Raw genomic sequence first — 57,671 nt, forward strand, 5'->3', positions numbered from 1 at the left:
TTCCGCTGGAATGCAGGTGAAGATAACAAATATGTTCTCAGAGGAGGGGTTGGTATTTTTACGGGACGTATTCCTTTTGTATGGTTAAGTAATAACTTCTCTAATACAGGTATCCAGTTATCTACATACAATACTACTTCCGCAGGTAATTTGTCTTTGATTCTCGATCCAAACAGGCAACGGGAAAATACAGATAAATTGACTGCCGCAGGTAGCCAAACTATCAATGTATTCAGTGATGATTTCAAATTTGCTCAGAATCTTCGTCTAAACTTAGGCCTGGATTTTGAATTGGGTGGTATCGACTGGACTGCTGAAGCCATCTATTCTAAAACGCTGAATGATATTCTTTACCAGAATCTGGCTTACGATGTGAATGGAAAAACTCTGGGTGAAACCGTTTCAGGTCTGGAATTCGATCAGCGTCCAATGTTTGGGAGAGTAACTACGGGAACCGACTATGCATATATTTATGCTCTGTCGAATACAAGTAAGGGCTATTCTTACAATTTATCTCTGAAAGGTGAAAAGAAGTTTGACTTCGGGTTGGATCTGATGGCTTCTTATACGTTCACCCGTTCCAAGTCCTTGAATAGTGGTACTTCTTCCGTGGCACAATCGAATTGGGCTTATAACTATACACGAGGTAATTCCAATGATCCTGAGTTGGGATTCTCAGCCTTTAATATCCCTCATCGTATCAATGCCTCGATATTTTACCATAAAGAATACGGTAATACCGGCTGTAACTCATGGACAACTACTGTAGGCTTAATTTATACAGGTTCATCGGGGGCTCCTTACTCAATATATTATAATGGAGACTTAAACGGGGATAGTTCGAATGGCAACGACCTGATTTTCATCCCTACCAATGCTCAGATAGACCAAATGCCATTCCTGGCTACAACTGCTTATTCTGCCGATCAGCAAAAGGCCAATATGAAAGCCTGGATTGCAAATGACCCTTATCTGAGTAAACATCAGGGCTCATATTACGAACGTTATGCCGACAATGAGGATTTCGAACATCATTTCGACTTCCATATTGCACAGAAACTCAATTTCAATGTATGCAACAAAGTTCATTCTCTTGAACTTTCATTCGATATATTAAATATAGGGAACATGCTGAATAAAAAATGGGGACGCTATGCGTCTGCCGGAGGGTCGTCAACTTATTACAGCCCTGTTAATTTCAGTAATGGTCAGTTTCAGTTCTTACACGATGCTGATTTCAACATGCGTTCATATAGTGATTACTATTCTCGTTGGAGAGGTCAGGTTGGACTAAAATATATCTTCTAAACTTACTTTCTCTTCACACATCAATTTATTCGGGCATTGTTTGCTAAATTGCAATGCCTGAATTTTTATTATAAAAGAATATCTATATGAAATATTATTATCACAAGGTTTTTATACTTCTGGTATTATCGTTTATGCCCGAACTTATATCCGCAGATAACGGGAAAAAAGATGATGGAAATTATACGATCATAGTTTCGCTAGACGGGTTCAGATGGGATTATCCTCAACTACATAATACTCCGAATCTGGAAGAAATGTCTCATAGAGGAGTCAGTGCCATCATGCGGCCGTCCTATCCTTCTTCTACATTTCCTAATCATTATACATTAGTAACCGGTCTGGTTCCCGATCATCACGGAATAATCAATAACTCCTTCTGGGACAGAAAAAACGAAAGACAATATAGTATGGGAGATTCCCTTACCCGCAATAACCCGGATTACTACAAAGGAGAACCTATCTGGATTACGGCTGAGAAACAGGGTGTTACGACAGGTAGCCTGTACTGGATTAGTTCTGATATAGATATAAAAGGCATGTATTCTACATACTACAAAGTATGGGCAGATGAACCCCGCTTAAGTTTTGCCGGGAGGATTGATACAGCATTGGCTTGGTTTAATAAGCCGGAAGCAGAGCGCCCCCACCTGATTACCTTATATATGGAGGAGCCAGATGGAGCCGGACACCGTTCAGGACCCCGCGGAGATGAGACACACAAGACAGTGCAGACAATGGATAGCCTTATCGGTGTATTGATGAAGGGGATTGAGAAACTGCCTTTTTCGAATCAGGTGAATCTGATTGTAACTTCAGATCACGGAATGACTGATATCTCGCCAGATCGCTTTGTAAATATTAACGATTATCTTAAACCCGGGTGGTATGATTATATCGTAGGGTCCAATCCATCATCTATATTCTGCAATGAAAGCTACCGGGATTCTATCCATATTGCGTTATCAGAAGTAGAGCATATCCGTATTTTCAGAAAGGAAGAAATACCATCCCAGCTTAATTACGGAACCAACGAGAATGTTGGTGATCTAATTGTGATTGCCGATTGCGGATGGCAATTCGGGTTCAAACCTTTACCAACAAAAGGTGCGCATGGTTATGACACGACCTGCAGTGATATGCATGTTATCTTCTTTGCCTATGGGCCTGACTTTAAGAAGGCTTATAAAGGTACTACATTCGATAATACGGCTATCTATTCGTTAATAGCAGCTCTATTAGATATAAAACCTGCTGAGACAGACGGGGATATAAATCAGGTGACTCAGTTTTTCAGGAAATAATTCTCTTAAAATAGAAAATTCAATATGCAAATTTATACAGGCTTTCTTGGCTTCTGGGAAAAAAGGATAGAGATTCCATTATATAAGAGCAAAAGAGTAAATAATACTTTTACCCTTCTAAGGGTGAGTGGAATGAATCCTTAGATTATATATCCACCACCAGTAAAATAAGATGCCTGACAAAGCCTGTTTGCCATTTAGATAATGCCAAAATGGCGAAGGCTTTCGCTCAAGCTCTGAAAGACATCAAAGAGAAAAATGAAGATAAATATGCTTTCTTGTGTAAATGTAATATGCTTGTCTATATTTGGATTTATGGCTTCTCCCGTCTCTTACTTAAAATATTCAGCATCGGGACTATGAAAATGAATAACAAAGGCAGCAAAAGGAATGTATTCTTGTCTTCACCGCCAAAGGTAAATACATTTTCATTTGACATGGCCTCAACCATGCATACAAATAACAGATAGATCTCTAAAATCAACATAATTACTAATGAAAAGAAATATGTTATGTTATTATTCAGAAAATAAGAGAAATATGGATTGAATCGATAAAAGATGAATACAGTAATAACAAGTAAGAGGATACCGATGAGTGCAAAAAAATAATTTTCCCAATTATTATACGGATAATCGGCATTTATAAGTGTACGGAGATTCTCCGGCGATAACTCCTCACTTTTGTCTATTTGGGGGAATGGTTTGAGGGTAAACCGTGCTAAATAAAACTGGTTTTCAACTTTGGACCACCAAGATGCTTTTTCTGCATCGACCTTACTTACTGCTAATACCGAATCTCCCGGCCAGTAAACAGACTTGGTGTTTACAAGCAACACACTATCTACCATTTGAGTAAGTCCCAGTATATAAGCATAATTATCTTTACCATTGTCTCTATCGAATGTCACATATAATTTTAAGTCGCGGATAGATTTTACATTGCAACTATCGATAATAAGGCTCGCCGATTTTACAAATTGGGCCATTGCCCTTTTCTCTTTAAATGAGAAATCGGGAAAATAAAGATTTACTCCTTTTATATTGGTCAATCTTGTTTTATCTATGGATAAAAATAATTGCTCAAGACAAGAAGAACGATAATATGGCGACCGGAGAAAATTATCGGTATTCACGTCTCCCCTGCACATCAGCATAACATCCATTTCCAAAGAGTCCTGCAAAGAAGATAAAGGTTTCGATAAATTATTTATATCCATTTTCAAATAATTATCTATCACCTCAACAGAATAATTGCGGGCTATATATCTATGCTTTATATAGCTCGGGTAGTACATAGGGAGAAGATAATTGAGATATATTCTTTCTTGAGATAACCTACCGGCTGAATCCTTCTGCCCGACCGACCCGAGTATACGTTTTGAATATTCATCGAAGGACATGCCGAAAATGCGTGTAATATCGTTTAAGTGCGAAATGAATAAGGTATCCTGAACAATAACTGTATCGTGCTGGATAATAACTTCCAACTTATAAAGATTGTCTTCATAAGCTACATATGAGGAATCCTGCCCCGATAAATGTATTTGTACTACAAAGAAGAACGTTATTGAAAAAAGTATAATATTCCTGCACATTTGATCCCGGTTAAAAGTTTCACTTATTATTAATCATCTTACCGTCTTTCGACTCTTCCTTAGCAATGGCCGATTTCAGAATTTTATCCGTCAAAAGTGGCGGCGACATCCTATATAATCGTATGGCACAATTTTGTATCACATTCACCATACTCCCTCCCGACAATTTATATTCGGCAGCTATATGCAACAATTCTTCATCGACAAGCCATTCTTCCGGCATCATTTGTTTCCAAAGCCGATACCGCAGGTTCTCGTCAGGCATAGGAAAATACAATATGGACTGGAATCGCCGGAAAAAGGCTTCATCTATATTCTCTTTCAGGTTAGTGGCAAGTATTACCATTCCCGGAAAATCCTCGACCCGCTGCAACAGGTAAGCAACCTCCTGATTGGCATGACGGTCGTTCGACGTATTAGTGTCGGTACGTTTACCGAAAAGCGCGTCGGCTTCATCAAAAAAGAGTATCCAGTTCTGATGTTCCGCCCTGTCGAATATATTAGCGAGGTTCTTTTCCGTTTCGCCTATATATTTAGATACGACCATCGATAAATCGATACGGTAGACATCCATGCCATGCTGCTTGCCTAATAATGAGGCTGTCAGCGTTTTCCCTGTACCGGGTGGACCATAAAACAGGCATCGGTAACCCTGCTTGATTATTTTATCGAGCTGCCAGCGTGAACGGATGGCCTGTTCATTTTGCAGCCAAAGCGATATATCATCCAAATCTTGTTGCAGATTGTATGGCAGCACCAAATCGTCCCATTCCAAAGCTGTGGTTACCCGTTTGGCCGGAAAGCCGGAACTGTAATCGGGGCGATATTTATTGTCATGCAGGATTTTTGCCAGAAATTCGTCTGACACTAACAGACGTCCGCTCAGGAATGGCTCACCTCTGCCTTGTCCTTCGAGATGAAGGATATTTCTGGTATGAAACCAATGATCCCTTTCAAATAATCTGATAATATCCTGCCGCTTATCCGGATTATCCACTGACAGTATAAAAGCGGCCGTTTCGCCTGTGGGCAGAAATCCCTGATGTGATGTACCTCTCCATCCGCCCAACTCGGTATATGGCCTGTCTAATTTCTTATTCTGTAAGAAAAGCGGGTCGAGCGTTTGCGGACTGATATGCGGCATCAATGCGAGTAGTAAGATCGTCTGTTCATCGAATGTCATCTCCTGCCCGTCCATAAGGGAAGATAACCAATCGCTTTCGGGGAATGGTATATCCTGGATATGGGTATAGTCGCCCTCCTGTCCTAAGAAGTGGGAGAGGGTGGTGTGGAGGAGGGAGGAGAAAATATTTACAGAATACTTATGCATTTTCATTGATAAGAAACCTGAAGAGGATATGGATATTCTTCTAGTCGTACTCTATATTCCTTTGGTATTATTTCTTTTAGATTAGGAATACCACAAATAGCTCTCGAAAAAAGAGTATAAGCCCAATTTATCACTTTATGATATTTGCTCTCATTTAATTGAGGATATGCGTCAATTAATGTAAGAATATGTTGATGCCATATCTTTAAATAATATTCAACATGTTCAAATTTATCACTATCAGATATTCCATCCGGAATTTTACAATTACGAGCATCTATTAAACCAAAAATTGCATTTGCTAGATCATTAGCGTTATAATGAAATCTAAGCATTTGATCTATTAATATTTTTAATGATTCTCTTTCACCATTTTCGGTAACATGGCCAGAACCTTTTTCATGATATGTATATTCAATATGATTTCTTATTTTAATTGCTTTTTCTGCAATAATATCAATATTATTTCCCCAATTTAAGTAATTCTTATCTAATATAAACTTGCCTACCAATGCGTTGTATTCTTGAATACTATCGAATACTATCTTATTCATCCCAGGTAAAGAATCAAGGTTATTTATCCAATATTGTAAATTATGCAAAGCGTCTATATAATTAAAACCAAGAACATTAAACCCTGCAATAAGTTGAAATACACTCATAGCAGTTATATGATAATTAGAGAGATTTGATGGAGCTTTTACATCTGGCCTATCAAACGAAGCTTCCTCTATTATAGCATCATTAGGATTTTCGGATTCACCAAAACGAACTTTTCTTTGAAGTATATTAGTTTTATTTTCTGCAATATTTGAATAATAAAGATTTTGAATTCCATCAGCCTCCTTCTCCAATCCCTCATTATCATTTACATTCACTCCCTGCAACTGTGTTGTGGGCTGAACCCGTCCCTGCTTTTGCTGCACCACATGCCATGCCTCATGGGGTAAATGCTGTTCCTGTCCTGGTGCAATATGTATATCCGTACCCTGTGCATAAGCTAGTGCTTGTAGTTGCGCTGGCTTAGAGGAGTTGTAATGCACCCGCACATCGTCCATACTATAACCCGAAAGGGATTCGATACCGCTTTTCAGATTATCGGGCATACCTGTCAGGTTTTCAGTTGAGGGCTGAGCAGTCTCAAACTTTCCTTGTAGCAACTCATCCTCGTTTATCTCTTTACGTTGAGCAATCTCAAACTTTCCTTGCAGAAGTTCGTCTTCATCTATCTCCTGCCGTTGCGCTATCTTGTCCTTATAAGCCTGCAAAACATCATGCGCCGAAGCCTGCAGTGAGGCTTTCGGCTGCGCGTTATCTGATTTTGTTTCGGGTTGTCTGGAATATGTTTTCATATCAATCGGATTTTAATATTATCGTTCTCTCAATTCATTACCTATCTCCATTTTACGATAACAGGCTTCTTCATCCAGGGCATTCTTATCATTCTGAAATTCCATGGTATGCCGTCTATAAGCATATCGTATGCTTTTTCCTCCACGGTAAGATAATATGAATCTTCTTTTTCTTCAAGCCTGCCATTTCTTCTTAAAAAGGCTTCACGCAGAGTCATTGGAGATGAATTTTTCAATTTTCCCCAATTTTGTAATACTCCGTTCAGCATGGATGCCACAGCCTCTTTTTCCGGAGAGCTTAGTTCCATCTTTTGGGGTATAGAATCACCGGTTTCCATGCCTGCAAATAGTTTATTCACCGGAAGTTCTAATTCACCGGCTTCTTCTTTTTCCCAAACAGCATAGTGCAGAAGGAATACAGCCTTTAACCGGGCATCTTCGTCTCTAAAATCACCTTTCTCTGTTAATGACAGCATCGAGAAAAGACGAGGTAAGTAAGGAGCCAGTATGACTACACCGGCATTATTAACGTCAATTAAATTATTCTTTTCCATTATATCGTTTTTATAATTAATAAGTTCTGATTGTTCCGTCAGTAGATTATCTGTAGATGCCAGACTTCCTATTTTTCGTATAAACCGGACTTGTTCACTTTTAGCTAATTTTCTAATCAGAAGATTGATAATATGAGTGACAATCTCTTCTAAGTTCAAGGATACTTTTCTTTCAGATATATCTATCAGATATCTGATTACACCTTTCCTATCTACAGAAATATTCAGTTCCGATTCCAGATAATGCAGCAAAGTCTGTATGGTGTGCAAAGCCCTGCGGATGAATATAACAAAATCATATTGCCCGGCTAATTCGTTCAGCAATTCTTTATATGTAATGTCACTACCAAAGTATAGTTCCAAGACCTTCCTGCTTTCAAGAAATTCGGCATCCTTCCTGTTTTTTATTCTTTTCTTATGATTGTCCGGGATATTCAGCTTATAATCAATCTTCAATTCGTTAAAGACCCTAACCAGATCATACGGGAGTGAAATATTTTCCAACATTTTTTCCTGATAAAAATAGTTAAGCAGATCTTGCACAGTAACATTATAATGCGCGGCAATCTTATTTAATGTCCTGTCTACAAAATATTTCTTATTGAAAACCTGATTGCGGGAAGCAAGTAACACATCGTAGATAAATTCCCATTTTATCTTACTGAACCCACTGCCCGCTCTACCTTCCAAAATATTATTATTCCGCTGCTTGTCTAACATAACTGTATATGGTATAACAAAATGGCTTTCGGCAGGGATAATAAGAGAGACAAGATAATGATGCTGTTCTTCGGAAAGCATTTCTGCTGCTTTCCGGCGGTTACCGATATCCGATAATTGAGATATAAGATCTGTCACATCCATAACATTGGCCAGTTCCCTGCTTTTTATAATATCGCTTACCGACCAGATAGCTGATCCTTTGGAAGAGAATATTTCATTCCCATTTTCCCCTGTCAGATATTCTGTCAATAAATCCTGAAAGATCGTATTAAGAGTACTATCGAAAGCTAGCTCACCGATATATGAACATATATATTTCAATATATCTGATATTTCAACATTATAATGAGCTGCGACACGGCTTAATACATCCCTGACAAAATATTTCCGGTTAAATAACACTCCTCTGTTTTCAAGTAATATAGGGAAAATTATCTGCCATTTCAACAAGCGGAATTCACTCCCGGCTCTACCTTGCAATGCTCCATGCTCATGTTGTCGATCCAAAGATTGCGCATATGATATAACAAATCTACTGTTACCGGGTACGACTACCGGAACCAGACCAAGAATCTGATCTTCTTTCATCTGTTGTAAAAACCGCCGGCAACTCTCCGGATTGGTTAATGTTACCAACAATATATTCAGGGTATCTTCACTTAAAACATTCTCCCCGTTATTGTATAACTCCGATGATACCAACCGGTATAGCCTGCCTGTATCCGTCAGCAATTTTTCTATATTCTTTTCCGAAAGTTCTTTCCTCAACTGATCCAGAATCAGGAATAATCCGGATGGCATCGATTGTTTTGTCTCCGATGTATCCAGCCCGGATACGATAACCGTAAGAAGATAATCATATGAAAGAATGAAGCGGGCGGCTAACTGCACGATAGTAGATATTATAAAACTTTTCTTATTGAAATAAGAACTGCGGTTTGTCAGCAGATAAGCATAAACGACCAGCCATACAGCATTTCTATGACCCGATTCATGCAGAACGGGATTTTCCAATACACGGTATTTAACTTTAAGCAGGTTTATATAAGAACATATAAATACACTCTCACCGGGAGCTAATAACCTTACGCCTTGTTCCAGTCCCGGATCATTCAACTGATAGACCAAACGCTCCTGCAGACTTGTATAATGTCCATAGGTCTGCAAAAAGGCTTTCAATCGCTTACCCTCATTTCGCAAAACAGTAAGGAACAAATGATTTATATCTCTGTATTTATTTTCTATATTCCATGCCAATGAACCATGAAGAAGAAACTTGCATAATATATCGAAAAGATAGTCTTTTTCCGCCTGAGATGACACTTCCGTCTGGCGGGGATTATGCAGCATCTGAATCAAAGCTTCTTCCATCCTTTCTTCCAGAATACGTGGAAAATATTCTTCGAACTTATCCTCCTCTATACTCCCCAAATCTATGTTGAGTTTATTTATATGAACTACAGTATCTTTTACATCATATTTTACTAACAGCCTATCGGCAATCTTCTCAAAATTAACAGCAAAAAATGTGTCCCATCCGGCATATAGAGAACGGGCGAATGCTTCATTCTCCATTCGGAAATCAAATGCTATTGTGCCAATGGTGTTCATGTTTTTACTTTTTACTAAGAATACTCTTTATAGCCCTCGAAAACTGCAATATCCCCGGTTGGTTTCTATCGGCCATTGCTTTTCTCCATCGATAATATGATTTCTCAAACTTATATATCTTACGGGCTGCAAACCATACGAACTCAGCTTGTATATGCGCCGGAAGACGAGTCTTTAACAGCTCCTCATATTTCTTTTTTTTATAAATGCTCTTTGTCCAGCGAGGAATAACGATAGTCAACTTATTATAATCGGAAGCGTCCGCCATACCATCATTTAACAGGATATGTTCTATCAGATAGAAAGTCTGACTTTTTATATTCAAATGCTTTATAAACTGACAAAAAAGATTCGCGGCTTTCTCCAGTGCTTCTTTTTCATAAAAGCGGCTGATAATAAACCAATCATTCTTTTTGGGTACCTTAAAAACTAATAAATAGCCTTTTTCATGCTGATATATCAGCTTATAGTTATCTATATTAGCACCATATATAAGAAATGCTTCATAAAGAAGATTATGCCATAAGATACTTATCCGCATAGATAATTCTTTATAGTCTTCTTCTTTGTACTGTATATCCTGCTTCTGAACCTTTTCCGGCCCATTATCCGAAGCTTCCTCAACAATATTCACACTCAACTTGTATTTATGTTTCGTAAAGAATATCCGGTCTTCGAGTAACTGTAGGCCATATTGTGCAAAATAATTGGACAAAGGAATTTCCTTCTCCGCCTTATATCCCAGCATTGCCGCAATAGTCTGCCTGAGACCGGAAATACTGCCGGATTCATCAAATATATTGAATGACCGGAAACGGTTTCTGTTCAGCCCGGGAAAGGCGGATATAATATCAGCGCGTTTCTCATTTTGAGATGGCAAGTCCGAGTCATTAAAGATCTTTCGGGTATCTTCTCCATAGACCGAATCCAAAGTGTCAAAAAAACGGGATTTCTGAGTATGCCAAAACAGATTAGAATGTATATTGCTTGTTTCTCTACGTTTCTCATCCACAATCTTTTCTATATCCCTGATATTGACCGGCAAAGTTTTTTTACCGGGTATCCTCTTCGATAGATCGAGTAATATCCTGATATCTTTAGCCTGATTCTCCGCATCGGCCAGCAGATAATCGAATATAAGAAGGTAAGCCTTAAGTTGGTAAACCTTTGCCTGATACTCCTCTGTTACCCCTCCTGATAAGCCCCTCTCACTGATGCCGTAACATTCGGGAAAATGATTCTGTATGGAATAATAGCTTTGGGATATTTTCGGACAATGGGTACCTGCCTGATCTATTATCAAAGTTTTGGGATGGTTATCCAATTCATCAGACTCTAAGTTTCCGATATGATCTACAATTGCTATTTCACCGAGATTCTCACATAAATTTCTGTTATTATGGTAAAGTATTTCCACATCTCTTCTGGCTTGCTCGTCATCGGCACCTGTAACCAATTGGACCTCTATATGATAAAGCATATTTTCATTCAGGGAGACTTTACATACTTCAACTTCTGAAATATTCCCGGTTATCAATCGCTCATAATCTGAAATTGTTACAATACTATCTCTGAAAATATATCCGGAAGATAAAAATCCTTTTCTGTGATATGCCGCTTCTTTCCTCTCTTCTATATTCAAATAGCTCTCGAAAGGAAATTGAAATTTATAATGTAATTCGTACAATGCGTAATTGAATATGTCGGCAATAGTTACACCGGGATCATGGACGTTGAAATCAGTCCAGACATTACCGCTCAGGCGCTGGACCGAATCTAATGTCCGGCTTTGCAACACCTTATAGTAATTAGCATTCTTATCCCGTCTTTCTATGAACATAATTTATATGTTTTCCATTAAAGGATTATCCCAGAGGCTACTTATCTGATAATAAATCTGAATATCGTCTCCATAGTAAAATATACATTTCACCTGTAACTTACTTTTTAACTCATTCCTTACCCATCTGATATTTAACTTGTTACCAAATACACCATAATGAGATCTGATTTTCCTGATCTTCGGTTTATCCCCGAAACAATGAGTGGCCATTGCCACCAGTATGGCATGTTTGCCTGTATGCTTTCTTCCGCTGGCCGCAACAACTTCCAACGCGCATACACCTTCCAGTTCTTCCGTAATGTCATGCCACTTGCCATCGGCAGGGACATGTCCCTGAGCAAAAGTACCCTTCCTCCCTGGAATATTGACCATCCCATTCAGGCATATATCTTTTTCCTTGCAACCGATCTCTACTCCTCCATTTGTATTGAGAATGATAAGAGGCGCAGAAGAATCTTCTCCATAACGGCATATTTTTAACTCGCCCGATTTTCCGACAGACAATTCCCACTCGGGCTTAGGATCGCCGGATTCTCTGAATACAGACATGACGACCCTCTTTTCTCCAACTAAAGGGGACAGTTCGATTCCTGTTTCCGGACTTTTGGAGAATCCATCGTCAAGAATGTTCAGGGTAGAGTCTATAAGATTTTCAAAATCCCTTTCAGTAGGTTTTTGCCCGTTACTGAAACTCTTTTTGAGCGTCTGTCTGTTTCTTCTGGCCATATATTATCCTATACTCCGATTATAAATGTTTTATTTATCGACATATCATTTATTCCAAAGTCCGGCAATATCCCCGACCCTATTATATGACTCTCTGCCGGAACGAATATCACATGGGGGTATTGGGGAACAATCATGTCATTACCCCTCCCATATTCGTATAAACTATAAGATTCATCTTTATTTGCTATCCTTATTATTGATAACCTGTTTATACTTTTTATAAAATCCAGGGCTTCAATATTGTCATGCATTTTTTTCATATTGATTGAATAACCGAATACCGGCAGTTTCTTTTTTGTCTGCCACGGAGCTATCATATCGTTTAAAACCCCACTCAACATTGTCTGGGAAATAGCTTGTGAATAATCTTCGTAAAATGAAATATCACACCTCACCATCAGCTCTTCATAGACAGGATTTATTACATCAATACCTTTTACATATGCAGAAGTATGACGCAACATATACTCCTCAATCTTAAGCATAAAATATGACGGGGTCAACGGCATATATATTCTGTTATCATATTTTTCGATTTTTGGGATCACAACCAGTGTGACCATGCCTTTCCGGTTTTGTTTACAGTCAAAATCGGGGAGACACTTAACTTTAGCAATATCAGGAAAGGACTGTAACACAATCCGCTCGTAGTCTCTTGCCGTAACGGCCTTTCCACGATGGGTAATATATTCCGATATGCGGATTTGCATATCTGTCTCATTCTCTCCATCTCTGCCACTATAAAAAGAAGATATTTGCTGAAAGGATTTTATCCCCGGCAGTTTTATATCGGGAACCAACTCATACTCCTTATTTTCATAACCATCTATGTCCGACTTGTCAGCCAGATCTGCATCTAACTCCAGTTTGACTACATTAATATGGATTGCCTTAATCTCTGATATATTTTCTTCATACCTCTTTATGCCGGCTCTCAACCATAGCAGGTGATCTGCATCGAGTAAAGAATCATCTACCTTATCCGGCAATCGTATCTTTATATGCCCGGAAGCAAGCATATTTTGTGTGTGGTCTGACAATACCGTATTCGGAGAGACTTTGTGCCAGTTATATCCATTACCCCAATACCACACAATCCGGGGGATATTCTCCGTCGTACATTCTTTGCTGTCAGGCAAAAATTCAAAAAAGATTGTGAGTATCTCTCCTCCCTTTACATTCCTGAAGGATAACAATATATTCGCATCGGTGTCCAGTTTATAAACAAAGGGTACAGAACGGCTCTCTCCATCCGGCAACGCAGATATATACCCTAAAGGATAAAGCTGAAAAACATCCGTCTCATTGGTAGCCTTATGCTTTCTGAGATCGATCACATCCCGGGAATGATAATCCATCGTTATTTTCTCGATCAGTGGATTTACAGGTGGATTTACCGCTTCTTGCTTCTTCTTGCGAAAAGTATTTTTTATCATCTGTTCAGTGAACAAGTGCCTGTATTGCTTTTCACCAAAGCCAAACGATGGTTCATCCATTACAAAACGGATAAAACCCGACCTTGATTTTATATCATAGTCATATTCCTCTTCTGCAGAGAGAGATACAGGCATTCGTTGAATGTCAATATCTGACAATATATTTTCCTGCGATAACTCAACATCAGGTAAAGGATTCCCAACTAAATCTTTCTTTACGCTCGAAAAAAGATAAAATGGCTTTGTCTCCGGAGTTCCAGACCATTTATAGTCGGCAAGATAATCGGCCTTCAACCTGAAAGAGCAGTTGCCGATTTTATCATTATAAGCTCTGTAATAGCCATATAACCCTTTCTCATCGTCCGGTAGCTGTTGCCAGTTTATATGTAAATTCACCGTCTGTACATCTTTCCGGCTCATCTCATAATTCCCCAATACAAACCATGCTCCCCGCTCCGTATTCACCCCAAACGGCATAAAAGGCTTCGAGTTATCTACACGCCCCAGTTCGTTATAAATCAAAACGTTGCTTATGCCCTCTACCGAAGTCTCTATTATAATCTTATCCAATAAAAAATTCTCCAGCCACGAGTAAGGATAAAGCCATGCATCGAAATTGGGATATATCCTCAACGCAGGAAATATTGATTGAAAATGATGAATTTCCTCCTCACATTCTTTTGTCGCAGGGAAATCTTCTGACAAGATAAATTTCAAGATCAGGTTCCTGTCATCTTTCTTCACCGTATAGTCTGCTATCTCCAGCCACCCGGCAGCGGTACTGACAGTCACGTAAAACAAATTATTGAATAACTCAAATATTATTTTCTCTTTTGTCCAACCTTCGATATTTAGTCTCAGACTCTTAACGATATCCTCCAGTTGTTTTGTCCATTTTTCATCTTCAGGGCTGAATGTTACAGTCACACATCTTTTACCCTCCCTGAGCAATAAGGGAGGGCCTGAAATTATTAAACCTAACGCTTTGGAATATATGGGATTCCTGTCATCCCCGAACATCATTTTCCGTGGCGACTTATCATTCAACAAGTCTTTAATCTTTACTGAAGTTATGAAATTCAGATGTGCTGCGGGTAAGATGTTCTTATTTCTTTCAAAGTACAATGAATAGGCATTGGCAAGTTCGATATTCTGTACTTCCAGATCTTCTGTCAGCCGATAGGTGAACAATGCCTTATCATTACTCTTAAAACTAAAGGCCGTTCCCTTTTTCAAAATCACGGGAATGGGACTATCCTTTAAAAAGGACAACCAGACTTTATCCGGTATGGTAGGTAAGGGCACAACGCCCAAAAATTCATTCAGATACCATTGGGCAAGATTATTCCATCTGTCATTAAAAAGCCCGGTGGTTCCGTGTAGCTGTTCCAAAAAGGCATAAAGCAGGGCTTGTGAAGGTTCCATATTACCATCGGCAAAACTGCTATCTGAGCTGGCTAATAGCTTTATTTCATTCAATAATTCATCAAAATAACCGGCATGTATGTTCTGAGAATCATAGAATTTGATAAAACGGGCTGTTTCCAGGACTTGGTTCAATAAAGAATCTTTACTGTTATCGATAACAGCAAAAGATTTTACCGAAGTAATTCTGCTCACCCTGTCTTCCCTGCTCAAACCGTCTTTTCTTTCCATATTGTACTACAAGTTAGTTCCTTCTCTTATGTAGAAAGGATAGACCATATTGCTCCGGCTGTTTGTCTGGCTGACCAGATAATCGATACTTATCCACAATATGCCTTCACGTTCGTCTTTTATATTCACTTCCACAGATTCCAGTATTATTCTCGGTTCACCCTCCAGTATAGCCATCTCAATGGTATTGGCGATGCGGGTCTTTTCCGAAAGGTTCATCCTTGAAAATGTCCATTGCCTGATATTGCATCCATATTCCGGCCTGAAAATACGTTCGCCCGGTATGGTTGACAGCAATACCTTCAAACTCTCCCTGATATCGCCGTCTCCATATGACATTGAGACGCCTTCCTTCTTATCGAAGGAAACAGGGAAAGACCATCCTATACCCAGATATGGTTTATCATCCATCGTTATCCGCCTATCATTACAGTAGGGCAACCCAAGACTATGCTACCGCCATGAGCGGTAGTATCACCCATACGGGCAGCGGGTTTTCCGCATATTATTACCGTTGAAGAACCTTTTATTATAGAATCGGGCGGTCCCACACAGACACAATTATCACCCATCACCGCGGCGGGAAGCTTCCCGATCAATACTGTCGGCGCGCCGGGTCCGATAACAGGTCCTCCCACATGAGGAATAGGTGCGGGAAAAGCCGGAGTTTGCATCGGACATGTGTGCATATCCGTTATTCTTGCTGCTGGAGGCATATCTTTTTCATTTTTATAGTTAATTAATCATCACCATAGCGCCTTTTACCACAGTCTGCCCCGAAGCTGACAGCTCTGCCTTAGCATTCCCTTTAGCTGTAAATTCTGTCTGAGCCTTCGCTTCTATTTTGAGTCCTTCCATTGTGGCATTTGATTTTGCTTTCAGACTCAAATTAGCACCTGCTTCTATATTAATATTCGTTTTGGCTTTCAGCTGTATTTCCTTTGCTGAATCGATCAGAATTCCATCGGACGTCATTTCTATCTTATTCTTATTCTGGTCGGTCAGTTTTATCGCTTTGGTATCGTCATTGATTTCAATAATATTCTTTCCGGGTGTTTCTATTGTGATTATTTTCTTTTCCTCTTCAAATGAGATTTTCAGTTTCGACCTGGTAACGATTGCCTTCAGTTTATTATCGGCATCTATCTTATACGGGGGAGTCTGTTTACTACTGTAAAGGCTACCTAACACAACAGGAAAACGCGGATCGTTATTAAGGAATCCCAGTATTACCTCATCGCCTTTCTCTGGTATAAAGAATGTCCCATACTGATTACTCGCCCAAACATTTGATAAACGTGCCCAGATAGTATTCTTTTCTCCATTCAATAATGGAAATTCCACCTGAATTTTATTTTCAGAGTCTGGGTCTCCATCCAGCTTCGTTACTTTCCCTATATGCAAGCCGTTAATACCCGGCATCAATCCTGAAACCAGAGGCGATACGACATTGCTCTCGTCAGTGATATTCACGGGAGAAATCCCGATGCCTGCGGTAGTAAACCAATTTCCGTTTTTTATTTCATGTTCGACAGAACCTACATAGACACTACCATTAAAACGGTTTCCCAATCCGTCGATATCTATGATACATCCGGGGATAGCTTTTGCACTTCCCTGAAATTTAAAGTCTCCCTGTATACGAGCCAGCCCTGTTTTGAGTAAAAGCGCATCTGCCCATGATTGCAGTTCACTTTCATCTGTACAGCTTTCGGTCTGTAAGTTCCAGTCTTCCATTCCTACCGCTTCTGCAAGTTCTGCCGGCATACTATTTCCCTGCCCGTTCAGAGAAGGGTTTGTTCCGCTCACTTTTATCAGCTTCTGTGTTGCGCTATCCCATGCCATAGCTACTGCGCCGGACATCTGAGATGCTGTTTGTAAACGGCCGTTAAACTCTATAAGATCTGTGCCGTAAGTAACTTTTAACGCGGCCGCCGCCTTTACATCCGGCTTTTTCACCGAAATATTTTTACCTTCCGTTATCACTACAAGTCCATTAGCATCTGCCCGGGACAAGATAAAATCCCAATCGGAACAATAATACTGTACTATCCCGTTATGCTTTGCAGCCGTAGAATCTACATTTGCAGACAAAGCGGAATATTCTGCCAATATATTGGATATGATCTGATTATCTTTCGACTTCTCAAATAATCTGTTTTTCCGTCCAAGAGTAGTCGGGAAAGCGAAATCACGGCATTCTATTTCCAATGTAGCACATTCACCTCCAGGTATCACGATATTATGTGAGGTCACTATTCCCTCGAATATAACCTCTTCTGTACTCTGGTATCCTGTTTCGATGCGAATAACGTTTCCCGGAGCAAATGTGTTGTCTTCACTTTCGTCCATAGTTCCGGCTGCCACATTTCCGGCTTCAAAAACTAATGCCGCTTTGCCTATCCTGTTCACTTCTTTCCGGACCCATATGGATATGAGTCCGAAACTGTCTTTGATCTTATTACCTTCACTGTATATGGTGAACGATATTAATCCCTGACTATCCTTTATCGGTGATTCTGCCATTTCTGCTAAGTGGTGGGAATATCAACGATACCCCGGGTTCTACATTTCTGAAACTACTTAATCCGTTACATTTTGCCACATCGCTGCAAAAGGAAGGATCGTTATAAATTTGATTGCACCATCCGGCGATACTTTCTCCGGCCTTGAGTGTTATCACTCTGGTCAGGTCCGGTGATTTCTTATTCTCTTTTTTATTTGAAATCTTCTTATTCAAATGGCTCGAAAAAGAAAGCGATATAGTTACCCTCAAGGGCATTCCTTCGGGGGAAAAAAGAGTATAATCGTAACTTAATGAAGTGACACGCCCTTCAAAACAGAATGCTCCCCATATTAATATCACATATCTGGGTTCATGGCTTTCGGAATCAATAGTATATAATACCGTCTCCAGCTGATTGACCATAGCGGGTATTGTTTTCCGGGAGCCTGATGCTGTTTGCCCTCCAGCCTGTCCGGGATTGAACAAAGCACCGGTATCATCAAGTACAATTTTAAACGAAAGTTTATCTTCCTTATGTCCTTTATACTTAATCTCACTGCTACCCGAACCTATGATACTATCCTCTTCATAGGCGATTTCTTTCGACCATGAAATAGAGGCCGGATTAATCTGAGCAGTAAATTCTTTATAACTACCTTTATAATCAGACTTTTCGTAGCCTGTCATAACCATTTTTTCGAGTTCGGCCATTAGCGTTCACTATTACGTTTTATCTCCCGTTTAACGATATCTTTTACGTCTCTCAATATTTCCCGTTTTAGTTGGTAAATATCCTTCGGACTCACGCCTTTATCCATATTCGGACTACGTTCGATAGTCGTTCTCACATTTATTTCTTTTATTACAATAGCCATAGTATCTATTTATCAAGCCGCTTAAGAGTGGAATATACAAATTCCAGCGATTCAATCAAGACTGAATTTTTTTCCGCATCGAGGGTATCGACCTCCCATTTTATCGGAATTGCATTTGCACATTCCCATTTGTAAACAGGGATAGCCTTATCTTTTATCTCCATTACTTTGCCGTCTTTCATAACCTCTTCTCTCTCAACCGACAACAAACTGATATGAATAGTTCTGGTCAATGGAAGAGTTCGGCCTGTAATATCAAAAAAGGAACCTTCGTTCATAATTTTACCTATCCATTCTATCGCCGTATTGTTTGAAACCGGCATAAGAGCCCTTTTCAAAACAAGATTGCCATGTTTGATTTGTTTTGGAAGGCGGTGCTCATATTCATTTACCCCGCCTTCCTGTATGGTTTCCAGTTCCATTTCCGTTGATAATCCTGATACTTCCTTAAATGCGATTTCATCGTCACCGATTGTAACCTGAAAATAAAAAGATGTAGGAATGGTCCAGTTTACATCAATTGCATTAGCCATTTGCTATTTCAAGCCCTTCATGAGCGATTTCTAAAGTTTCCACTGCTACTTCGTTGCCATCAGACTTCATGTCAGTCCCGGTGATTTTAGTCGGCCATGCGTTTTTTAGAGTCCAGACCATTGTTGGGTTACCTCCTTCATCCAATAGTTTTATTGTTACGGGTTGGCGTTCTATCGTGTTCATCTTTATTTTATTGAACCAATCCCAAAACTTATTGTCGCCCTTGAAAATTCCTTTCTTCAATGTTACATTTCCATATTTCTTGATACCGGGCATCTTTATTGTAGAAAATTCCGGGCTATTCCCGTGACGGTATTCTATGATCTGTGCTTCCACATCCAGCCCTGAAACTTCCTGAAATGAGGCTTCCGGTAAATCGGCCACTTCCACTGCAAAGTAAAACTTGGGTAAAGGCCATACATTATCTTGTGCTTCTCCTGCCATAATATTCTGATTTTAATTATTATTACTTATTAACTTTTTTGCATTTGCTGCTGGAATGTAATTTCAATGAATTCCGCAGGACGGGTAATAGCCACGAGGACGGTAATCCGCATAATGCCTTCCAGAATATCTTCCGGCGTCATTGTATCACCCAGCCCGACATGTACGCTATATGCATCATCGGGCACAGCTCCGGCCAATCCTCCACGCTTCCATATTCCATTCAGGAAATTGGATATCATACTTTTCACATTGATCCATGTGTTTGCTTCATTAGGATCGAATACATACACACGCGCCGCATTTTTAACGGACTCCTGTAACATTATCATTGTACGGCGAACATTGATATATCTCCAGTCTAGAGAATTTCCGTCCAGTGTTCTCGCACCCCATACTTTAATACCTTCTCCCATAAAAGTACGGATAGCATTTACAGATTTCCCGCTCAGAGGCACATTCAAATCTTCCTGCTCTTCGTGTGAAATATTTACGGTAGGACTTATCGCTGTAGCTACGCTTACATTCGCAGGAGCCTTCCATACGCCCTTAGTGTTATCGACCATCGTATAGACTCCGGCCATGGCAGCTGATACAGGAAGCAGATTCAATGAAATACGCATTTCCTTCATAATTTCCCTGTATAGAAAACTTAGTTGCGACAATATTTTGTGTAAAGTACTGCGTTCCACATCGGTCAAACCTTCCTTCAACCCATCTATATAATCTTTTACCTGTTTTTTCTTATCTTCATCAAAAGCCGAAGTTTCCAGTTCTTCTGTCAATAAAGTTTGTAAGTTCTCTATATCCAGATTTTCATAGTTCAACTCATTTTCCTGCACTATGGAAGTATTCAGCCATGGATAATAAGCAGCACCAAAATCAAGGAATTCACTTCCTATATTCTCCCTGAATTTTGCAACTACATCTCCGTCAGGGTCTTTCCTGTCCTTATATCCGTCATGTACATCCAGTACGGCAAAGCGGTTTCTCATTTCATATCCGCAGTGCTTCAGAATTGCAGTTTGGAGCGCGTAGCAATCCTCTGCTTTCAAAACAATGGCTTCCGGTATAACCACCATCGTAGGCTCCTGTTCTTTGATTAACGGAGCTATACCCTGCTCCAGTTTGTCTTTCTCTATACCGGAAGAATAATCGCCAACCGAAACGATATAACAAGGGCCTCCACCATTTGCATAGAATAGCAACATACTATAATAAAGTATATAGCTATCGGTTCTTTGCAGCAAGTAACTCTTTCCATTAAAATTAATGGCTGAAGAACCGGCACCCTCAGCTAATTCAAACCTGGGTTTCGGAGCCTCTCCAAAATAAGATCTGAACTCAGCCATGGATGTGATCCTCCAAGGCTTATTCAGCAAAGATTTGTTACCATTCGCTGCTTTTTCCGTATAACCGATAAAAGCAGGTACAGCGGTTGCCACTTCCACTACAGAATTGGGGAATGCGTTTTTTTCAACGATGTATACCCCTGGTGTTTTCATTGCACTCATAGGTTGAAATTTATTGGTTTATATATAAAAATATGTCGTCACGGTATCTTCCGGCTGCGTCATGGAGACTTCATCAGGACGAGGAAGCGGAATATTTCCGCTTAACAGACGTTCTCCGTTGCTCCTGATTTCATAGAGCCGGACAACATATCCCTGTGTCTCTTTTATCTTATTTTTCTCAACAGTGGATACTCTGAAAGCTTTTCCCACACCAGGAAAACTGATTTCCTCCATATCTCCGAATGTTATCCGGTTACGTTTTTCTTCTATTCTAAGAATCACATTGTCAGTGGTATATCGGGGAATGATTATAAACTCCCAATATTTAAATTTAGCTCCTAATTCTATATCTATTTCCTCTTTTACATTGTCAAACGGAATCAATATATTCATCCATTTCCCCACAGTGAGACTTTTCTCCAATATATAATCATCATTATCTTTTTTTTGTGGCAATTCGGTAATATAGTAAAATATATTGCCCTGAGGGATCATTTCAAAACATAATGTGCCGGCAGTTTCTAAGGCAATATCCTTAGACTGTGTCAGCAACACCCATTTGTTGTTCCCCGTCATCTTATAAATTATTCCATTTCGTCTGAAGAAGCTTATGGTTTCCCGGGATGGAGTCAATGCAACAGGACAATTTCCATTGTCATAATATTCATGAACTACGCGGATCGTGAACCATATATCATATTTTTCAATACTATTCATGTGTTAACCTCTTTTTGACTTACAACGCGTTGCAATTGTTTTATTTCTTCCGAATCGATATCCAATACTCTCACCTTACATAATACAGAAGGGAAATAATTACTGCCATTGATACTCCACAAATTAGATAATTCGTTGAAAGATAAATTAACCGGCTCCAGGTTAAAAGTAATATTCGATTGTGGTATAGTGAATTTACTGTTTGTCTGTAAAAAAACAAATAACCCTGACAGTAATTGTAATGATTCCTCATATTGTTTTTCTGAAAATATTGCAGCAAACATTATATAAAGATTCAACATCCACGACGGAGCCCCTTTCTGAGTATATGAGCCGGAAATCGAAGTTTTATTAAACTGGATTCCACCCGCAGTCTCCCTTTCCACATTTACTAATGAAAGATGAATTTTATTATCCGGCGATGATTGGGATAAATTGAACAATGGTTGCAAACAAACAATATCTTCATCTAAGCTGAAAGTTCTTCTTAGATAATCTGACGAAAAAGAAGATAAAGCTGATAATGTTCTGGCTATCATAAATTGGCATGATTTTTATTTTATACCCTGATATAATAGAAGAAATTTGCGTTTCTCTGATTAAAAGTCAAATATAGACAGGTATAACGAAATTTTATTTCGTTATCTGATAAATTTTAACAGTTAAACATTCTTATTTTAGCGACAATCTTCTTAAATGACTCATAGTCATCATCTAAAATATAATTTTGCATCAATACCAATAAATTTTGCATAAGAGAAACCTCTTTATTCGAAAAGCGGTGCGGGTATAACCGGAAATCAGTCACCTTATAATAGTACGCCTTCCTGCGTCGGCAATATTCTATTGGAGCAAAATATCCAAGAAATGAATCATTTCGCATCGCATCGATATCCATTTGAATGGTGCGTTGAGTAATACTGCATTTTAATTTTCGCCGGCAAATCTCGACGATATATGCAGTTTTAACATACTCATGTTTATTAAGCAGGTTATCAATCATACAATAACGAGCCAAGGCAAATTTGTTCTGAGGCATATCTTTATCATTTTGAAGTTAATCCGATCTCCTTAATTCTAATAAAAGAATATGCGCTATAAAAAATAGCGATATATAAATGATAACGCTTTTTAAGATATTATATCCGGATGAGGATACCATTTTATTTATAAAATTTTATCATATAAATCCTGTATAAATTTGTCTCTGGCATTTCTTTCAAAATAATATGACAGACCTCCATATCCTGCTTTTCGGTATGGTAGGGACTCAATAATACTACCTCGTCTCATCATGTACTGATACGGAGCGTTCAGGACTGGAGACGAAGTATTTTCAGAGTCTTCTTTTATATCAAAGGAAGTAACCCGGAGAAAAATAGGGGTGTTATGAATCTGATGTACAGAATGATGTAGGTAAAAGACTACAACCTATTTCGAACAAATAGATGATACAGTCCTGCCGGCATGTAAAGTCCTTATATAACTTTTTCCGGTCTTACTGCGTCTCAGCCAGAGTAAGTACGGACATTCGGTTTTCATTTATTACTTCAATACCAAAATAGTAAGGCTGGGTTTTATCCATTCCCGGATAATAATATTGATTCACATCATATGCCTTCACACAGTTATATAGCTTATAGGTAAAGTTATAAGAATAAATTAACACTCGTTTTTTCAATACAGATTCACCGTTTTCATCGTTCTGTTATTTCAACGTAAATCTTGCACTTTTTACATCGCGGCTATTGCCTCCTATCATGACATCAAAATCTCCCGGTTCGAAAACATATTTCAGATCATAGTTGTAAAATTTCAATAACTCCGGTGTAATAGTGAATGTTACAATCTTGGATTCACCTGCTTTTAAAAATATTTTATCAAAACCTTTCAGCTCTTTCACAGGACGGGTAACGCTGCCTACTACATCACGTATATATAATTGTACAACTTCTTTTCCATCTATTTTTCCGTTGTTGGTAACAGTGACACTGGCTGTCAGTTTTCCTTCGGTATCCATTGCTGCAGCGCTCAATCTTACATTACTATAGTCAAATTGCGTATAACTGAGTCCATAGCCGAAAGGATAAACAGGATCATTGCTCACATCCAGGTAATTACTCCGGAACTTTTCGAACCATTTGCCTTCGGCCAAAGGTCGCCCGGTATTTTTATGATTATAGTATAATGGTATCTGTCCTACATTCTGAGGGAAAGTAGTTGTAAGCTTTCCGCTGGGATTTACATCTCCGAATAAAACATCGCCTATTGCATAAGCGGCCTCTGTTCCTCCAAACCAGACATTCAGTATTGCCGGAACGTTTTCACTTTCCCATGTAAGCGTCAGCGGACGTCCGGTAAACAATACAAGCACCACAGGCTTACCTGTTTTCAATAATTCCTGCAACAAGCGTTGCTGTACATCAGGTATACCAATTTCGGAACGGCTGCTCGATTCTCCGCTATATTCGGAAGACTCACCTAATGTGGCAACTATGACATCTGCATTTCCGGCTATCCGTAGGGCTTCATTCCTTAACTCTTCCTCTGTTCTTCCGTCGCGTTTCATACTGCGGTCAAACATTGTGGCTCTGTCTTCCAAAACAGGATCAGCCGTCAGGTTACTACCTTTTGCATATACAATATCAGCTCTACTCCCTGCAACAGCCTTTAGTCCGTCAACAACTGTAGTTGCCTTATTGAAGTCGGCAGCCACACTCCATGTCCCCGGCATATTTTCCTTTGTATTCCCCAATGGCCCTATAACGGCAATAGTTCCTTTTTTGCTCAACGGTAACAGATTGTTTTTATTCTTAAGCAAAACGAAACTTTCTCCTGCTGTCCTACGAGCAATTTCACGATGCTCCGGTTTATAAATATCGGCCTTCGCTCTTTCCACATCACAATATTTATACGGGTCGGAGAATAGCCCCAACTTATATTTGGCTTCAAGTATACGGCGGCAAGCCAGATCGATTTCGGCCTTAGTAATTTTTCCTTCATCATATGACTTCTTTATTGTGTTAAGGAAGCCTTCCGCTACCATATCCATATCTATTCCGGCATTAAGCGCCCGCGCAGATACGGTTTGTAAGTCACCGATACCATGGTCTGCCATTTCGGCTATACCGGTAAAGTCAGTTACAACAAAACCATTGAATCTCCATTGGTTACGTAAAACTTCGGTCATCAGCCATCTGTTTCCGGTAGCAGGTACTCCGTCTACTTCATTGAATGAAGCCATAACACTACCGACTCCTGCTTCTACTGCTGCCTGATACGGATAAAAATATTCATTATACATACGCTGACGGCTCATATCCACCGTATTGTAATCACGTCCGGCCTCTCCTGCACCATACAGGGCATAGTGTTTTACGCATGCCATTATCTGATTGTTAGCTGTAAATGTTTTGTTTTCTGTGCCTTGGTAACCGCGAACCATCGCTTTTGCTATTTGTCCACCTAAATACGGATCTTCCCCGTTGCCTTCCGATATGCGACCCCAACGCGGGTCTCTCGCTATATCCACCATCGGGCTGAATGTCCAGCAGATACCGTCCGCACTGGCCTCTATAGCGGCAATACGTGCCGACTGCTCTATAGCGGCCATATTCCAGGTACAAGATAAACCCAACGGAATAGGGAACACGGTCTCGTATCCGTGTATAACATCCATACCAAAAATAAGCGGGATACCGAGACGGCTTTCTTCTACGGCCACACGCTGCACATCTTTTATTTTTTCTACACCCTTTATATTGAATAAGCCCCCGACTTTCCCTCTCTTTATTTTACCTGCTATATCGTTGTTTTTAGCTTGTCCGGTTATAATATCACCGGAACCGGGTAAGTTGAGTTGGCCTATTTTTTCTTCTATAGTCATTTTACCCATCAGATCGTCGATAAATCGATCCATTTTTACATTCTTACTTTGAGACTGCGCATTTATTACGAATACGGAACACCCTAATAAGACTGATAATAGTAGTTTTTTCATTTCTAATTATATTTTATATCCTGATAACTTATTTTTTATTTCAACACAAACCCTGTCTTTATTTTTGTTTCAGAACTTCCGCCCACAAAGAGATGGAAGTCTCCGGGTTCGTATATGTATTCCAAATTGGTGTTGTAGAACCTGAGATCATCGACAGTTAACATAAACTCTATATTTTGTGATTCTCCGGCTTTCAGGAATACCTTTCTGAAACCTTTCAGTTCTTTCACAGGTCTGGTCACGCTTCCTACCAAATCACGGGTATATAACTGCACAACCTCTTCCCCGTCATATTTCCCTGTATTTGTAAGTTTTACACTTACTTTTATAGGGTTGTCTTTTGTCATTTCTTTAGAAGACAACGTTATGCCTGAATAAGAGAAAGTTGTATAGCTTAGCCCATGACCGAAAGGATAAAGCGGATCGTTAGATACATCCCAATATTTAGAGCCGTAGGCAAATTGCGGATCATTTGGGTCGAAAGGCCGTCCGGTATTTTTGTGATTGTAAAATAGCGGTATCTGCCCCACATGCTGAGGAAAGGTCATCGTAAGTTTTCCAGCCGGATTATATTTTCCTGTCAGAACATCCGCAATGGCAGCACCACCCATTGTTCCCGGAAACCATGCTTCAAGTATGGCATCTATATTCTCTTTTTCCCAGTTTATGGTCAACGGTCGCCCGTTCATCAATACCAGTACCATGGGCTTCCCTGTTTTCTTTATTGCTTTCAACAAATCTGTTTGAACACCGGGAAGTGATAAATTGGTTCGGGAATTATTCTCTCCCGACATATTATGAAATTCTCCCATCACCATAACAACGACATCTGCTTTGGATGCTATTCTGACAGCCTCATCGAATCCTTTTGTGTCATCGCTCTGTATATCACACCCCTTGGCATATGAGATGTGATTTTCGCCTACGGCAGCTGTAAGCCCCTCATATACACTTACAGGGACAGTATCCCGGTCACCCATTGCCGACCAGCATCCTAATATCTCATATTGATCTTTAGCGAGCGGGCCTATAAGTGCGATACGTTTATCTCCTTTTAAGGGTAAAGTCTGATTGTCATTTTTCAGCAGTACCATTGATTTGCGTGCCATATCCCGTGCCGCTTCTTTGTTCTCTGCTGTCAGGATATCTGTTTTTTCCCTGCCGGCATCACAGTATCTGTAAGGATCTTCAAATAAGCCCAGCTTGCATTTTATTCTCAGGATGGCACGTGCAGCTTCGGTTACTTCTTTTTCAGATACTTTTCCTTCCTCAACAAGTGTTTTCAGATGATTCATATATACTCCACCCTGCATATCCATATCCACACTTGCATTCATCGCTATTTCTGCAGAATGTTTTTCATCCCTGGCATAGCCGTGTGGAATCATTTCATTAATTGAAGTATAGTCGGTAACAACAAAGCCGTTGAAGTTCCATTTATCGCGTAGGATATCCTTTAACAGATATTTGTTTCCTGTAGCAGGTATTCCATTCAGATCGTTAAATGAGGTCATTATAGTTCCGCAGCCGGCATCCAAAGCGGCTTTGAATGGGGGTAGAAATGTATTCCACAGTTCATTCAGAGACATATCCACCGTATTGTAATCACGTCCGGCCATCGTTGCTCCATATGCGGCATAGTGTTTAACACAAGCTACCACCGTATTGTAATCACTGGTACTGTTTCCCTGAAAACCTTTCACACGTGCGGCAGCAATTAAAGAACCCAGGTACACATCTTCTCCGGCTCCTTCGGCTACCCGTCCCCAGCGGGGATCACGCGAAATATCCACCATCGGTGCATAAATCCAGTTTATACCTTCCGCAGTAGCTTCCGATGCAGCTATCTTCGCAGAACGTTCCATTGCTTCCAAATCCCAGCTACACGATTCGGCAAGAGGAATGGGGAATATGGTCCGTTGTCCGTGAATAACATCGTATCCGAAAATCAACGGAATCCCCAGACGGGTATCTTCCACTGCTATCTTTTGCAGGCTACGGGTATAATCTGCTCCCACTGCATTAAAGATGCCCCCCACCATTCCTTTTTTCAGGTATTCCTTATAGTTGGGGTCTACCGTAGGACCTGTTATCACATCGTAACCGCTGGTATATAATACGGTTTGTCCGATCTTCTCCTCCAATGTCATCCGGCTGAGTAAATCATTGATAAACTTATCCATCTTGGCATCTGCCGTATCCGTTCTTTTAGTACATCCGCACAATATAATCAGGCAGAAAAAGGATATTAAAGCTGTAATCCGTCTTGATTCCATCACATATTTATTTAATAAATACTTTATTTCTCATTTTCTGAATATCCGGATCTTTCATAAACAGTTTCCAGATAAGGCCTGTACGATAATTTTCTATCATGGTGGCTATAGAGCCTTGGCTTAATCCCATATAGATATTCGAACACCAGTTTATATCCAGATTGAAAGCATCCCGAAACCCGTATTCGCCCCAAAGGAATGTTCCGAAATTACGGTAATAATTTTTCAGGGCGTCCATCGATTCTTCCGGCAGGTAAGGAATAGAGGCAATCGCTCCAGCCGGAGACATTGTGCCATATTCGTGGTGTGCCACAGCTTCGGCAGCAGCGTACCCCCAGGGACTTTCGCTGGCTGTAAGCCCCCAGCAACCGGAACCAAAGCCAAGACGCTTATTCGGGTTTTCGATAGAATATCTGTAACTGATAAGGGCTATATTCCGCAGATTGTCGAAATAGTCCTTACTGGTATATTTATCTTTCAACCCTCTCGGATCGAATCCGAAGAATGAGAAATGAGTAAAAAATATAGGCCCTCCCGTATTGACTCCTACATCCAGCTTTACTCCATAATAGGTATTTCCGTTATAGTATTTTGCGCCATCGGTTGTCTGCCCCCAATCGGCACGATAATCACAGGCTTCCTGCTCTTGGCTGGCCCAGCCGGAATAGTACATATCAGGACTTATTCCATGTGTAGGGGAAGCAATGGCAAGCAGGTAAGTAATCATGGTTTCGTTCCATCCTATCAATTTATGATTGATAACCCAACCCTGGTCAGGCGACCAGTGCCAGTACAGATATTTACTGTCTTCTGTTTTTTTATACCATTGCCAGTCTATATTTTCCCAAAGCCGGGTAATGGTGTCGCGTATAAATTTCTCATCTGCATTATTCTTGTCAAAGTATTGACGGGCGGTAAGCAGCCCTTGGAACAGGAACGAAGTCTCTACCATATCGGCTCCGTTGTCGCGATTGCCGAAAAACGGCTCTACTTTACCGGTTATTCCATCTATAAAGTGGGCATATCCTCCATGAAAGATATCGGCTCTGTCAAGAAATGTGACTATTCTTTTAAAACGTTCCACAGCCTCTTGCCTTGTAATAAAACCCCTTTCTACTCCGGCTATCATTCCCATCATTCCGAAACCTGATGCGCCTGTCGCGATCATATTTCTTCGTCCCGGAATATTTTCCAGACCTAATCCCGATTCAGGCTCCGCGCCATCCCAGAAATATCTGAATGCGGCTTCCTGTACCATAGTCAGGAGTTCTTCATCGGTCATGTCACGGGTAGTTACTTCCATTGTATTAGATGGCTGTGTTTCAGAGTAATCATAGTTGACGCAGGTAATGCGGTATTGGAATGTTTTGTTTGGCTGATTATTATAATCTGCATACCGGATGGCGGATGGATACTGCATACCCACTACCCGGAAGTCTTTTCCATTGGATGAACGGTATATCTTGATATATTTGACATTTTCTAATCCTGTTTTCTCCCACGATAAATCTACATGGCGTTCGTAGGCTTTCGCTTTTATTGCCGGTACAAATGTAATATTTTCAGGTTTGTTTACAGGAGCAAGTTCTATTTGATCTATATATATAGTATGTTCTTTTCCGTCTTGCGAACCTTGTTTGAAAAGAACTTCTTTTATTTCCTTTGTATGAGTGTAACTTATATTTTTAAATTCGGCAAGCGGTATGCTTACAAGTATCCATTTTTCCTGCTCCGCTGTGCCTATATATTTCCCTATATTGATAAAGGAAGAAGCCTTCGGCTCTTTTTTGTCTGCAGTACCTATCGCAATAAGAGGTAATTCTTCTTTTTTTGTTTCTGATTTGATAAGCAACCAGAAATCCAGTGATTTACCTTCTTTAATAAAATCTTTTCCACGCCAATCGCGGAAAAGGACTGATGCCGACCAGTTTCCGCCGGAGGCAGAAATATAATTGAATAATAATGAATTTTTTGCAGTAAAGAATTCCTTTTCTGAAACAAGTAGTTTATTATCTGTACTCTGAATATAGCTGGGAGATTTGTAATCAGCCTTACTATAGTAATAACGTCCGGTCATCAGACTGTTATCAAATATTATGTGGTCATATTCCGGTTCTTGCGCGCCTAATTGGATGAACGCCAATTGTATTACTATAAAAATTAACAGCTTTTTCATGAGAAAAGAATTATAATCTGGCATCTGCAAATACAGATGCCAGAAAAATGAAACATTCAATATTTTATTTTAAATTAGGGTTCAGGTCTTTTTGGGCTTGCGGAATAGGGTAAAATTCTGATTTTCCGGCCTTAAACCCTTTTAGGGTACTTTCCGCCTTACCTGTACGAACAAGGTCGAAGAATCGCTCACCCCACTCGCATGCAAATTCCACCATTCTCTCTTCAAGGATCTGGTCTAAAGTAACATTTGTTATTGCAGGCATTTTGGCTCTCGTCCTTACAAGGTTGAACGGAGTATCGCCGTTCTGCCCTTTGTGTACTTTAGCCTCGGCATTCAACAGAAGAACGTCGGCATATCTCAACATACGGATATGGTTTCCATAGCCATATGCTGTTTTACCTTCCGGAAGTTGTGTGCTCGGTATATAATTTTTCCCATTATATACCCTTTCATAGTCTTCCGATGCAGAATTTACCACATCACCTTCTCTTGTTGTTGAACCTGCATAAAGGAATGTTGTTTCCTTGCGTATTGTTTCTCCTCTGTCATCGAATAATTTTTCGAGAGTTCTGGATGGCACTATGAATCCCCATCCTGTTCCTATTTTGGTACCTGCAAATCCCTGACGGGGTCCCTGATAGTTGAACCAGTCATCCGACTCTATACTGGTGGAGCCGACCAAGCCATATTGAAGCTCAAATAAATTTTCGTCAGACAAGCATCCCGGTTTTTTAAAATAGTTATAGAAATCAGGATATAGTTCAAATTTATTGCTTGTGATAATTGCATCGGTTGCACCGAGTACTGCATCCCAGTCGTTTATATCGGATGCCGCTTTTGCTTTCAATGCCAGAGCTGAATATCTGGTCACTTGTCCTTTCATAGGCATTTCATTCGGACGTAAAGCCGGAAGATTTGTTATGCAAAAGTCCAGCTCGTCGCTGATAAAGCCATAAATATCGGCCCTTGGCGTTACATCCAAAGCCTCCATTACCTGGGAATTGTCTGTTACCAATAAAATATCTCCCCAGAGCCGTACTATATGGAAATAAGCAAAGGCCCTTATAAAGCGTACTTCTGCCTGATATTGCAGATTCAACGTCCTGTCCGCATCACTTGTCAGATGTTCGTTATACCTGCCCAAATCTACTAAGGCAGAATTACAGTTCAACACCAGATTGTACAGTCCTGTCCACGAAGCATCCAGTCCCCAGTATCCGCCAAGTTGATTATACTCGAAACTCCTTGCATAATTTAATTCTCCCTGATCAGAGTCGAACGATCCTTTTTCAACATCATCGCCTCTTACAGCTATCAGTCCAAACCGAGGCCAGGTAGTGAGGCCATCCCAAGTTCTGGCACGCGCATAAATTCCGATCACGGGCTGAATCATATTTGCTGAGATAGTGTAATCCAGTTCTTCTACAGGCACTGAATTTTCGGGTTCTTTGTCCAGAAAGTCGTTACAGCTACTCAATGACAGTACAGCCGATAAAATAATATATTTATATAGTTTCATGATTATATTATATTGATTGTTAAGTTAATATGTTATTCTCACGCCAATGCTATATGTTGATGTCAGCGGATATACATCATTGTCTATACCATTAGCGATATCTGTAGTAAATCCGTTATAAGAGAAGAAGTTGAAAGGACGCTCTGCCGTGAAACTTAGCCTCAGACTGGATTTATTGTCGCTTTTCGGAAAAATATTCCGGAAAGTATAACCTAATTGTATATTCTGAACAGTAAATGTATTTGCATTTTCAACAAAGAATGTATTAAACCTGCTGTATGTCCACGTATGTGCTAAAGCTGCACCCGATACATATTTATTTGTGGAGCCTTCGCCTGTCCATCTATTTTTGACTATATCCTGGTCAAAGTTGATATCCGATTGCTTTTGTCTCATGAAACGCTTTTGGTTCAGAATTTTGTGACCGAACTGGCCTTGAAAAGCCATACCGAAATCAAAAGCTTTATAAGAGAATCCGATATTACCTCCAAGGAAGAATTTAGGAAGCGGGGAACCCAATGCTTGCCTATCCTGATCTGTAAGTTTTCCGTCTCCATCGATATCTTTGAATTTAATATCTCCCGGTTCCGGCTTGCTGGCTATATCAGCAAGTGTAGGGTCATTATCTATCTCGGCCTGATTCTGGTATATTCCATCCATTACATAACCGTAATATGCATCTACAACCTCTCCGACCTGCCTTATACGGCTGTAGTCTCCCGTTGTAATGATTCTATCAAGGTCATCCAGTTTTGTGACCTTGTTTTTTAAGGTCGACATGTTCACGCCAACATTGTAAGTAAAATCTTTGCCGATACGGTCTTCCCAATTGAGAGATAATTCAATACCCGAATTCTGTATCTCTCCGTTGTTCATCAACAATGATCCTGCACCTAACTGCAAAGATTTCAAAAATACAGCATCCTTTGTAGTACGCTTATAGTAATCGAATTCTCCAGTCAGACGATTTTTGAGGATAGAGAAATCCAAACCGAAATCCCATTCTTCCACCCTTTCCCATTTCAGAGAAGAGAAGAAAGAAAGACTGGATGTACCTGTATACAATTGTCCATTAAAATATCCTGTTTGTTGTGTAATGGAAGCAAAACCGTCATTGGCCTGCACTTTATCATTCCCTAGTAATCCCCAGCTACCCCGTAGTTTCAGAAAATTAAAAACGTTTTGGTTTTTCATGAAATCTTCTTCTGTAAGTACCCAGCCAAGACCTACTGATGGAAAATACCCCCACATTTCCTGATACTTGTTTGATCCGTCGGCACGCATTGTTGCCGATAATAGGTATCTCCCTTTATAATCGTACATCACACGGCCGAAGAACGAAGCCCCTCTGTATTCCGTTCCGTTATCGTACCAGGTGTCGCTAGCGCTTTTGCTTGGATCTTGTGTAATGATGCCATCGCTATGATACAAATACCAGTATTCGTCTCTTCCTCCGGGGATCCCATCACCTTGCAGACGCAATCTTTCCCAGTGTTCTTTACGCACCGAACTACCTCCCATTACCGTCAGATTATGGGTGTCATTGAATGAATCCCTGTATGTCAGTATATTATCGATAAGCCAGTTGTTGGTGTATTCCGTCGCTTTGGTCAGCAAGCTCTTTATTCTCTGTTGATTTGAGGATACTGTATATTGAGGTAAAAACTGGCGGTTGCGTTGGAAAGCCAGATCCTGGTTGAATGAGGTTCTGAATGTCAGTTTATTCTCAAGGAATGATAATTCCATATACAGTGCAGGCAGTACCTGTGTTATCGCTGCTTTGTCATTATAGTAATCCGCCAATGCTACCGGATTCCAGAAATACTGACCTAAACCGACATCTTGTGTAGATGTATATTTTTTGGGAGTAGCATCCTTATTGTTTTCATCATATACGGGATAGAAGGATGGAGATGTATAAGCATTACCAAAAGCACTCATATTAGCTAGTTTTTGCTCACTGTTGACGACAACAAAACTACCTCCTACTTTCAGCCAATTGGTTATTCCTATATCGACTTTAGATCTAAAGTTTAAACGCTGGTATCCGTTATCGCTATCAAGAATACCTTTTTGGTTGAGGTAACTGATGCCCAATGAATATGAAGTTTTTTCTCCTCCTCCGTTAATACCAACCGAATGGCTATGCATGGGTGCAGTCCTCAGTATTTCGTCATACCAGTCTGTATCTACAGACGGGATTCCATTACTGCCCCCATACCTTGCTATGGATTGCTCGATCGAACTGGTATTGCCTATTTCTTTCATCACAGTAGCATATTGTTCCGAATTTGCCATTTTTACAAGGTTAGATGCTTTCTGTATAGCGAAATAACCATCGTAAGTAATCTGAGGCTTTCTGTTGGTAACACCTTTTTTCGTTGTAACAAGGATTACCCCATTTGCTGCACGAACACCGTAAATGGCCGCTGCTGAGGCGTCTTTCAATATGCTCATATTCTCAATGTCTCCATTATTAAGAAAATCGATATTGTCGAAAAACATACCATCTACTACATACAATGGGCCTTGTTTATCTTCATCATAATTTCCGATACCGCGAATGCGGACTTTAGGAGAACTACCCGGCTGTCCGGTATTTATAACCTGTAGCCCGGGAATTTTTCCTTGCATAGCCTGCATTGGTGAAGCCGTAAGGTGCTTGTTCACTTCTTTTCCGTCAATAGTAGCTATTGGCGATGTCAGGTCTTTCGCTTTTGCAGTACCATACCCGATTACTATAGTCTCTGTAAGCATCGTAGCATTGTCTTGCATTACAATATTCACTACATTCTGGGAGGCTACTGTAATTTCTTGTGAGTGCATTCCGATGTATGTAAATTCAATTACATTACCGTTTTGAACCGGGATAGAATATTTCCCGTCAATATCTGTAACAGTACCAACAGATGCTCCTTGCACCCGAACACTAACACCGATAAGAGGCTCGCCTCCAACGTCTGTTACTGTACCTGTAATCGTTTTTGTTTGCGCATAAATATTAGTTATACTCACTAATAAAAGGCAAGTAAAGGCTAATAAGCTTCTTCGCAAAGGTGAGTTTGAAGCCTTTTTAACAAATGTCTCTTTTAATTTGATTTTCATAGTTTTTAAGCTTTTTATTTAAACATACACTTTTTAAATAAATCTTCTATGAACGGCAGAACAGCAGGGAATCAGCTTTTAATAGTTTCCAATTTTTGCGCAATGACAGCCGGATCCTATCTTGGTAGCCAGGTTCTGTTCGTTTGATATTAGATTTTTGTTAGACGTAAATAATCGTTATAAAATGTCTGTGAAAGTAGGACCGCTATAAGCTTATGTAGTCATTTTAATAGTACCAACAGACTACAAGTACCACTTGAAAAATTTAACTGTTTATTTTAGAGCGGCATATTATTATTCCCAGGCATCCTTTCTGGGGAAAAATTATGTTAAATTTAAAATTGCCGTTTACAGATATAAGACCGATACCAGATATCACAACACCAACCGGGCTATAATAAAGGCCGTCCGGTATATAAGTCTTTTTCTTTGTATTCTAGTTTGAGTTCTGGTTAAAATATTCCAGACTTTTTTTAATATCATCTAGCTGCGAATCGCCGAAGTCTTCATATTCTACAGAGACAAGACCATTGAACCTTTGCCTTTTCAATTCATTCAGGACTTCTTTTACCTGTAAAATTCCGGTGCCCCATGTTGTGTCTCTCATTTTCTCATCAAGGTCTTTTATATGTACTACCTTTATACGGCCGTCAAATTTTTTCAGTGTTTCTACCGGGTCGTTACCGGTTCTTTTCCAATGACCTATATCAGCGCATACACCCATTATCCGGTCACGTCCTTCAAGCGCGTCGAACAATACATCAGGATCAGCATAAACAGAGGGGGCCGGATGGTTATGTATAGCGACCTCTATATTATATTTCAGTGCAAGTTTCTCAACAAAATCAAGATGCTCGAGCTTGGGTTCACACGTTACGGTATGTATTCCCATATCCTTAGAGAAACTGAAGAAGCGTTCCCACTCCTCCGTCGTATCATAGAATGCCACCCCAAATGCATAAAGTGTAATATCCCGTTTCGCAAATTCTTCTTTTAATTGCTTCTTCACATTATCTGCGATGTCAAAATTCAGATAAGCCGTATCTGTGAAATTTTTTCCTAATGTCTGGAAAAAATAAGCTTCGGCATAGTGAAGACCTAGATCCTTTGACCTGTCAAGTGTCTCCATCAATGTAAATTTGTGAAATGTATATGTCTGTATACCCAGCTTCCATTCAGGTTGCTTGGTTTCTTCTTTACAGGCTGTAAAACATAGAATAACGGATAATATCAGTAATTTAAAGCATTTCATAACTATTATATTCAGAAGGTTATAAGATCAAGGTTTTATTTTATACGAGTCGATAAGGTTACTGTTCCGGATAAGGGAGTGCCTGAAATTTTTCACACTCCCTTTTGATTACATTTCCGTTTAAGGCATGGCAGGTAAAGACCAGCCATCTCTGTATGCATGTTTTATATATTCAGAAACAGATGATTGTGCATTTAGTGTTACATATTCTCTGTCAAAGTGAGGATGGCCATCCTTAACCCAGAAACTGTCTTTAGACACAACTTTCAGTTCCTCATTTGCACCTATATTTGTAAACTTCATATTAGGCCCATCCCATTTCAATACTTTATTCAGGCTTTGCAGGCGAATAGCGAGTACACCGAGTAATACCATTTCATTAAATGGCCCTGCATATGCGAAATTACTGGATGTTTCCACCCTGTTTTCAACCGTCTCTTTACATGCTCTCACCCAATCCTGTTCATGAAAGCCATCAAAGTAGCCCGTAGCGCCCGGAACACGACGAAGTGTCTGAGGTACATTCGGAACACGCCCCGATAGTAAGCGAGGGTTAAAACCTCCGCAATCGGTAAGTAATGTATCTTTTGATCCGATAAAAAGGCAACCTCCGAGTCCGTCACGCATAAGATCGGTTCCGTCAGGTAATAAATCCGGACGATGAGGAAATAATCCTCCATCATACCAGTATACTTTTACCTCAGGCATAGCAACTTTAGGCATATTGTCGCGCGCAGGAAATGTAAATTCCACCTGCTCGCTCTGAGGTGGCGATTCGATATTTATCAGAGACGAACTACCTTGTACCTTAGTAGGATAGCCCAGTTTCAACGCCTGATAGATGGGATCCAGCACATGACATGCCATATCTCCGAATGCTCCGGTTCCGAAATCCCACCATCCTCGCCAGTTCCATGGCGTATATACAGGATTATAGGGGCGGAATGGCGCCGGACCGATAAAATTGTCCCAATCCAGGGTTGAAGGAACTTTTACTACTTCTTTGGGACGTTGTAGCCCCTGAGGCCATATAGGGCGATCGGTCCAGGCATGAACTTCGCGGATTTCACCAATCTCTCCATTCCATATCCATTCGCATACTTGGCGTGCGCCATCACCGGAGTTGCCCTGATTTCCCATCTGTGTAGCTACTTTGTATTTTGCAGTCAGACGTGTCAGCAGACGGCTCTCGTATATAGAGTGTGTAAGAGGTTTCTGGCAATATACATGTTTTCCCATAGTAATAGCGGTAGCAGCTATAATGGCATGTGTATGGTCGGGAGTAGAGATCATTACACCATCTGTTTCTTTACCAATCTCGTCAAACATTTTACGCCAGTCTTTGTATCGTTTGGCTTTAGGGAATTCGTCGAAACAGCCTTTTGCATAAGCCCAGTCTACATCGCACAGGCCAATAATATTTTCTGTATTCATTCCTACGAGGTTGGGATGGCCTTTCCCTCCAATACCCACACCCACGATATTCAGTTTGTCACTTGGGGCTTTGTGCCCCAGTCCACTGATTACATTCGATGGGAATATATATAAACCGGCAGCCGCCACGGCCGATTTCTTTAAGAAATTTCTACGAGTAGTCATAATAGGATATCGTTTTTTTAGAGTTCTTTAATCATGATATTTCTATACCATACCTTTGTTCCGTGGTTTTGCAAGGAGATATGTCCTTCGTCAAATTTACCGTAATCCGGAAAATCCGACCACTTGCCACTATTACGAAGTTTAGTCCATTCCTCTGAATACTTAGTGTATTGTACAGTCTCTACTCCGTTAAGTATCTGAGTTACATCATTACCATTCACAACCAGCATCAACTGATTCCACTCGCCCAATGGCTTATACGGCTTTGCCTTAGGTGGATACATGGCATAATTGCCGCCGTTTATTTGCCAGTCTTCCAGTTTGTCGTGCCAGTTTTCGTGGTCGATGACCTGAAACTCAGGACCTGTTTCGTATGCAAACTTATACTTGGGGTCTTCTTTGATCTGGAACAGTACACCGCTGTTTGCCCCTTTTGTCATTTTATATTCCAAAGATAAGGCAAAACTCTTGTATTGCTTATCAGTAATAAGGTCTTGTTCCTCTTGTGCACCTACGCTTTTCATTGTCAGCGTTCCATCTTCAATAGCCCAGCAGTCAGGAACCCCTTCCTGGTTATAACCGTGCCATCCTTTCGCGGTAGTTCCATCAAATAAGAGTTGCCATCCTTTCGTTTTTTCAGTCTCTGTAATAGTATTAGGTGCTGATGTCCGATCTATTTCATTATACAATGCGATCGGATCAGTCACTGTTCTTTCAGAATCAGCAGCTTGCTGTTGCGCTTTTTTGCCATTGCATGCATATAATGATGTGGCAATAAGTACGAGTGAAAAATAAAAAACATTCTTCATAATTATTCTATTCTTAGTTATTCAGTTCATTATGAATAGTGTCCAAACACTACCCTTTATATTACAACCGGCCATTTGAAAGATGACTTCAGAGAAATCCTACGCCCTTCTTTCTGCGACAGTCGGGCAGCTTCTATAATTTCCAGAACATGTAATGCATGTTCTGTATTTATCAACAGATCTTTTCCTGTCGCCATTGATTCGCAGATAACAGAGGCGCCCTCTTCCCAAAGGAAAGTGCCTCGATCTGTAGCGAAACGTTGTGTATTTTCATTGGCTACCGTTGCCATATCTATGGCAAATGGTTTCCAGTCGTAACCAATCATATGCATATTACCTGTAGAACCGACTACTGATATAGTAGGGCGTTCCTGCCCCGTACCCTCATGCCCGTACGGATCGAAATAGTTAAAACCACACTGGATATGAGTAAGTACATTATTTTGATGCTCCATAATAATCATGGCATTATCTTCTGCCACAACCTGAATATGACCTTTATTCCCTGTATTACGGGTAGGGTCTACCACATTGGTCATTGCTACGATGGATCTGGCCGGACCAAACAATCCTGTTAGCGTGGATATATTATATACACCCAAATCCGGCAAACTACCTCCACCTTCTTCAAAGAAGAATGCAGACCAGTTAGGCCCCTGATGACCATAATGCGCATGCGCCGCAGCTATACGCCCCAGTTTTTTTTCATTAATTTGTTTTGCCATAAAGGCAAACTGGGGACTGTTGACAACAGCCGGTGCTCCCCATATACGTACTCCCTGAGCTTTAGCAAGTTTATACAATTCACACCCTTCTTCATAAGTATTCGCCATCGGCTTTTCACTCCATACATTGATGTTTTTCATCAGAGCTATACGGTTCAGGCGTCCATGCTCCTGCATATCGGTAAGGTTGACCAATAAATCAAAAGACACTCCTGCCAACATCTTATCAATGTGGGGATACCAGTTCTTGACATTATATTTTTTAGCAGCTTCTTGCGCCCTCTGTGGTATAATATCACAGACGCTTACAACTTCAGCATAAGGGCATTTTGTTAAATGTGGCAGATACATTCCCGATACACTTCCACATCCGATGACACCGACGCGTATTCTCTTGTCGGCAGAAAGTGCAGGGGTGTCTGTAAACGAGGTAGCAGCCTCAAGGGAAGATGTACCTATGACAGGTGCTGCAACTGCTGCAACTCCAATAGAACTTAAACGTGATAAAAATTGCTTACGGTCCATTCTTTATATTATTTTCAATTATAATTAAATCAGAGCAAATGTGGAAAAATAAAAACAACAGATAATTCAAATTAAAAGACAAAATGCTCTGCGTGTAAGGCAGAATTGATTTTCCATGGTATTCTAAAACAAAAATAGTCAATATCGACAACAAATTAGATAGATTAATTCTGCCAAAAGAATGGATTATTTTTGCTTTTTACGGTCTTTTAGATTGAGGCTAAGATTATTTTATATCAATTTCTCTTTTCTCTTATTTTCTTTTTACCACCTGTAAGATCGTTTATTATAAAAAGATCATGCCATTGTCTTTCGGATAGATAGACTTTTTTGTAATTTCTCCGGATATAAATAAAATTTATCCTCCTATCCGTATCATTAAGCCGGTCTTTTCTCCCATGTCTTTAAGCGGAAGCAAATCTTCTTTTGATAGCATATGCCCGGAAGAATATGTATATTCAATTCCCAATTGTTTGTATTTGTCCTTTCCTAATGTATGGTAAGGTAATAAACTCACTTGTTTTATATTATTTTCTTTTGCCAGATCAAATATTTTCCGGATAGTTTTTTCGTCAAAGTTATATCCGGGAATAATTGGAATCCTGATAATAATTCTATCCGGATCTTGCCGGGCTATAAAACGCATATTAGTCAGTATTGTATCCAAATCAGCCTTCGTTTCTTTTTTCAGCATATAGCTATCTGTGTGCTTAATGTCGAACAGAAACAGGTTGGTCAGCGGAAGAGCCTTTTTTATCTTTTCCATATCAACTTGTCCACAGGTCTCTATGGTTGTATGCAGATTTTCTTCTTTACTCATAATCAGTAATTCCATTAATCCATCGAACTGGACGAAAGGCTCTCCTCCCGAAAATGTTACGCCTCCTCCCGAAGTTTCATAATAGTCCCGGTCACGCAATACCACTTGCATAATTCCGGATGCAGAGACAAATTCACCGGCAAACTTTATGGCATTATAGGCACAGGCTTCGGCACAAGCTTTGTCCGCGACACATTTTTTCCTGTCGAATACGGGGTAGCGTCCTTCCATCCTAATATTGCCATGAACGCATGTTTTTGCACATGTACCGCAACCTGCACACTTATTTTTTATATGCAACAGATGAGACCCGATTATTTGTGATTCGGGATTCGAGCACCATGAACAACGTAACGGACATCCCTGAAGAAAAACGACTGTACGGATTCCCGGACCGTCGTGAATGGCAAAGCGCTCAATCTCCATTATAGATATTCTCTTTTCCATCTTTTACTTATCGTATAAAACACGACTCATCAATTCTTCTTGAATATTAGGCGATAAATCGACAAAAACGGCAGAGAAACCACTTACCCGTACAATCAGATCGGGATATTTTTCCGGATGTTTAATCGCATCCTCCAATATACCCTTGTCTACGACTGTTACCATCAGATGGCATCCTCCTTTGGCGAAGTAGGTCTTGAACAATACTTTTATCAGGTCTCTGTGTTCATTGAACATAGATGGAGAGAATTTGATATTCTGAACAGATCCTCCGTGATACCTGGCATCAAATTTAGCTAACGAATTCAGCATGGCTGTCGGTCCGCTTTTATTTGCTCCCCCCTGTGGGTTATTTGCAGGGTTCATATACATACCGGCCAGCCTCCCGTCGGGAGACGCCCCTGTTCTGTTTCCCCATTCTGTATTTAATTGGTTATTGCTTATTACAATAAGAAAATACTGCATGCCGATTGCAATTCCCCTGTCGCGCACTCCTTTAGCTACAAATTCGTACAGGTCGTTTGCCATAGTGTCGGTAGTATCAAGATCGTTACCATACTTGTCGCAGTCCAAACAATCTTTTCGTATTTGTTCGTATCCTGCAAAATTGGTAAGCATCGCGTCGTTCAGTTGGCGTAAGGTATATTTCTTGCGGTCGAATACCAGATCTTTTATAGCCCACAGCGAATCGGAGGTATTGATATTTCCGTAAGTTTCGTTTGTTCCTCCGAGATAACGGACGCCACCATCCAGTAATGCCTTTCCCCTTTCGATACAATCGTCGGTAAGCAGGCTGGCAAACAAAAAACTAACGTGCCTGTTCATTACTTCATAAGAATGGTACTGTGCCTGAACTGATAAATCCAGATAATAATCGAGGAACTTCTTAAAATCATTATAGAAGTTCTCAAATGTGTTGTATTCCTCCAGTTTTTTGACCTTCATCGAACCTGTTTTTCTTTTACCATCCATAGGGTCGATCCCGTCATTCATAAAGATAGTCAGGATTTTAAGTAGGTTGATACAGATGTTGGGTGTTCCTGTGCTCTGTCCTTGTATTACAAATTCAGTGCAGCCGAAAGGAACGTATTGTTCCGCGGTTTTTTCATCTACTCTCATTCCATAAGTAACAGCAGGAACATTAACTTCATCATTATACAAAGTAGGATATGTCGCGCCGGCTCCTAAAGCATCGAGCGCTTCATTCCATATTTCTTCCGGTGTATCATTATCTACACGCAGTGTAAATTGAGGTTCTACATACTTCGAATTTTTAGCGACTTTCATTGCCAGATGCAGGAATACATCGGCTTCTTTCGGATGCTTACGTCCCTTTCCTCCCACAATAACACGTCCGTTCACTGTCGTCCGACGGTTTTCGATCATTGTCCAAAGCGAATAGATATAGTTGTATGCCTCATCCATAGTCAGGCGTCCGGCCTCGAGGTCTGCTACCAGATACGGGCCAAGGTAATCGTCCAGTCGTCCATAGTTGATAACTCCGGCCAGCATGGCATACAGCCAAAAGAGTTGCATGGCTTCGTGAAATGTCTGAGGACTGTTTTCTTTGATGTTTTCAAGTGCTGTGTGCATCCGTTTCAGCTCATTGTATCTTTGCTTATTACCTGTCGAAGTCATCTGTTGAAGGGCATCTTGCTGAAGAGCTGTCGCACAGTCCACAAAAATATCGAGGCATTGAAGTCCTGCTTTATAAAAGTCATTATGAGGCTGTTTTTTCAGATGCTCCGTCAATATCCTGCGAAGTCCGCCGATCCCGTTATCCAGCAATTTCGGATAGTCGAGCATCATCCCTGACAAACGGGCTGTAGCAATCATCGGATATTCACAGTCTATAAACATACCAACGGTATCTTCTGTAATCACTTCCCGATTATACTGAGTTTTCAGGTCGTGATCCAGCCAATAATTATATAAGGTGTCTACACGGAATTTATCTTTTTCTTCAAGTTTTTTTTGAAAATCGCGCAATTTACGGAATACACAAAAATGCCCGACTCCCCCCAAAGATGTCACCGCTCCGAAACCAATGGGAAGCACATCGAATCTGCCAGCAATCAGATCTGTGTCGGCTATTTTTCGAAACAGGGCGGGATATAGCACCTTCAGGCATTCCACTTCCCGTATTTCTTTTGAGAAGTCAGATTTCTCTTTGTGAACAGCTGTATATCGTTCCATAATTTCCAACTGCCCGGGCAACGACTTCTCACTAGCCAGTTTTTTGCTGATTTCTACATTTTGTACTGTCTCCACATCAAATTTTGCCATAATATCCCGTGATTAATAAATGTATAACCGGTTGTTAATTTGAATTTTAAGCAAAAATAGTAAAGATACAAGTTGTGAACAATGCAGAGAATCGCTCAAAAAGATGGATTATATTTGCATGCAAATATCACAAAACGGCAGTTCGACCGGAAGTTGAAAACGTATGCAATAATACTCCATTCTTTTTATCAATTATATTACATTTTTATTCAATACCGCAATATCTACTTTTGTATTGTGTTAAATCAAACTCTATAATAGTTAACCAAATGAAAATTTCCCAAAAGTATTATTTAGGACTGGATGTCGGCGGAACGAGCTTTGTCGCAGGCGTTGTTGATGAAAACTATAATATTATCGCTAAAGAAAGAGTATCCGCGAAAATAGGAAGCACAGTAGATGAACTTGTTTATAATATGGCCGATGTTAGTAAAATAGCTGTACAAAAAGCAGGTTTGAGCCTCGATGACATATCTTCATGGGGAATCTGTATGCCGAGCAATATCAATCCTAAAACAAATTTACTTGTGCACGCTAATTGCTTCGGATGGAAGAATATACCGATTTACGACTATTTAAAGAAACATATACCGCTTCCTATCTATATAGCAAATGATGCTAACGGAGCTACTTATGGTGAGATCTTAGCCGGTTCTGCCAGTAAATACAGTACTGCTTTGATGCTGACGCTTGGCACAGGTGTAGGTGGGGGAATAATCATCGATAATAAAATATATGCGGGCGCAGATAATATGGGTGCAGAATTAGGACATACCAAGCTTGTATATAATGGGGCGCTGTGCACTTGTGGACAGAAAGGTTGTTTAGAAGCATATTGTTCTGCAACTGCCCTTATAAAAGCAGCAAATGAGGCTGTAAAGGAAGAGCCGTCAAGCCTGATTCTTAGCCTGGCAAAGAACAATGAGAACAACATAAACGGAGAAGTCATATGTAGAGCCGCTATTGACGGAGATCCTCTTGCTGTAAGGTTATTGGATGATTATACGAGTTATCTGGCGGCGGGTATTTCGAGTCTTGTTGTTATTTTTCGTCCCGAAGTGATTATGCTTGGAGGGGGTATTGCCCACGCCGGAGATTTGATCTTAAAGCCGGTAAACGAAAAGCTAAGGATATATACTCACGCCGGGGATGAGATTGGGGTTCCGCCTGTAGTATGCGCTTCGTTAGGAAATGATGCGGGCATCATCGGTGCTGCATTTCTGGAGAAAATCATGTGATTAAGTAAAAGAAAGGTCTCAGACCTTAGACAAATATAATATTATGGATACAAGAAAAAGAGAACTTATCGAATCTTTTAAAGGTGGATTAATCGTGTCGTGTCAGGTTCAGCATGATGATCCGACCTTTTCTATCGATTTTGTTGTGAAAATGGCAAAAGCTGCTCAATGGGGTGGCGCAGTAGGGATCAGGGCTAATTCGCCGGATCAGATCAGGGCTATCAAGAAAGAAGTCGATTTGCCTGTAATCGGACTTTATAAGATATGGCACGATGATACAGACGTATTTATTACTCCGACTCTGGAAGCCGCAAAGCAAGTATGGGAGGCGGGAGCAGAAATAATTGCATTGGATTGTACCGAACAAATAACACACGAGGGCCGGTGCGCCTATGAGTTGCTGCCGATAGTAAAGAAAGAAATACCGGAGGCTATAATATTTGCCGACGTAGCTAATTACAATGAAGCTCTAAGAGCTTTAGAAATGGGAGCAGATATTATAGGACCGACCCTGTATGGCTATACAGCCGACACCAAACATATAGAATATCCCGATCTGAGAGAATTTGCCCGTATGTGCCGTGATTTTAAAGATAAAGCTTATATAATTATGGAAGGTCATATTTATACGCCGGAAGACGCGATGAAGGTGCTGTTTCTCGGTGCTCATTCTGTGGTCGTGGGAAGTGCCATTACTCGTCCTCATCTTATAACCAAACGTTTTGTGGATCTGCTGAGTGGTTATCAGGACAATTGGAGAGACGCTGAAATCAGTAAGCATTAACTATTATTGCGATCGGGGGTTGAACTGATAATCGCAGGGATGAAGCATGTGTAAGCCTGATCTTTTTTATGGAAGTTTTAAATGCAAATTATATAGCAGAAAGTTTTCCGGCGAAAATAATCGGCTCTTCGAAATTGAATAATACTTCGGACTTTCAGTACAACCCTAAAAAAATATGAATAAAGAGTTATATGGATAAATTTTATTTTTATTTTTATAGTGTCGCTCTAATAAATAGTCTATGATCAAAATAAAGCATGGTTTCACAGGACAAAGACTTGTTGTATATCCTTTTTTTGTGGTGGAAGAAGCTTTAAATAATCCCTTAACGTCTGATCTGGTTGTACATTCTATGGGTTATTTTCCAAAAGCTGAGAATCATTTTATATCCAGAGAGTCCGGGTGTGGAGAGTATATACTTATTTATTGCACCAAAGGTGAAGGTTGGTTCATATTAAATGGGGAAAAACATATAGTGCCGGAAAATCATTTTTTTGTACTTCCTGCCGAGACACCTCATCAATATGGTTCAAGTAAGGATAATCCGTGGTTTATCTACTGGGTACATTTTAAAGGGAAGAAATCTGAAACTATCTGTGAAAAATTACAAGGTGTTTTGCCTATTGGTATAGAAGGTAATTCCAGGATAAATGACCGCATCAGCTATTTCGATGAACTTTTAAATGTGATGGAAAGTGAAATTACAGAAAGTACTATAGTTTATATCAATCTGGGTTTTAATCATTTGATCAGCACCTTTCTATATGTTCCGATTTATAGGCTGGCTAAATATTCAAATACCAAAGCCGAGAAAACTTTCTTTATCAGTTTGGCAACCCACTATATGTATGAAAATATAGAAAATAAATTGACATTAAAAGATCTGGCAACGTATTTTGGCTATTCAGAATCTTATTTTTATCGTCTTTTTTTTAAGGAAATTCAATATGCCCCGGTGGAGTATTTTAATCAGTTGAAAATACAAAGGGCTTGCCAGTTGTTAAAAAGTACGAACATGAAAATTAGCCAGATAGCCTTAAAGCTGGCATTTGATGATCCTTATTATTTTAGCCGTATTTTTAAAAAGACAGTAGGACAGTCTCCCAAAGCTTATCGGCAATCGGATTATGAGTGGAATTCAAAATTGCTGCCAATCAGGTAGTACACAATACCTAACAATTGTAATATTAACAACATTACTATTCATCACGCGTGAATTAAACTCTCCTGATTCGATTAAATCAAATTCTTATAAGGATGTGGATAATCATTGCCCATTGTCTTTTTATACTCTGTAATAAATGTCTGATACCTGATCCGAGCTTCATCATTCATCTTTAGCTTCTGCAAAGCTTTGGTTTGGTAGATCAGCGCTTCATCATTGAATGGATCTATAGAAAATAAGACATCTGCAAGATCAATCGTTGTCTGATAGGCCTCTGATATGAAACTTTTTTCTATCTCTTTCAATAATACAGGTTCTAGCCTTTGTTCCATCTCTACCTTAAGAGGGTCAAAGAGTGCTTCATCAGAAGATTTCAAGAACTTTCCCCGTGTTAATATCGCTATCAGTTCTTCCCGATTCTCATCTATTTTATTTGTTGAAATGATATCGATACATCTTACAAAATCACAATAGCATTCCGACTCCAGTATGATTTTGAAAAAGCCTTTATCATGGACGAATTCGATGCCGTCAAGTTCTCCCAGAACTTTGCGTAAATGATTTATAGTCACATTTCTGGAGTTTTTAACCTTATCCTTAGGTCTGTCGGGCCATAATATATTGCTGAGTCGCTGTGATGTAATACCACCCTCCATACTGTATTCCAGAATAAGGCAAAACATCTGTTTCAGCCGTACAGAAAACATGTAAGTTATATCCTTACCCGATCTGTCCCGTACTGTAAAATCACCGAAAAGATAAATCGAATTAGGCCGAAGGACGGTCTGTCCTGCTTTCTTGTTGTTGGGTTGGTGTTTTATATTGTGTACTTTTTTATAAGATTTTCGCTTAAAAAAGAGAATTGTAACAGTTGTAATGATTACACAGGAAATAACTATCACCAGTATAGCACTCTTTTCACTGGAATGCTCATAGCTGACCAGATCTTCGGCTGTTATGGGCGGAAATGCAAGGGAGTAAACCTTCAGGTCGGAAACAATATCATCATCAAATTCCTGAACAATGGCATACAGACAATTGAGTTGTTTGTCATAATACAGATTGGCATTTGTAGTAATACGATCTGAATGTATAGGAATTGAATTTCCGAGGATTTTATAACTCCCGTCTTTTAATGAGAACTGGTAAAGCCTGAGGTATGAGTCGGAAAAATGTTCCGGATAGCATAAAGTATAAAAGCAGGAGTCATTGAGTATTACCATTCCCCTCACAGGAACCACATTGTCTTCGGTCCATGGTATTTCCCAGCGCTTTGTAACCTGTCTTGTTGTCAGGTTAATCTCATGCAGATCATAGAAATATTTTCGTCCTACAACTTGTTCTCCGGATTCATTACCCATACCTCCGAATATGTATATGGAATTTGTTTTCTCCAGATATCCAAGAGATGAAAAATATCGAGGGAAAATGGTATCTCCCTTAAAATCTTCAAGTATTTCCCACTTTTTAGAATTTAAATCGAAAGAATAAAAATTTTTATTATAATGCATATTACCGAATCCCCCGAATATTGTATACCGGGAAGTGGATGGATCAAAATAAGAATCATGATGATGTAGCTGGGATAGAAGTTCATCGGTAGATTCTGTTTCCCAGTCTTCAAGATGGGTCAAATCGATACTCGCCATGGTTACCTCCTCCGGTACTCTCTCATTATAAACCTCATATGCGTATAGCCTGTTGTTTTCTGTATTAATAAAATTAGTACCTAAGGCTAGCCGTACAGGGCATTTATTACTAAAAACCCTCATACTTGTTTTTCTTGATCTGACATTATATATATAAATCGAATCCCGGTTAAAATAATATATTTCTTTCCTTTCCGGATTGTAATTTGCCCCGGCTACAGTTTTAGATTTAAATGAGGCTAAAAATGACCAGTGGTACGAATCGTTAATCAGCCATCTTGGATTAGAAACGTCACCTAAAGCATTACCATTCAAATCATGAACAATATTACCTTCGCTCTCCTTTAATGGAAAAGAATACATTTCCTGATTTCCCGCGGACAGATCTTTAATAGCAAAAGAGGGTACATCAATAATGTGGTCACTCTTACCAAAAACAATGACAGGATAATACTTGTCAGGAAGATTTGCATTCCCTACACCGAATGTATGATTGTGGATGGTAAGCTTGATAGAATCATTTTTCAGGTCGAATGATATTTTCATTTTAAACCAGTGAACATTGAGAAGTTCATCCATGTCTATCTCGGCAGTGATGAGGCTACTCTTTCCTTCTTCATTAAATTTGAAGATATGATTTTGCCCCTGACCGTCATAAAACAGATTATAGATTTTATTGCTGTTCTTATTCTTAATCCGTATAATATATCCTATTTGTGTGTCCGGGTAAAGAGACAGATTACACTCAATATTGAAATATTGTGAGAATTCGACATCTTTATTGCTAAAGACATTATAGGATGTCCGCTTATCTATTGGTACTTCTCCGCCGTTAAATTTTAGCCCTTGTGAAAATGATTCAGGCGAAACTAAATAACCTAAAATGAGGAATATATAACACAGATATTTGCAAAGAGAAGTTTTTGCGACTGCTAATGTTTTTATCATGGCTATGTAATAACTGAAATCAGAAATTGATTTTGACGATAAAGATATTAAAAATCCTTTAAACCAAAAAAATGCTGGGGTAAACGTACGAAAAGAGACTCTACATTCATAATTTATTACCCTTTACTATTTTTACATTTATTAACCGAATACTGTTAAAAAGTAACAAACGTAACAACTTTTGCAGTGAACAGTAGCAGTCATCAGTTAACAACTTGTATCTTGTATCTCATATAACATTCAACTTGTTAAAAAGTAACAAAGGTAACAACCTTTACAGTGAACGGTCAACAGTTAGCAGTCAACAACTCTTAAAATGTAAAAACTTTATGCCTTAGCGTCTTAGCGTGAAACAAAACAGGGCGCCAGCCAACCCGTAACTTGTAACTGCCCGCAGGGCGCAGTAACTCGTAACTTTCAAAAAAAGGTAACACATGTAACACTTTTTTTAGCTTTTTACATGTGTCTCTTTTTAGTTTTTCACTCTTCTTTCTTTCCCCCTCCAAGGTCCAGGGGGCCTGTTCAATCTTTCAAAGAACTATAAGTTAATACTAACAGCTATAAGCTATATACATAGATAAAGTATTTTCCAAAAGATTAAATTTCGTGCATTTACCCTAAAACGAAACTTGGCTTCTACAAATAAAAAGCATAAAATAGGCAGGTTAATGATTTTTTATGACTAATAATCCTCTTTTAACCCAAAATTTAACCCTTTAACTATAATATTTGATATAGAATACTATGTCGTTGACTTCGGCTGATTCTAAACTGAAAACTAAAGCATAAAGCATATTGTGTCTAGTACTTTACTTTTTAATCAACTCCTTATATTAAGTGAATAACATGAAACTAGTGAAAATTTTGAGAGTTTTTATGTTTATTGTCTTGCTTGGTACTATAACAAGTTCCTGTTTAGCAATGACAGCTGCATGTAGTGATAATCCTGAAGTCGATAATGACGGAGGCGGTAATAATTCCGGAATTATCCGGTCAGACCACCTTGCGGAGCAAAACATCCTCCGGTCGATGCAGCTGGTAGACAGTGCAGTGTCTTATCACTTTAAGGGGGAAGGCATGGCAATGTCGAGATATTATAATCCTTATACAAATTCGAATGTAAATAAGGATGGAACAGATGAAAAAGGCAGTGTATGGATGTATACAAGCTCTATCGAGGCCGTGAATGCAATTTTGCATGGACTGAAAGCCCATAAGGAGAACGGCAGGGCAGAACTGTACGACAAGCATTTTAACCGTTATACGGCCTTGTTGGCTAAACTATATGATAATATAGCATATTACAAGGGTACGTTCCGTCTGACCTCATATACTCAAACGAAAGACTGGTCCGTATATGGAGTAGACAGGGGAAATGCTAAAGGAACGGCACAGGTGGACGGTATCTATAATGTATATGACGATCAGCAATGGTTAATGAGGGAACTGATCGAAGCCTATAGGCTGACGGGAACCTATACTTACCTGACAGAAGCGGAATATCTGGCCGAATATGTATTGGATGGTTGGGATTGTGTCCTCGATACCAATGGAAAAGAGTACGGAGGTATTCCATGGGGACCGGGCTATGTAACAAAGCATTCATGTAGCAATGGGCCTGTAGTAAGTCCGCTGGTATGGTTGCACGAACTGTATAAAGGTAAGAATGATGAAATTTCTTATAAATATATAGCAACTGACGGCAGCCGCAAAACCGCTACACTAAAGAAAAGCGACTATTACTTAAAATTTGCAAAGGCTGTTTATGCATGGCAAAAGACCAATTTGCTACGCGAGGATGGAGTATATCACGACATGATGGGTGGCTGTGATCCTGACTGCAATGTAGCATATGAAACCGTAAATGGCATGACATACCGCAAGCATACCAACCTGCGCGATCGTGTGGGAGCTGCCTATTCATACAATTGCGGCTCCATGCTTTCCGGTGCAGCCGACTTGTATCGTGCAACAGGAGAAAATACATATGTGGAAGATGCTAAAAAATTATCGGATGCCAGTTTCAAATATTTTGCTAAACAGGGAGTAAATAAGCCCGGGTATTATACATATGATATAATAGGTTTCAACAACTGGTTTAATGGAGTGCTGATGCGTGCATATGTCGATGTATATCCTTCATACAATAATGCGTCTGCATACGTCGATAGTTTCCAGAAGAACTTGGATTACGGGTATGAAAACTTCTTCTATAAAGGATTTCTTCCTCCTGATTTATTAGCAGGGTGGACCCGTGAAAATGGCAATAACAGGGTGGAAGGTATGTTTACCTTTGCTTTTGCTGCCGAATACGCTACCCTGGCACGGTACGAATTGGAAAAAAATAACTAATTCAGAAAATATTGTAGTAATTTTATTGATTACTAACTTTAAAAAATAAAGAATATTTCCTACCCCTCTTTTTTTGAGATTTGTATCGATTCGGAACAACAATTAAGAATAAATTTGGATATAGCTATGAAAAAGAATGTATTGATCTTATTCCTTTTTGGTCTCACTCTTCTACCGAAAGCCCAGATCAAAGACAATGTTAAAACTACATTCCAGACTTCACGCGAGTGGAGGCCGACAATAGATAACAGGGCAGATGCCGTTATGGTATATGGAGTAGGTGGAAATCCTTCCGACAAATCAAAAAGGATACCCTTCGAAGAGCGTGTGCAGTCTTGGCGTGATAAGGGTTATATAGTACACTTCATGACAGGGATAGCATGGGGTGAATATCAGGAATACTTTACCGGCCGGTGGGATGGAAAAATGCATCTGGACGAAGGGCAGGTACAACAAAATGGTGATACAATATGGCACGGGCATATGGTACCTTATATTGTTCCCACTGAAAATTATTTAAAATACATAAAAGAGAAACATGTGAAGCGGGTCATTGATGCCGGTATCGACGCCATCTTTATGGAAGAACCCGAATTCTGGGCTCGTGCAGGTTATAGTGAAGCCTTTAAGCGGGAATGGAAGAGTTACTATGGCTTTGATTGGAGGCCGCAACATGAGTCTCCCGAAAATACTTATTTATCCAGTAAACTGAAGTACCAATTATATTATAATGCTTTGAAAGAAGTATTTACATATGCCAAAGAATATGGTAAGAGTAAAGGAATGGATGTGAAGTGCTATGTACCTACACATTCGCTTGTTAATTATTCGCAATGGATGATTGTCAGTCCCGAAGCCAGTTTGGCCTCTCTGTCGTGTGTCGACGGTTATATAGCGCAGGTATGGACGGGTACGTCACGCGAACCAAACTATTATAACGGTAAGGCAAAAGAAAGGGTATTCGAAACAGCTTTTCTGGAATACGGATCAATGGAATCCATGACAGCCCCCACAGGACGTAAAATGTTTTTCCTGACCGATCCCATTGAAGACTGGCCGAGAGACTGGGCAGACTATAAAAAGAACTATCAGGCAACCTTTACGGCACAATTATTATATCCCAATATAGCGGATTATGAAATAATGCCTTGGCCCGAGCGCATTTATGAAGGACTTTACAGGACTAGCCCGGATAGTGACCGGCGGGAAAGAATACCGAGACATTATTCTACCCAGATGCAGGTGATGATAAACTCTTTGAATCATATGCCTTTGTCGGACAACAAGGTAACAGGATCTGCCGGAATAAGTTTATTGATGGCTAATTCGCTGATGTTTCAGCGGTTTCCTACACATGTAGGGTATGAAGATCCTCAGTTGTCGAACTTCTATGGGCAGGCTTTACCGTTCCTGAAACGGGGAGTACCTGTGAAAACAGTTCATATTGAAAATTTAGGCTATAAAGAGGCCTTGGCCGATACCAAGGTATTACTTATGACTTATTCGAATATGAAACCTTTGTCGCCGGAAGCTCATACGCATATTGCCCAATGGGTAAAAGACGGTGGTGTACTGATATATAGCGGCCTCGACAGCGATCCGTTCCAGACTGTACTGGAATGGTGGAACACAGGGGGCAATAACTATGCGGCTCCTTCCGGCCATTTGTTTGAGCAGATGAACATTGCAACGTCGCCTAAAGAAGGAGAATATAGCTACGGAAAAGGAGCTGTATATATTATCAGGACTGATCCGAAGAATTTTGTGTTGGAAAATGATAACGACAAGCAGCTGATTGATGTTGTGAGAAGAATGTATGAACAGAAGGCGAAAGCGGGCAAGTTGCTTTTCAAAAATAATTTTTATCTTCAAAGAGGAGTTTATGACCTGGTTGCCGTTCTGGACGAGAGTATTGGTAACGAGCCGTATCAGATAAAGGGGACTCTTATAGACCTCTTTGACCCTAAATTACCCGTATATAAATCTAAGATTATACAGCCCGGCGAGCAGGCATTCTTCTTAAATATAGACAGAGTACCGGATAAACAAAGACCGCAGGTCCTTGCCGCAGCATCCAGGGTTTATGAAGAAAGAATGGAAAAGAATTCTTATTCGTTTGTAGCAAAGAGTCCTGTTAATACTACAAATATATCGAGGATTTTACTTCCCCGAAATCCGGTGAGCGTGCGGGTTGAAGGTAAAGAAGAATTGGTTACCGGTGCCTGGGATCAGCAGTCCAAAACTTATTTGCTGGAATTTGAGAATAATCCTGAAGGTGTATCAGTGAATATAAAATGGTAACCTATATACATACGCAGGGAAAGTTAAAAAAAAGTACGTTGTTCTATCGGAAATAAGGAAAGATAGACAGAACAAATAATAATGAGCAGGATATATTTTACTTTGCCGTCCGTTAGCTAAGGGTGGCAGAGTAAAATATATTCTGCTTTAATAGTAAAAGCCAGATTAATATTATCAGGAACGGTTTCGCTTAAATATTAGCGGGAAAATAAATTACAATAACTTTAAATTCTTATTTTTGCAGGCAAACAATTTCAGATTTAGAATATTATGGAAGAAACGACAGTTAAGAGAAACAGTCATGGTGTGAATCTGTAAATATTTACTTACCATACTTTTATTCCTATTCGTCAGTTCCAACAATTGTTACCAGCAACAAGATATATACGAGTTCAACAGACTCGAAGTTGAATGTAAGAACTATTTTCATTTTTAATGAGAGATCCTATTGATAATTTTGTAGATGACTCTTCCTTATGGAAAAGCTTTCTGGCCGGAAATGATGTCGCATTTACTCATATTTATAAAAAATATGTCCAGACTTTGTTTCACTATGGTATGCAATTTTCATCAGATAGGGAACTTGTAAAAGATTGTATTCAGGATATCTTCATTAATCTATATGATAATAAAGAAAAGATAGGCTTTACCGATAACATAAAATTCTATCTATTCAGAATCTTGAAAAATCATCTGATAAATGCCCTAAAACGTCATCAAACTCATATAGCGTTTCTTGATTCTCAGGAGAAGCAGGCAGAAGCTTATACAGAAGACACCGCCGAGACATTGTTGATAGATATTGAAGTGGATATGTATGTTAAAGCAACTGTGGACAAAGTGATGTCTCTGCTCACTATCAGGCAACGGGAGATTATATACTATCGTTTTGTGGAGAGCATGAGTATTGACGAAATCAGCATTCTTACAGAAATGAATTATCAGTCTGTAGCGAATGTCATACAACGGTCATTAAAAAAAATAAGAAGTTTCTGTAAAAAAACAGAATAAAATTGAGTATAAAAAGAAGGTGTCTTTGTTTACTTAATAAATGAACAAAAAAGGTATGCCTGGGAATACTCAAGAATCAGATTATTTGAATTATTCATTTGAAGATTTCCTTCAAGACGATTTCTTTATTTCTTCTGTCAAAGAACCATCCGAAGAATCTGAAATTTTTTGGACAAATTTTCAGGACAGAGGGCCAGATAATATACAAGAGTATGTACTTGCAAAACAATATCTCCAATCTATAGCTGTTCCGGCTGATCCTCTGTCTGATGATGAAATATCGCATATGTGGAATAATATTTCTTCACATAGAGAGGAGAATAAGAAACGTAAGAGAGGAAAGCTACTGTTTATTGCTATAGGAGTGGCTGCAAGTATAGCTGTACTGGTCATCTCATTCCCTTTTTTAATGGATATATTTTCCCATAAAGATGCATCAGATATAATCGCTTACGCGGATAAAAATAAAGTAGAGGTGCCCGATAATTCTGAAATACAACTTGTTATATCTGATAATAAGACTATACTTTTTGAAGAAAAAGAAGCGACAATTACTTACAACCAAAATGAGATAAAAACAGAAAAAGGAGTTCTTGAAAAAGAAGAGTCTGTAACAATACATCAATTGATTATACCAAAAGGTAAACGCTCTGTACTTACCTTGTCCGATGGCTCCAAGTTATGGGCTAATGCCGGTTCGAGGGTTATTTATCCGAGTGAATTCGGTAAAGATAAAAGAGAAATATATGTCGATGGTGAAATATTTGTCGAAGTTGCTAAAGATGCAAACAAGCCTTTTTTTGTCAGGACCAAAGATATGAGCGTACAGGCTCTGGGTACGAGCTTCAATGTCATGGCTTATGAATCTGATGCTTTGAAACGGGTTGTTTTAGTCTCGGGTATAGTAAAAGTAGAAACTAAGGAATCTAAAGGTACCGTATTGAATCCCAATACAATGTTCCAGTCTCAGGGAGGCGATGAAAAGATAATTCCTGTAGAAGCAGATAAATATATCTCCTGGATAAAAGGGCTTTACCTGTTCCGGAATGAAAGACTGGGGGTCGTATTCGAACGATTGTCGAGATATTATGGAATAAAAATAGAATGCAGTGTGGAAGCTTCAATGATAAGATGTTCCGGAAAACTGGATTTGAAAGATAATATTGAGGAAATAATGAAAGGATTGTCTTTTGACGGGAAAATCATTTATTCTCAGGACGGAAATGTGTATAAAATAAATAAAGGCCAATGAGAAAATACCATTTAAAATAAGTATTAACCTTAAATCAGTAAAATGCCTATGTAGATGAAGCTTACGAAAAAAATTGGATGGTAGTACCAGTACCATCCAATAGAATTTAAATTGTTAAAACTGTACAAAGTCTAACCTTTAAATCATAACAAATGTATGATAAAAAAATGTTCTTTTAGCATAAAAGATGCTAATATTAGAAAAATATTGCGGATTATGAGACTGATTATATGTTTCCTGCTACTGGGAATAAATCTGTCATATGCCGTGGAAAGTTATTCTCAGACAACAAGAATCTCCGTTAATTTAAAGAATACACCCTTAAAAGAAATTTTCTCAGAAATAGAGAAAAACAGTGAGTATGTTTTTTTCTATTATGATGAATCTGTGGATTTGAACAAAAGTATGACCATAGATATAAAAGGTCAGACTATCGACAAAGTATTGAAAGAGCTTTTTAAATCCACTGATTATATTTACACAGTATCCGACAGGCAGGTATTTGTATCCAGACAGCCGGCACCTGCTACTTCCCGGCAAAATCAGAATAAAATTACTGTCAGGGGAAATATAACGGATATGAAAGGTGAACCTTTGATCGGAGTTTCTATTATTGTTAAGAGTAATCCAAGTACAGGCACAGTTACAGATACCGACGGAAATTATTCAATAAATGTACCCGATAAATATACTGTACTACAGTACAAATACATAGGATTTATTCCTAAAGAAGAAACTGTAGGTGAGCGTAAAATAGTAAATGTAATAATGCAGGAAGATGTCGGGCAGCTGGACGAAGTCGTAGTTGTCGGATACAGTACTCAGAAGAAAGAATCTGTAGTAGGCTCTATTTCCACTATCGAACCCGGAAAGCTTGCAGCCGGAACTACCCGCTCGATGAGCAATAATCTTGCAGGGCAATTAGCCGGTGTTATTGGCGTACAACGATCGGGTGAGCCCGGTTATGATAATTCCAATTTCTGGATACGCGGTATCAGTACATTTCAGGGAAATAGGAATCCTTTAGTGCTGATTGACGGTATTGAGCGTTCCCTGAATAATATCGATCCTGAAGAAATTGAATCTTTCTCTGTCTTGAAAGATGCGTCTGCCAGTGCAGTATATGGGGTGAGAGGCGCAAATGGAGTAATACTCATCAATACAAAACGCGGACGTGTGGGTAAGCCTACCGTTTCTTTTAAGATGGAGCAGGCAATAACACAACCGACTAAGATACCTGAATTTGTCGGTGCAGCCGATTACCTCGAAGTAATGAACAGCATACGTCACGAGAGTGGAAAAGAGCCGATGTATAGCCAACAGCATATCGATAATATTAGAAATGGTGTAGATTCAGATCTATATCCGAGCGTGGACTGGATGGACGCAATACTTA

40 protein-coding genes (2 of these 40 running past the window's edge) are annotated in these 57,671 nt (G+C 39.6%); 10 read left to right on the top strand and 30 right to left on the bottom strand.

Annotated features, from left to right (window positions below; genetic code table 11):
- Together B3317_RS14465 and B3317_RS14470 are read left to right on the top strand one after the other, a co-directional pair.
- Positions 1-1,308, top strand: partial view of a TonB-dependent receptor gene (locus tag B3317_RS14465; protein WP_291112856.1) — the end only. Its footprint begins 1,860 nt before the window's first position; only the last 1,308 of its 3,168 coding nucleotides appear in the window; its start codon lies off the left edge, out of view; the stop codon is at positions 1,306-1,308.
- Between the two features lie 86 nt (positions 1,309-1,394).
- Positions 1,395-2,612 (top strand): ectonucleotide pyrophosphatase/phosphodiesterase, encoded by a 1,218-nt coding sequence (locus B3317_RS14470; RefSeq protein ID WP_291112858.1) that lies wholly within the window; start codon positions 1,395-1,397, stop codon positions 2,610-2,612.
- Between the two features lie 313 nt (positions 2,613-2,925).
- On the opposite strand, the gene B3317_RS14475 is transcribed toward B3317_RS14470, so the two are convergent.
- The 29 genes from B3317_RS14475 to B3317_RS14615 form a co-directional block, all read right to left on the bottom strand.
- Positions 2,926-4,209 (bottom strand): hypothetical protein, encoded by a 1,284-nt coding sequence (locus tag B3317_RS14475; RefSeq protein ID WP_291112860.1) that lies wholly within the window; start codon positions 4,207-4,209, stop codon positions 2,926-2,928.
- 19 nt (positions 4,210-4,228) lie between these two features.
- Complete coding sequence (locus B3317_RS14480; protein WP_414647508.1) at positions 4,229-5,539, bottom strand: ATP-binding protein; 1,311 nt, start codon at positions 5,537-5,539, stop codon at positions 4,229-4,231.
- A gap of 2 nt (positions 5,540-5,541) precedes the next feature.
- A complete protein-coding gene (locus B3317_RS18180) occupies positions 5,542-6,891 on the bottom strand; it encodes a DUF4157 domain-containing protein (protein ID WP_324353590.1) in 1,350 nt (449 codons plus the stop codon).
- 41 nt (positions 6,892-6,932) lie between these two features.
- Positions 6,933-9,779: a contractile injection system tape measure protein gene (locus B3317_RS14490; RefSeq protein ID WP_291112864.1), complete on the bottom strand. Its 2,847-nt coding sequence runs from the start codon at positions 9,777-9,779 to the stop codon at positions 6,933-6,935.
- Between the two features lie 4 nt (positions 9,780-9,783).
- Positions 9,784-11,619 (bottom strand): hypothetical protein, encoded by a 1,836-nt coding sequence (locus B3317_RS14495; protein ID WP_291112866.1) that lies wholly within the window; start codon positions 11,617-11,619, stop codon positions 9,784-9,786.
- A gap of 3 nt (positions 11,620-11,622) precedes the next feature.
- Positions 11,623-12,348 (bottom strand): hypothetical protein, encoded by a 726-nt coding sequence (locus B3317_RS14500; protein ID WP_291112868.1) that lies wholly within the window; start codon positions 12,346-12,348, stop codon positions 11,623-11,625.
- An 8-nt stretch (positions 12,349-12,356) separates the two neighbouring features.
- Complete coding sequence (locus tag B3317_RS14505; protein ID WP_291112870.1) at positions 12,357-15,443, bottom strand: hypothetical protein; 3,087 nt, start codon at positions 15,441-15,443, stop codon at positions 12,357-12,359.
- A gap of 6 nt (positions 15,444-15,449) precedes the next feature.
- Positions 15,450-15,854, bottom strand: a complete 405-nt coding sequence (locus tag B3317_RS14510) for a GPW/gp25 family protein (protein WP_291112872.1) — start codon at positions 15,852-15,854, stop codon at positions 15,450-15,452.
- 2 nt (positions 15,855-15,856) lie between these two features.
- Positions 15,857-16,159, bottom strand: a complete 303-nt coding sequence (locus B3317_RS14515) for a PAAR domain-containing protein (RefSeq protein ID WP_291112874.1) — start codon at positions 16,157-16,159, stop codon at positions 15,857-15,859.
- A gap of 19 nt (positions 16,160-16,178) precedes the next feature.
- Entirely contained in the window at positions 16,179-17,969 is a 1,791-nt protein-coding gene (vgrG, locus tag B3317_RS14520; RefSeq protein WP_291112876.1) for a type VI secretion system tip protein VgrG, read from the bottom strand.
- The gene (locus B3317_RS14525; protein WP_291112878.1) at positions 17,944-18,660 is read right to left on the bottom strand and encodes a hypothetical protein; all 717 of its coding nucleotides are present in this window, start codon (positions 18,658-18,660) and stop codon (positions 17,944-17,946) included. The genes vgrG and B3317_RS14525 overlap by 26 nt, the downstream gene beginning before the upstream one ends.
- Positions 18,660-18,824: a DUF5908 family protein gene (locus B3317_RS14530; protein ID WP_291112880.1), complete on the bottom strand. Its 165-nt coding sequence runs from the start codon at positions 18,822-18,824 to the stop codon at positions 18,660-18,662. Before B3317_RS14530 ends, B3317_RS14525 begins: the two co-directional genes overlap by 1 nt.
- Before the next feature lie 5 nt (positions 18,825-18,829).
- On the bottom strand, positions 18,830-19,357 hold the full coding sequence (locus B3317_RS14535; RefSeq protein WP_291112882.1) for a phage tail protein: 528 nt from the start codon (positions 19,355-19,357) through the stop codon (positions 18,830-18,832).
- Entirely contained in the window at positions 19,350-19,802 is a 453-nt protein-coding gene (locus tag B3317_RS14540; protein WP_291112884.1) for a phage tail protein, read from the bottom strand. The genes B3317_RS14535 and B3317_RS14540 overlap by 8 nt, the downstream gene beginning before the upstream one ends.
- A 29-nt stretch (positions 19,803-19,831) precedes the next feature.
- Positions 19,832-21,316 (bottom strand): phage tail sheath family protein, encoded by a 1,485-nt coding sequence (locus tag B3317_RS14545; protein WP_291112885.1) that lies wholly within the window; start codon positions 21,314-21,316, stop codon positions 19,832-19,834.
- 18 nt (positions 21,317-21,334) lie between these two features.
- On the bottom strand, positions 21,335-22,033 hold the full coding sequence (locus B3317_RS14550) for a hypothetical protein (protein ID WP_291112886.1): 699 nt from the start codon (positions 22,031-22,033) through the stop codon (positions 21,335-21,337).
- Positions 22,030-22,572 carry a DUF4255 domain-containing protein gene (locus B3317_RS14555; RefSeq protein WP_291112887.1) on the bottom strand — a complete coding sequence of 181 codons (543 nt, stop codon included), beginning with the start codon at positions 22,570-22,572 and terminating at the stop codon, positions 22,030-22,032. The genes B3317_RS14550 and B3317_RS14555 overlap by 4 nt, the downstream gene beginning before the upstream one ends.
- 959 nt (positions 22,573-23,531) lie before the next feature.
- Complete coding sequence (locus tag B3317_RS14560; protein ID WP_291112889.1) at positions 23,532-23,657, bottom strand: hypothetical protein; 126 nt, start codon at positions 23,655-23,657, stop codon at positions 23,532-23,534.
- Between the two features lie 84 nt (positions 23,658-23,741).
- Positions 23,742-26,033 (bottom strand): beta-glucosidase BglX, encoded by a 2,292-nt coding sequence (gene bglX / locus B3317_RS14565; protein ID WP_291112891.1) that lies wholly within the window; start codon positions 26,031-26,033, stop codon positions 23,742-23,744.
- Positions 26,034-26,068: 35 nt separating this feature from the next.
- Complete coding sequence (bglX, locus tag B3317_RS14570; protein ID WP_291112893.1) at positions 26,069-28,309, bottom strand: beta-glucosidase BglX; 2,241 nt, start codon at positions 28,307-28,309, stop codon at positions 26,069-26,071.
- Positions 28,310-28,316: 7 nt separating this feature from the next.
- Positions 28,317-30,485, bottom strand: coding sequence for a glucoamylase family protein (locus tag B3317_RS14575; RefSeq protein ID WP_291112895.1), 2,169 nt, complete (start codon positions 30,483-30,485; stop codon positions 28,317-28,319).
- Between the two features lie 64 nt (positions 30,486-30,549).
- Entirely contained in the window at positions 30,550-32,007 is a 1,458-nt protein-coding gene (locus B3317_RS14580; RefSeq protein ID WP_291112897.1) for a RagB/SusD family nutrient uptake outer membrane protein, read from the bottom strand.
- Positions 32,008-32,031: 24 nt separating this feature from the next.
- Complete coding sequence (locus B3317_RS14585) at positions 32,032-35,112, bottom strand: SusC/RagA family TonB-linked outer membrane protein (protein ID WP_291112899.1); 3,081 nt, start codon at positions 35,110-35,112, stop codon at positions 32,032-32,034.
- 436 nt (positions 35,113-35,548) lie between these two features.
- Positions 35,549-36,364 carry a sugar phosphate isomerase/epimerase family protein gene (locus B3317_RS14590; RefSeq protein ID WP_291112901.1) on the bottom strand — a complete coding sequence of 272 codons (816 nt, stop codon included), beginning with the start codon at positions 36,362-36,364 and terminating at the stop codon, positions 35,549-35,551.
- A gap of 120 nt (positions 36,365-36,484) precedes the next feature.
- On the bottom strand, positions 36,485-37,963 hold the full coding sequence (locus tag B3317_RS14595) for a Gfo/Idh/MocA family protein (RefSeq protein ID WP_291112903.1): 1,479 nt from the start codon (positions 37,961-37,963) through the stop codon (positions 36,485-36,487).
- 17 nt (positions 37,964-37,980) lie between these two features.
- Positions 37,981-38,772, bottom strand: coding sequence for a 3-keto-disaccharide hydrolase (locus B3317_RS14600; protein ID WP_291112905.1), 792 nt, complete (start codon positions 38,770-38,772; stop codon positions 37,981-37,983).
- Positions 38,773-38,828: 56 nt separating this feature from the next.
- Positions 38,829-40,022 carry a Gfo/Idh/MocA family protein gene (locus B3317_RS14605; protein WP_291112907.1) on the bottom strand — a complete coding sequence of 398 codons (1,194 nt, stop codon included), beginning with the start codon at positions 40,020-40,022 and terminating at the stop codon, positions 38,829-38,831.
- Between the two features lie 358 nt (positions 40,023-40,380).
- Complete coding sequence (locus tag B3317_RS14610) at positions 40,381-41,289, bottom strand: glycyl-radical enzyme activating protein (protein ID WP_291112909.1); 909 nt, start codon at positions 41,287-41,289, stop codon at positions 40,381-40,383.
- Positions 41,290-41,292: 3 nt separating this feature from the next.
- Complete coding sequence (locus tag B3317_RS14615) at positions 41,293-43,575, bottom strand: pyruvate formate lyase family protein (protein ID WP_291112912.1); 2,283 nt, start codon at positions 43,573-43,575, stop codon at positions 41,293-41,295.
- A gap of 269 nt (positions 43,576-43,844) precedes the next feature.
- On the opposite strand from B3317_RS14615, the gene B3317_RS14620 reads away from it, so the two are divergent.
- The 3 genes from B3317_RS14620 to B3317_RS14630 all read left to right on the top strand — a co-directional run bounded on the left by B3317_RS14620 (position 43,845) and on the right by B3317_RS14630 (position 46,759).
- Positions 43,845-44,813 (top strand): ROK family protein, encoded by a 969-nt coding sequence (locus B3317_RS14620; protein ID WP_291112914.1) that lies wholly within the window; start codon positions 43,845-43,847, stop codon positions 44,811-44,813.
- A 43-nt stretch (positions 44,814-44,856) separates the two neighbouring features.
- Entirely contained in the window at positions 44,857-45,597 is a 741-nt protein-coding gene (locus tag B3317_RS14625) for an N-acetylmannosamine-6-phosphate 2-epimerase (protein WP_291112916.1), read from the top strand.
- 241 nt (positions 45,598-45,838) lie between these two features.
- A complete protein-coding gene (locus tag B3317_RS14630) occupies positions 45,839-46,759 on the top strand; it encodes an AraC family transcriptional regulator (RefSeq protein WP_291112918.1) in 921 nt (306 codons plus the stop codon).
- A 74-nt stretch (positions 46,760-46,833) separates the two neighbouring features.
- Here B3317_RS14630 and B3317_RS14635 read toward each other — a convergent pair whose 3' ends face one another.
- Complete coding sequence (locus B3317_RS14635; protein ID WP_291112920.1) at positions 46,834-49,359, bottom strand: Kelch repeat-containing protein; 2,526 nt, start codon at positions 49,357-49,359, stop codon at positions 46,834-46,836.
- A gap of 876 nt (positions 49,360-50,235) precedes the next feature.
- Here B3317_RS14635 and B3317_RS14640 point away from each other — a divergent pair.
- The 5 genes from B3317_RS14640 to B3317_RS14660 form a co-directional block, all read left to right on the top strand.
- The gene (locus B3317_RS14640; RefSeq protein ID WP_291112956.1) at positions 50,236-51,711 is read left to right on the top strand and encodes a glycoside hydrolase family 76 protein; all 1,476 of its coding nucleotides are present in this window, start codon (positions 50,236-50,238) and stop codon (positions 51,709-51,711) included.
- Positions 51,712-51,837: 126 nt separating this feature from the next.
- Positions 51,838-54,012: a hypothetical protein gene (locus B3317_RS14645; RefSeq protein WP_291112922.1), complete on the top strand. Its 2,175-nt coding sequence runs from the start codon at positions 51,838-51,840 to the stop codon at positions 54,010-54,012.
- A gap of 435 nt (positions 54,013-54,447) precedes the next feature.
- A complete protein-coding gene (locus B3317_RS14650; protein ID WP_291112924.1) occupies positions 54,448-55,023 on the top strand; it encodes an RNA polymerase sigma factor in 576 nt (191 codons plus the stop codon).
- A gap of 40 nt (positions 55,024-55,063) precedes the next feature.
- A complete protein-coding gene (locus B3317_RS14655; RefSeq protein WP_291112926.1) occupies positions 55,064-56,275 on the top strand; it encodes a FecR family protein in 1,212 nt (403 codons plus the stop codon).
- 156 nt (positions 56,276-56,431) lie between these two features.
- On the top strand, positions 56,432-57,671 hold the beginning of the coding sequence (locus B3317_RS14660) for a TonB-dependent receptor (RefSeq protein ID WP_414647505.1). 2,156 nt of this gene lie beyond the right edge of the window; the window shows 1,240 of its 3,396 coding nt (coding positions 1-1,240); it begins with the start codon at positions 56,432-56,434; the stop codon falls past the right edge of the window.

It is taken from the genome of Dysgonomonas sp. UBA7710, assembly GCF_002482385.1.
Taxonomy (GTDB): domain Bacteria; phylum Bacteroidota; class Bacteroidia; order Bacteroidales; family Dysgonomonadaceae; genus Dysgonomonas.

Bases quoted from the DNA above. Each gene is read 5' to 3' on its own strand.
- B3317_RS14470 (WP_291112858.1), top strand. From the start codon at position 1,395: ATGAAATATTATTATCACAAGGTTTTTATACTTCTGGTATTATCGTTT.
- B3317_RS14475 (WP_291112860.1), bottom strand. From the start codon at position 4,209: ATGTGCAGGAATATTATACTTTTTTCAATAACGTTCTTCTTTGTAGTA.
- B3317_RS14480 (WP_414647508.1), bottom strand. From the start codon at position 5,539: ATGCATAAGTATTCTGTAAATATTTTCTCCTCCCTCCTCCACACCACC.
- B3317_RS18180 (WP_324353590.1), bottom strand. From the start codon at position 6,891: ATGAAAACATATTCCAGACAACCCGAAACAAAATCAGATAACGCGCAG.
- B3317_RS14490 (WP_291112864.1), bottom strand. From the start codon at position 9,779: ATGAACACCATTGGCACAATAGCATTTGATTTCCGAATGGAGAATGAA.
- B3317_RS14495 (WP_291112866.1), bottom strand. From the start codon at position 11,619: ATGTTCATAGAAAGACGGGATAAGAATGCTAATTACTATAAGGTGTTG.
- B3317_RS14500 (WP_291112868.1), bottom strand. From the start codon at position 12,348: ATGGCCAGAAGAAACAGACAGACGCTCAAAAAGAGTTTCAGTAACGGG.
- B3317_RS14505 (WP_291112870.1), bottom strand. From the start codon at position 15,443: ATGGAAAGAAAAGACGGTTTGAGCAGGGAAGACAGGGTGAGCAGAATT.
- B3317_RS14510 (WP_291112872.1), bottom strand. From the start codon at position 15,854: ATGGATGATAAACCATATCTGGGTATAGGATGGTCTTTCCCTGTTTCC.
- B3317_RS14515 (WP_291112874.1), bottom strand. From the start codon at position 16,159: ATGCCTCCAGCAGCAAGAATAACGGATATGCACACATGTCCGATGCAA.
- vgrG (WP_291112876.1), bottom strand. From the start codon at position 17,969: ATGGCAGAATCACCGATAAAGGATAGTCAGGGATTAATATCGTTCACC.
- B3317_RS14525 (WP_291112878.1), bottom strand. From the start codon at position 18,660: ATGGCCGAACTCGAAAAAATGGTTATGACAGGCTACGAAAAGTCTGAT.
- B3317_RS14530 (WP_291112880.1), bottom strand. From the start codon at position 18,824: ATGGCTATTGTAATAAAAGAAATAAATGTGAGAACGACTATCGAACGT.
- B3317_RS14535 (WP_291112882.1), bottom strand. From the start codon at position 19,357: ATGGCTAATGCAATTGATGTAAACTGGACCATTCCTACATCTTTTTAT.
- B3317_RS14540 (WP_291112884.1), bottom strand. From the start codon at position 19,802: ATGGCAGGAGAAGCACAAGATAATGTATGGCCTTTACCCAAGTTTTAC.
- B3317_RS14545 (WP_291112885.1), bottom strand. From the start codon at position 21,316: ATGAGTGCAATGAAAACACCAGGGGTATACATCGTTGAAAAAAACGCA.
- B3317_RS14550 (WP_291112886.1), bottom strand. From the start codon at position 22,033: ATGAATAGTATTGAAAAATATGATATATGGTTCACGATCCGCGTAGTT.
- B3317_RS14555 (WP_291112887.1), bottom strand. From the start codon at position 22,572: ATGATAGCCAGAACATTATCAGCTTTATCTTCTTTTTCGTCAGATTAT.
- bglX (WP_291112891.1), bottom strand. From the start codon at position 26,033: ATGAAAAAACTACTATTATCAGTCTTATTAGGGTGTTCCGTATTCGTA.
- bglX (WP_291112893.1), bottom strand. From the start codon at position 28,309: ATGGAATCAAGACGGATTACAGCTTTAATATCCTTTTTCTGCCTGATT.
- B3317_RS14575 (WP_291112895.1), bottom strand. From the start codon at position 30,485: ATGAAAAAGCTGTTAATTTTTATAGTAATACAATTGGCGTTCATCCAA.
- B3317_RS14580 (WP_291112897.1), bottom strand. From the start codon at position 32,007: ATGAAACTATATAAATATATTATTTTATCGGCTGTACTGTCATTGAGT.
- B3317_RS14585 (WP_291112899.1), bottom strand. From the start codon at position 35,112: ATGAAAATCAAATTAAAAGAGACATTTGTTAAAAAGGCTTCAAACTCA.
- B3317_RS14590 (WP_291112901.1), bottom strand. From the start codon at position 36,364: ATGAAATGCTTTAAATTACTGATATTATCCGTTATTCTATGTTTTACA.
- B3317_RS14595 (WP_291112903.1), bottom strand. From the start codon at position 37,963: ATGACTACTCGTAGAAATTTCTTAAAGAAATCGGCCGTGGCGGCTGCC.
- B3317_RS14600 (WP_291112905.1), bottom strand. From the start codon at position 38,772: ATGAAGAATGTTTTTTATTTTTCACTCGTACTTATTGCCACATCATTA.
- B3317_RS14605 (WP_291112907.1), bottom strand. From the start codon at position 40,022: ATGGACCGTAAGCAATTTTTATCACGTTTAAGTTCTATTGGAGTTGCA.
- B3317_RS14610 (WP_291112909.1), bottom strand. From the start codon at position 41,289: ATGGAAAAGAGAATATCTATAATGGAGATTGAGCGCTTTGCCATTCAC.
- B3317_RS14615 (WP_291112912.1), bottom strand. From the start codon at position 43,575: ATGGCAAAATTTGATGTGGAGACAGTACAAAATGTAGAAATCAGCAAA.
- B3317_RS14620 (WP_291112914.1), top strand. From the start codon at position 43,845: ATGAAAATTTCCCAAAAGTATTATTTAGGACTGGATGTCGGCGGAACG.
- B3317_RS14625 (WP_291112916.1), top strand. From the start codon at position 44,857: ATGGATACAAGAAAAAGAGAACTTATCGAATCTTTTAAAGGTGGATTA.
- B3317_RS14630 (WP_291112918.1), top strand. From the start codon at position 45,839: ATGATCAAAATAAAGCATGGTTTCACAGGACAAAGACTTGTTGTATAT.
- B3317_RS14635 (WP_291112920.1), bottom strand. From the start codon at position 49,359: ATGATAAAAACATTAGCAGTCGCAAAAACTTCTCTTTGCAAATATCTG.
- B3317_RS14640 (WP_291112956.1), top strand. From the start codon at position 50,236: ATGTTTATTGTCTTGCTTGGTACTATAACAAGTTCCTGTTTAGCAATG.
- B3317_RS14645 (WP_291112922.1), top strand. From the start codon at position 51,838: ATGAAAAAGAATGTATTGATCTTATTCCTTTTTGGTCTCACTCTTCTA.
- B3317_RS14650 (WP_291112924.1), top strand. From the start codon at position 54,448: ATGAGAGATCCTATTGATAATTTTGTAGATGACTCTTCCTTATGGAAA.
- B3317_RS14655 (WP_291112926.1), top strand. From the start codon at position 55,064: ATGAACAAAAAAGGTATGCCTGGGAATACTCAAGAATCAGATTATTTG.